This is a genomic window from Bacillus sp. ISL-51, assembly GCF_018613535.1.
In the GTDB taxonomy this organism is placed as follows: Bacteria; Bacillota; Bacilli; order Bacillales; family Bacillaceae; genus Bacillus.
Genome location: NZ_JAGGQB010000013.1, coordinates 1 through 57,671 on the forward strand (window position 1 = coordinate 1; position 57,671 = coordinate 57,671).

Genomic DNA, 57,671 nt, shown 5'->3' on the forward strand with positions numbered 1-57,671 from the left:
CCCGCCAGCCTTGACGATCCCGCAAATCCCTATGATTGTTTCTATGTTCCGTTCCGCCATGATCGCTACATAGTCATCACGACCGATGCCCATCTGACGCAACTGAACAGCAAGTTCATTTGCCTTTGCATTTAGTTCCTGGTAAGTAATTTCCTTCCCTTCGGCGCATACAGCAACTTTATCAGGTGTTTGTGACACCTGATCTTCAAAGCGTGTCACAATATTCTTCTCTAAGAAATTAGATAGAGCTGTATTGTTAAATTTATTAAGGATTTTTTCCTTTTCCATTGAATTAGTTAAATTTATATTGTGAATCTTTTGCTCCGGTGATAACACCAATTCCTCGAATAATGTTATAAAACTATGCACCAATTGTTCAGCTGAGGATGAACTATAAATATATTTATTGTAAGTTAGATATAGATTAATCTTTGAGCCTGTTTCCTCGACCAGTAGGTTGTAGTCGTATTTTCCCAAGCCTAAATTTAATTTAATTTCATTAAATTCTGTATCACTAGTGGGTTTCTTTGCACGAGTATAATTAAAAAGGAAACGACATATATCGTATTTATCTAGATTGTGGTTCAAATTAAGCTCCAAAATCAGTCGCTCTAACGGAATTTTGCTATGTGCTTCTGCCTCCGTGTAAGTATTTTTTACTTTTTCCACTACTTCAATAAACATAGAATTGCTAGTTAATGAATCTTTTAATAGTGCAACATTAGCTATCGGTCCTACTGTCTCTTCTAAATCATTCATTCTTTTGGAAATGTAGGTTCCAAAGGTTACTTCGCTTTCTTTTAAATAAGTACTAAGAAATATTTGCAAAACTGCCATAAAAAAATCTCTTGGATCATAACCATATTGTAAACAAGTTTTATCCAAAAGGTTTACCAATTCTTTCCTCAGGGATATAGTATATTCTCCAGCTGCATATTTGCCATTTTGCCTTCTAATGAAATCAGTAGGAAGGTTTAAAGGTTGCAAATCACTTTGTAATTTTCTCTTCCAATACAATATTTCCCCTTCTAGTACTTCATCAGGTAATTCATTTTGCCACTCAGAGAAATCTGCGTATTGTAAAGGTAGTTCTGTATATTGAAAATTACTAGTGTTTTCATGCCCCTTATAAAAGTTAATAATGTCGTTACGAAGAGTCCCCTTAGATACCTCGTCACAATGGGAATTATGGATAGTAAATAAAAAGTAAGAACAAGATTCACTTAGCTTCAAATAAAACCCTTGACATAGTAAACGCTCCGACAACTTATCTGCAAAAGCCTTATTATTTATTTCTTTCAGAAAATCAATTGCCTCTTCAGAAGTTTTATGATTATTTGACCAATCTTCATGTCTTATAGTAAAATCCACTTCATCCTCAACAGACTGCATAACTTCTCCGTCTTTTTTCAAAAGCTTAGTTCGTAATACCTCATGTTTCTGAATTAAACTATTTATTGTTTTATTTAAGATCGAAACACTTAATTCCCCTTCTATTCGAAAAATTAAAGGAATATTATAGTAGGAAGGGCCCCCTGTATAGAGGTCCCCTCTTTCCTTTTCATCATCAAGCCATACTTTCTTTTGAAAAGAGGATCCTCTAAATAGCATAAAATCAGCTCCTTCTTCGTTTAACAATTTTCATTTCTTGTTTTGGAACCTCTGTAACTTGCAATTCACCAACAGTCATTTTTTGATTTTCACCAAATTCTTTTAATATATTATTTAATCTATTTACCATTCGATGCATTGTCTCACTTTTAAACAAACTATTGCTATACTCCAATTCCAAAACAATATGCTCACTTTTTTCAATAAAATTAAATACCAAATCGTATTTACTTTCTAATGAGTCATATGGAATTTCCTCAATCCGTGCTTTATCCACTACAACACCATCACTATTTGGATCATTCACATATTGAACCAAGACGTCAAATATTGGTGATCTACTACTGTCACGTACAACAGCCTCATTTTCAAGCATTAGAATAAATGGGTAATCTTGATGTTCAAGTGCCCCTAATGTTACTTGCTGAACCTTTTTGAAGAGCTGTGTAAATGTGTCGTTATCATCAATATTTATGCGTAAAGGTACTACATTAACAAAATAGCCTATTTGGTTTTGGAGTTGTGGATGCTCCCTTCCAGCTATGTTGGTACCCACGATAATATCCTGTTGTCCAGAGTACATATACAATAGAGAATAAACACTTGTAAGCAAGGACATAAACATAGTACCTTGGTTGAGTTCAGAAATATATTTTAGTTTATCCATTTGTTTCTGACCTAGTTTGCTAATTAACTTATTACCAAGTTGCCCTTTTATCAATGGACGCTCAAAATCAGTTTTGATATTCAGAGACGGTAGAGGCGCTGTCAATACATTATCCCAATATTGTTTCAATGTTGAATCACTCTCTACCTTTTTACGTTGCCACTCCGAGTAATCTGTGTATTTAATAGTTAGAGGTTGCCAGTCTGGTTTTAAACCTAGACTTAATGCTCGATAACATTCTTTCAAATCGTTTATGATCACATCCATTGACCACCAATCCGAAATCATATGATTAATAACGAAAACAAGTAAATGTGAGTTATTATCTTTCTTGGCAACCGTGATACGAACTAATGGGCCTTGTTCAAGAGAAATCTGTTGAGCAACCTCTGATTTAACAATTTTCATTACTGCTTCATCTGTATCTTTTTCACTGCTTAGATCGAGGTAACGATAAAGATTTGCTACATTCATGTTTTCTTTAATCGTTTGTTTCGGAACTCCATCTTTAACCACTATTTGTGTCTTCATAATGGAATGTCTGTTAATTAAGGCTTCTAATGATTGATAAAATAAGGCAATATCAAAGTTATATAACATGCATGCCCAAGTAATATTTAAAGCACTAGAACCTTCATATACCTGTGTTGACAACCATAAATCCAATTGTTTATAAGATAGATCATACAACTCCTGCGATGGCAATGCTGGAATAATTTGATTAATTGCTGAAGCTTCCTCTGATAACTGCGTACTTAAATACTCTGCTAGTTTACTAAGAGTAGGGAATGTCAAAATATCCGTAAGAGTAATAAGAACTTCTGACAAATCATATATCTTAGACACTAATAAAGTTGCTTTAAATGAGTCCCCTCCTAGTTCAAAAAAGTTATCTGTTAAACTCACTGCACTTGTTCCTATGACTTCTTCAACTGCTTGTAGAACAATTTTTTCAGAGTTGTTTTTGTAATGTTTGCATTCAGTTTTTTCAACTTCAACACAATAACTCCCAATCTCACTAGTAGTAGCGTCTTTCTCTAAGATTGATTCCTTAATGAACTTGCTACTAGGCTGAAACCAACATCTATTTCGTTTAAAAGGATACGTAGGAAGAGATATCACATGATTAGAATTATCTCTGTAAAGCTTTTGCCATTCAATATTTCTCCCCATGACATATAAAGAACAAATTTCATATAAGTTCAATTTATTAATAGGCTCACGGGCATCAAGGTTAGCAATTAGCTCACTGTTTTGAAGATTTTCTGGAATAGTTATTTGCTCATCTGAATTTCCATAAAAGATGCCATTTAACTGTTTATCCTTCCAATTTTCTGAGAGTATGTACGTCAACTTAGTAATAAAATCATCTGAGCTACTTATTACAAATGCTAATCTCTCGTTATAATGCCCTCTTCCTACATTAGTTGTATAACTTAACTTTTCTATATCTATGTCATTATTTCTCTTCATAAATTGATGATATTTTGAGACTAATCTATATAAGGTGTCCTCATCTCTTGCTGAAATAGTCACAATATATTCTTGTTTGATTGGTGTACTTATCTTCTCAATAGGATTGTGTTCTTCTAATACAACATGACAGTTGGTACCACTTAAACCGAAGGAACTGATGCCGCATCTTCTAGGTATACCTTCTTCTATCTCCCAATCCCTTAGTGTATCGTTTAAATATAATGCCGATTCTTCCAAATCCATTAAGCGGTTTGGTCTACTGAAATTTATTAAAGGTACAATTTTTTTATGCTTTAACGAGAGAGCTGCTTTAATAATACTTGCAATACCGGAAGCTTGATACGTATGTCCCAAGTTAGTTTTTACGGAACTTAGAGCACAAAATTGACTTTTTTCTGTATATAAACCAAAAGCTTTCTTTAACGCTTCATATTCAATTAAATCTCCTAATTTAGTTCCTGTACCATGTGCTTCTATATATGTAATAGTTGAAGGATCAATCTTAGCATCTTTCCATGCCTTCACAAGCACTTCAGTTTGTGTATCAGCCCGTGGAGCCATGACACCCATTCCTGTGCCGTCTTGATTTATTGCACTACCTTTTATAACCCCATGAATATGATCTCCATCTTCTAGCGCTTGCTTTAATGGCTTTATTAATACAGCACAAACTGCTTCTCCTTCTACAATCCCATCCGCAGTATCGTCAAATGCGCAAATTTTAAAGTCCTGAGAGGTAACCCCTACTTCGCTTTCAGGTACGTAAGTAGGTACTAATTTAATTTTTGCACTACTAACTATAGCCGTTTCACACTCACCATTACGTATACTCTTTATGGCCGTATTTAAAGCAACTAGGGAAGACGAACAAGCGGTATCTACAACTAGACTTGGTCCTTTTAAGTCATACATATAAGACATGCGTCCTGCCATCATTGAAACTAAATTACCAGCTAAAGCCAATTTGGTTAATGACGGATTAGAATCACTGATAAATCTTCTATAACTGTACGTATAGTCTTCAGCATATCCTACAAAAACTCCCGTATTACTACCCGACAACCTATGTCCGCCATAACCGGCTTCTTCAATTGCTTCATGGACAATTTCAAGAAGATTTCGCTGTACCGGATCCATCAGAGTTGCCTCTTCTAAAGATAGGTTGAAAAACTCATAATCAAACTTATCAATTTCTGAGAGATAACCTGCTTTTTCGTACTGTACATTCTCTATGTCCATTCCAATTTGACTTACATATTGAGCAAGGTCAGCTTTACGCTGTTCAGGGATTTCACTAACACAATCCCTTTGAGAGCTAATATTTTCCCAGTATTGTTCCAAATCATCAGATAAAGGAAATTTTCCCGCCATACCAATAATAGCAATATCATCATCAAGATCATTTTGTTCATGCACCTTCGTGATATCTTGTTGACTTGCTTGTTCTTGTGATATTATTCCATCAATATGTTGAGCTAATTTGAACAGGGTTGGATATGAAAATATATCAGCAGGTGATAGCTCAATACGAAAACTTTCATTAATCTTTGAAAACATGTCGATAACTAATATTGAGTCACCACCGAATTCATAAAAGTTTTCATGAATATCTAGTTCTTCAACTTCTAATGTACTCCTAATAATCACCCCAAGCCTTTTCTCTGTAGGTGTATAAGAGTGACCTGTGCGCCCTTTCAACTTAATTTCTGCCTGTTTTTCTGTAAAAATTTCTGGTTGTTCTACCCTTTTAAATTCTTTTGGACTTTCAGGAATATCAACCCAGTATGACTGGCTTTGAAAAACTGTAGAAGGTAGTCTTACTCTTTTTCTTTTTCCCGAAACATATAACTCATCCCACGGAACTTTTAAGCTGTTTATGTAAGCTTCGGCAACGATTTGCAACTCCCTCTCTGTATTCTCAGCGTTTAAATCTAGATTATTTAACACCTTTACATCACTATAAGAATTTGCATTTTCCTCATTACCAACCACATTATGATAAATATTTGGATTGTTTATTTCCCCTAAATCTATTTCCATAACTTCAGTTAACAACTTCTCAAGCTGGTCATAGTTTGAGAATATTATAGCTAGTCTTTGCTTATAATGATTTCTTCCTACGCTTGCGGTAAAGCATACATCCTTCGGATTATACTTTTTAATTTGATTAAATTTATGAATATAACGCTTAACTGATCCCTTTAAAACCTCTTCAGTTTCTCCGGACAAAGTTAAAATATAATTTTCTGTGGACTGAGAATTTAATGGCTCCACATCTAATTCTGGCTCCTCCAAAATAATATGACAATTAGTTCCACTAAACCCAAAGGAACTGATTCCACAGATTCTCTTGTTTGTCCTAGGTTCCCACTTTCTGATACATGTATTTACATACACTGGAGACTCTGAAAATTCAATAGATTTATTGGGCATTTTGTAATTAATAGTTGGAGGTAGAACTTTCTCATTTAAGGCATATAAACACTTAATCAATGAAGCTAACCCAGAAGCATCGTATAAATGTCCAATGTTGTTTTTCACTGAACTAATCGCGCATAATTGCTTTTTGGTGGTATATTTTGAAAATGCCTTATTAATTCCGTCTATTTCAATAGGATCCCCCAAAATAGTTCCTGTACCATGTGCTTCAATATATGATATATCTTCAGCTGAAACACCGGCATCTTTCCATGCACGCTCTATCACATCAGCCTGTGAATCAGCATTAGGTGCAGTAATACCAATTGAATTACCATCCTGGTTAATGGCTGTGCCTTTAATCACTGCATATACATGGTCTCCATCAGCTTTAGCTTTATGAAGAGGCTTCAAGAAAATAGAGATTGCTCCCTCTCCTAAACCTGTGCCAGCTGCATCATTATCAAAAGCCTTCGTACTTCCATCTTTCGTTTCAAATCCTACCTTTCTTCCATCTTCTACAGGGAGGACGTGGAGTCTTACGCTACCAACAAGAGCTGCATCACACTCACCATTTCTAATAGCTTGACAAGCAAGGTGTACCGATACTAATGATGACGAACAAGAAGTGTCCGTAACTACGCTTGGTCCTTTTAAATCTAGCAAGTAAGATACTCTACTTGGAATAATAGATTGAAGGTTTCCTGTGAGACCAGTCTCATAGAGATTCGGATCTACATTTGTTAAAATATCAAAGTATTTTGATCCTCCCAGATCGCTAATCCCAGAATATACACCAATCCTTTGGCCACTTAGCTCCTGCATACTATACCCAGCATCTTCAATGGCCGCAGAAGTTTGCTGTAAGAAAAGTCTTTGCTTAGGATCCATCATTTTCGCTTCTTTTGGTGAAAGATTAAACTTTTTAGGATCGAACGCCTCTATGTTATCTAAGTAAGCTGCCTGAGTGTAGTTGATCTTATCGGTTTCTATCCCCATGAATTTTAAGTATTTGTCAGCTTTTTTTTTTCGTTTCTCTGGGAGCTCTCTTACGCACTCCACACCATTTAATATATTCTGCCAATATTCATCCGCATGGTCAGCCAAAGGCATTTCAGCAGATATACCAATGATAGCAATATCTTTAGAATCTAGTTCGTGCAATTCTATATCTATTTCATCATTATTTTTTATCTCTGAAAGATTAAAGAATTTTATACTCAATATGGAAACCTCCATTTAACGTTCTACATTTTATAAAACATAGCCTTTCTTCTTACTCAACTGTTCAATAATCATTTTGAAACGTATTTCTTGCTCTGTGTGTGATAGTTTTTTTGTTTTAAATATCTGATATAATAGTTGCAGAGCTTCAGTAATTTCTTGATCATTTGGTTTTCGTTTTTCTCTTTCCAGTAAGGCTTGCAATTTGCGAATTCTTTTATAGGACTCTACAACACCCGTTTTATAAGCAATTTGATCAAAGTTCTTATTAGGTGTCGATACAGCACTAGCTAGACATAGAGTTACCACTGTATTACCTTCTACGTCATATGGTTCCAACCGTACCCGACTTTTATGATTTATTTCTATAGCTTGTTTAATGCATTCTTGCATAATAGTGATTAATTTTTGCTCATTCTCAATTTGTAATGCTTCTTTACCTGTAAAATTTTCAATCAGGTTTGATATTTTAGGGATATCTTCTAAATGATCATAAGAGTAAGCTTTAATATTGCTCATACAACTTTTCACTAAATTTCTTAATACATAATTTGGACCAATTTCGATAATATACTTAACCTCGTTCTTATTCAGAAAATCTACAGTTTTTTTCCACATGACCGGGTTAACAAGGTGCTGAGATAGCCCTGTAATTTCATCACAATTTTTATATGGTTGTGATGTGAGATCTGATATTACTGGATATTTCATATCATGATAGTTATATTTTTTAAGCTCTTGCGTAAATTTCTCTACAGCGCTTTGCATTAAAGGGCTATGAAAAGGTGCACTAACTTTCAATTTTGTAAACTTAACCGATTTGTTATTATTTAGATCCTCTTTAATTTGAGCTAATACTTCTTGACTTCCTGAAATTACAATTTGATCATTAGAATTATAATTAGAGATACATGCAACATTTCCATTGACGGAATATTCAGCACATAAATTTTGTATTTCTGTAAGAGACAAACCTTTGATAGCGGCCATTCCTCCTGCAGATTTTTCGCCTACCTGTTGCATAATTTCTCCTCGTGCTCTTACCAATCGTATACCATCACTAAACTCAATAGCCCCTGAACATGCTAAAGCAGTAATTTCTCCTAAGCTATGTCCTGCCATGAAAGAAGGTTCTAAACCTTCTTTAGTCAGGACTTTAAATGCTGCATAAGATACAGTAAAAATAGCAGGCTGTGCATTGTGAGTTTGTTTAAGTTCATCAATACTTGATTCAAAACATAATTTCCTCATATCAATGCCAATTAAATCGCTAGCTTCCTCATAAATTTGGCGTACTATTGCATGTCTTTCATAATGCTGTTTGCCCATTCGTGGATATTGTGACCCTTGACCAGGAAAGATAAATGCTATTTTTCCCAATTACTTTCTACCCCCTTCAGTAGACTAATATAATCACGAACCAACTCTTTTGCTTTTTCTTCTTTTAAAGTCGCTTCATCATATTCACAAATAATTTCAATTTGAGTTCCATAATCATCTATCATAAAGGTATAATCATAATTTTCTACAATATTAACTTTAGAAAATTTTGTAGGCTTCTTAATAAATGCTGGAATAATTGAAAATTCACTTCTCGTCATAACAACTGACCCCACGTCACTGATTGCATATTTATGAAATAAATTTTTCTTTTGTAACTTCTTAAACAACTGTTCAAAGTTTTCTAATTGTTCAAAGTCTACTTTTGCTGAGTAGGCTTCTTCACTTCCATCTATTAATTGAACACAAATTGAACTTTCACCAGACACTTGATTAAATAGATACATATAAAAAGCAGCCATAAAATCAAACATGTTAGTATTTAACTGCTTTGCAATTTTTCTTAATGTGTCCGTAAGTACCTCATCAACTGTGAATGAAAAAGAACGATGTTTTTTACGCTTTACTCCTTGTATGAAGTGTTCTTCAGATAACTTTAGTGCCTGCACTTCAATGTAACTCTTCGTTCTTGAAAGTTTTTTGCTCATAAATTTTGCTAATCCAGAAATAGATGTATTTGTAAAAAGATCTGTTACTTGAATTAGTTTCGGATAAATTGCGTCGATCTTTGCTCTTACATTTTGAACAAGTAGAGAATTACCTCCAACATCAAAGAAGTTGTCATGGATTCCGATGTCAGACCTCTCTAAAACATCCTGCCATATCTCAGCTAGCACTCTTTCCATTTCCGTTTTTGGGCTAACTAATTCTTTAGATTCAAATTCGTACACAGCAAATTTCGAAAGTGAATTTTTATCTACTTTACCATTAGCAGTTAGAGGTATTTCAGAAACTTGTGTGAAGTATGCTGGCACCATATAATCAGGTAGCTCTTTCATTAATTGTTGTTTTAATTCGTCTGTATTTATTTTTAAATCTGAAACAATGAATGCCGACAAATACTTTTTCCCATTTTTATCAACTTGGTCTATTACAGCAACATTCTTGACCTTTGGTTGTTTCATTAAGCAATTTTCGATTTCCCCAAGTTCAATACGATATCCTCTAATTTTCACCTGACTATCTTTTCTGCCTAAAAACTCAATATATCCATCTTCTAATATTCTGCCGTAATCCCCAGTTCTATAAAGCTTTCCTAGATTTGGATGTATAATAAATGCATTCTCTGTTTTTTCTGGATCATTCATATATCCTTTTGCAACTCCAATACCACCGATATATAACTCTCCAGGAACATCCAGATGGCAAAAATCTCCTTTATAATCCAATACGTAAAATCTTTGATTGGCTAAAGGCATTCCATAGGGAATACTTTTCCAATCTTTTTCTTGCTGACTAATTGGGTAATATATCGACCAAATAGCTGCTTCAGTTGCTCCTCCTAAACTATAAACATTCGCATTTTCAAAATAACTTTTTATTTCTTTTGGAAGCGATAAAGGAATCCAATCCCCACTAAGCATTACTACTCGTAAGCTTCCACCATTAGCTTTGTTACCTTCCTTTAATTTTACGCATTCTGTTTCTGGTTCTGATAATTGAACGTTCCAAATTTCGTTAGTTTGAGTAGTTGCATGGTCTATTAACCCAACCTCAATGGAATGAATTAAAACCTGGTTATCATCGATTTGGAATAAATCTTTAATAGAGTTAAAATTAATTTCTCCAATAGAACAAGTTCCTAAATTGAGCATATTAGCAACACATCCTAAGGTATTTGCAATAATTCCAGCATCAATACAGGCGTAAAAGTAACCTGCACTTTCGTATTTAGGCATTGTCGCTTCAGCATTATATATTAGATACATAGTTACAGCTGAAGAATTAAATATGGATTTATTAGCATAGTACTGATTTTCATCGGTAATTGTGCATGCCTCATTAACTAAAGTAATACTGTTATCAATTGGACTATAGTAATAAATACCTTTTTCTAAGTTTTCCACTCGATCTTCTTTAACGTAGAGATAAATATCAATTGGATATAAGCCACCCGCACTTGGATAGTAATAATGAATTTGTGAATCCTGTCTTTTTTGTTTTAATACAGACAATAATTGTGAGATTTTTGAAAGTGGCAATTTTTCTTGTTCAATAAATTTTCTATGTGAAGACCTATTCTCTATAAATTCTGGAAATTTATACTTCTGATCTAACAGGAACTTCTCACCCGTTAGCTTCAACTTTCTATTTAACTGTTTTTCTTTAAAACTCTCATAGGCCTCTGGATTATACTTAATATCCTCATCATAAGGATTATCAAATAATTTATTTTGCGATTTAAATACATCATGCGGACCAAGGATAGAAGATACAAAAATACCGTTGTCCATTGCTTCTTGTACAAATGCTTCTATTTTCTGTTCCGGTATATTTCCAAAATAAGAATGAATTTCATCTATTGTTCTACCCTTTTGCATATAGAAATAAAATTTTGGTAATAAAGAACGCACTTCAGGAACAATATGAGTATATTGTTCTTCATCCCATTCAAAAGCTGGTGACCAATAATACTTCTTTATATTATTTATGTTAGTTTCACTATAATCATTTTTCTCTAATTGTTTACTCTCTGGTACCCCTGTTGATGTTAACGGATATTGGAGATTTTTAATCATCATATCCATAATTGCCGGAACTGAATTCCAAATAGTGATTTGGTATTTTTCAATCAATTCATACACATTATCCATATCCCTTTGATCTTTTACCATTACCAATGTAGCACCGGCTGCAAAGGTTCCAAAGATGTCATATACGGATAAGTCAAAACACATTGAAGACAAGCCTAATACTTTATCCTTTTCATTTACTTGAAACTTACGGTTAATGTCTAGAACAGTATTAGTTGCAGCGCCGTGGGTAGTGATTACACCTTTTGGTCTTCCTGTACTTCCCGAAGTATAGATTACATATGCAACACTTTCTGTTGTAACTTTACTTGTTAAATTTTCAGTTGAAAGGGTGTGTAGTTTCTCTTGTGTTTCAAAATCTGGAGTCAATATAAATTTGCATCCACTATGTTGCAACACATAGCTTCTTCGTTCTTCTGGATGCTGAGGGTCGATAGGAACATACCCCCCTCCTGCCTTCAAAACCCCAAGGATATTTATTATGGATTCTTTACACCTTTCAGACAAAATTCCGACTAACTCGTTCTCTTTCAAGCCAAGTTGTTGAAGTTTACGTGCTACTTGGTTAGATCTTTCATTTAGCTCCTGATAAGATATTCTATAGTTACCGTCAATAACAGCATCATTATTTGGTGTCTTTTTTGCCTGTGATTCAAATAATTTATGTAAAGGCTTGATATTAATTTCCTCATCCGTGTCATTGTATTCTGCTATTATTCTTCTTTCACGTTCAGAAATACCTGTAGGTTTAATGTCTGTCTCATTACAAATAGAGAACAACACGTCAATATATTGATTAAAAATTTCCGATACCAACTTTTCTTCTAATAATTCTGGTATATAATCCCAGACAATAAGTAGTTGACCATCCATTTCAGATGCCTGATAGTCTAAGTAAACTTGAGGGGTTCTTGTTACTGCATGATTTATATCTCCTAGTTTTCCCCATCTACCCCACATCTCAGTTTTTAATGCACTTGTAAAGACAACTGGAATAACAGCTCGATTGCCATAAGCATTCAGTTTTGATAAGTCTCTAATGAATTCCGTACCATTATATAAACTGTGTTCTACTCCATTCTTAATGTTTTTCTGAACACTTTTTACTTGAGACCAAAATGAATGATCTTGACTAAAATCTGAATCAAGTTGGATAGTAGACGTAAAGTCTCCGATCAAATCATTAACATCTTTATTAAAGGCCTTCTTAAAGGAAACACGGTTCGAAACTGTTAAATTAATTGAGAGTTTGGACTGATTGCTCCACGAAGATAAAACAAGTAAATAGATTGTACACAGAATAGAAGATGGTGTTACGTCATGCTGCTTAGCTATATCCTTAAGGTTCTCCCACTCTAATTTTGATATTAGTTTCTGTATACGCTGAAATTTTGGTCTATCGATTTGTGAAATCCTTGTTTTCAACGGTAAATTTGGGGCTAGTGGGAAATTAGATAACTTCTCCTCCCAATATTTTTTATCCCTTCTATAGACATCGGAATTTCGTAGTTCATTATAAGCTAGTTGGTAGTCACGGAAAGAAAATACACTTTCTACGACTTCAAGCATTTCATTCGAATAATATTTCATAATTTCCGAAGCTAGTATATCCAGGCTGGCAGCATCTAAAATTAGCATATCCAAACTAATCAGCAAATAATGAGTATCTACGTTATATTTTAAAGCCTTAAATTCAAATAATGGCCATACTTCTGGCATAAATGTTTGAGTAGATATTCTCTCTCTCTCCATAATTAATTTCTCTTGAAACTCATGCTTGTCTAAATTAGAAAAGTCTTCATTTTTAATTATGTATTGTGGAACATTTTCTAGAATTCGTTGATGATTTTCTCCAAAAACTGCTCTTAGCATCGCATGTTTCTTTATGACTTTCTGTAAAGCTCTATTTAACTTCGAAATATCTAATTTTGTTTTAAGTTCAATATAAACTTGTGTTGAAATACCGCCTAGCTCATATTCCTTACGGCGTCCTGCTAAATATGCTGCTTGAATCTCCGTAAGTGGGAAATCTTCATACCTATTCTCTACATCAGCTCTTGCCTCAAGAATAACCGCCCCTTCTGAAGGAGATTCTTTTTGTTTAATCATTGTTGCTATATCTTCTATAGTCTTACATGCAAATAATTTATTGGGTTCAATATAGATTTTAAACGTAGACTGAATCAATGAAGATATATTTGTCATTTCAATTAAATCTAAACCACAGGTTTCTAAATTCGAATTCACTTTTAAATTAGCAACATTTGTTTTAAGTATTTGTAGTAGCTGTTCTATTTCTGGTTGATCCTTCTTCTGTTCTTCTCCATCAAGTTTATTTAACGCTTTCATAAAATGACCTCCTTCTTTTTACATTAAATAGATGTAAGATACAACCAATAAATGATTAGCAAAATGAGTTTACTCAATTTGGTTTTTTACACATATATAACAAATCATGGTCGGTTTACAGACTTCAGGTTTTTAATGTATCAATATAAGTCCTTTCAAATTACAATTAATAACAATTATACAGACGCTACTTTTCTACATAAGGAGAGAATATTTGATTAATAACTCGTATCACTGCCGGTATATTTTCTTGTATAAAAAAATGTCCTCCATCTAGCTTAAAAATATTACAGTTTGCACCTGCAAACTTCTTCCATCCCATTAGATCGCTTGAATTAATTTTCGGATCGTTTTTTCCAGTCATAATTGTCATATTACAGTGAACTTTATTAGACTTTTCTTTATAAAAATAATTTTCAATCATTTTGAAATCGGCTCTTAAGATGGGTTCGAATATACTGAAAATCTCTCGATTTTCAAAAATTTCATTTGATGCTCCCCCAATCTTCTGAATAGCTTTTCTAAACTCTTCATTGGGTAGCTTATGATAAATTATTTCTTTTCTCCGGCTATGTGGTGCTTTATTACCTGAAAAAATCATATGAAGCGGCAAACTAGCCCCTTCTTGCAAAAGTTTATAATAAAGCTCTAAAGCCAGCCAACTCCCCATACTATGTCCTAGTATTGCATATGGCCCGTCAATTGTAGGTACTAAAACGTTATATATATCATCTATTGCTTCTTCAAAGTTTTTATAATACGACTCCTCGCTTCGGATACCTCTCCCTTTGAGTTCGATTGGACACACTTTTATTAGAGGAATCACTTTTGATTTCCACCCTTGAAAAGCAATAGAAGAACCTCCTGCATGTGGTAAACAGAAAAGCTTTATACTTGTCATTAACTGATTCATCCTTCTTTTGTCTAAGAATTTATTCCTTGTTTGTAAACTAGTTATTGTTTATTAATTAAAATGCTTTTAAAGAGTTTTAGAAGTTAAGTTCGTTAGAAGTTCCACTGTATATATAAAAACCATTAAAGTATTTTTTTACAGAACTGTAGACACTTAATTATCTAAGAATTAACTTATATCAACTATAGAATCTACTCAATCAGTCAAAAAGTCACATTAATTGCATCTTTTGAAGACGTAATATAAAAGTTATTAGTCCTTTTTTCCAATTACGATTGATTACCTCATTCCAATAGATGACTTTTCATCTATTGGATTGTAATCCTTTTTCATATTAATGTCAATATACTGTCGAAAAGTGCGGCGTTAAGAATGTTAAATATTCCAAAATAACTACTATTTTATTAAACTCACGAAAGATCTTCTAATAATAGTTAATTTAAAACAGCCTTAAATACCTTTAAATATGATTTTATTTCAAAATTAACACAAGCTTTTATTATCTGGTGATTCTTCTCTCCATATTAAGCTTATATTATTTTTATTATTTATTTTCTATAATTCATAGTGTTTGAATATTATTTGATCTATACCTTACATAAAATCATTTAGTTTAAAATAAAATTGAGAAACACATCTTGACAAAAAAAATTAAACAACTATACTTTAAAAGACAACATATTGTCTATGAGGAGGAATAAAATGGATTTTTCGAACGAAATTAAGGATTTGTTTTTTATGCAACAAGCATATGCTACACTTTTTTCAGTGTTGAACAAAATTCAAATTCGTGGAGACGAATACTTTGGCAACTTAACTTCAAGGCAGTTTATGACTATAGTAGCTATACTTCATTTACCGGAAGATGAAACGTCTATAAATAATATTGCACGAAAGTTAGGAACCTCTAAACAGAATGTAAATACATTAATTAACAGCATAGAAAAAAAAGGATACCTGCTTACACAACCAAGTAAACGTGATAGACGAGCTGTTAATGTGAAAGTCACTGAATCAGGACAACGGGCTATGGCGGTTTGTGGAGAAAAAGCAATTTATTTTATGGCAGACATCTTTAAAGATTTTTCTACAGATGAGCTAGAAACTCTATGGAATTTATTGAAAAAACTGTATAGCTATGATGGAGAAGAACAAGATGGATTTGAGGAAACAGCTCCTGATTTAGAATTGAATCACAATGGAAAGGATTTGCAAACAAATATGTTAAAAGAGTTTTCTAAATTAAGAAGAAAAAAGGAGACACAAAGTGAAAAATATTGTAGAAGTTAATAATCTAATAAAGCATTATAATACTCAAATAGCTGTAGATAACATTAGTTTTGAGGTAAAAAAGGGAGAAATCCTTGGTTTATTAGGACCAAATGGAGCTGGAAAAAGTACAACTATTAATATCTTAGCCACTGTCCTATCTCCCAGTAGTGGAGAAATCATGATATCAAACCACAATTTAAAGAAAGATGTAAAACAAATTAAGCAAGTTATTGGAATTGTTCCTCAAGATCTTGCTATCTATGAGGAAATCTCTGCTGAAAAAAATGTACGATTCTTTGCAGGGCTATATAATCTCAAGGGGGATGAACTAGAAAGAAGAGTTAGAGAAGCATTAGAATTAGTACAGTTATATGATCGAAAAAATGATAAACCAAAGACTTTTTCAGGAGGAATGAAAAGAAGATTAAATATCGCCTGTGGAATCGCTCACCGCCCAAGTCTTATTATAATGGATGAACCTACAGTAGGGATTGATCCTCAATCTCGAAATCATATTTTAGAGTCTATTAAAACATTGAAATCCAAGGGAGCAACTGTCATCTATTCTACACACTATATGGAAGAGATTGAAGCAATATCTGATCGAATTATTATTATGAATGATGGGAAAATTATCGCTCAAGGTACAAAAGAAGAACTAAAACAAAATACAAATGACGAAATTACATACTCATTCCAATTAACTGCAAATGAAAACTTAAATAGTGCTTTGATTGTTGAAATTGAAGGGGTAACAAGAGTTGATATAAATAAGGAAACATTTGAAGTAACTGTTGAGCAATCCAAAGATAACCTTAGTAATATTATTATGGCTCTCACGAAACAAGGTTGTAAAATTCAAAATATGAATAGTAAAAAAGCATCTTTAGAAACAGTTTTCCTAGAACTAACGGGAAGATCTTTGAGAGATTAGGAGCGATTATATGAATCTTTTGAGAGTTACCAAGTTTGATATTACAAATATCGTAAGAAATCCAACCTTAATCTTCTCGAATACAGTTTTCCCCTTTATCTTGATTGCAATTATGGGATTTGTAACAAGAAGCAACTTTGGTGGAAATACTGTTAGCTCCTATGATTACTATGGAGTTAACATAATAATCTTTTCAGCAATGTTAATAGCGATGACAGCAACAAACACATTTATGGAAGAAAAGGTAAAAAAAGGGAATGTTAGAATTGTATATGCTCCTGTTTCGAAAACTTCAATTTATCTATCTAAATTGCTGTCAACATATATTTTCGGTACGATTTGTTACAGTGTTATTATAATCCTAGCACAAACTATTTTTCATTTAAACCTTGGTGGAAACAACCTTCCGTATATTATACTATTAATCAATGCTCTAGTGTTGTTTGGTTGCTGCTTCGGTACAATGTTCTGCTGTATATTTAAAAATGAAGAGCAAGCCAACGGTATTATGCAAATTCCAGTAGCTTTTTTTGTCTTTTTTGGTGGAGTGTTTTTTGGAGTGCACCGTCTTGGAGAAACAGTGAATTTAATATCTAAATTCTCACCAGTTTATTGGGTTTCTGAATGTGCTTTTAGGTTGATTTACGATAATGATTTTAGTATCTTTCTTCCGGTAATTTTATCTTTATTATTAGCTTCACTTGTCTGTACTGTCATTTCTCATATTGTATTTAAACCGGGAGGTTATGTATGATAAATTTATTTAGAAATCGATTAGAAAGAATGTTAACAAAAAAATCAGTAATTATCGTAGCGATAGTGATAATACCAATTATGATTGGCGCGGCTATCTATTTTTCTGGTCAAACGCTCCTAAAAGACACTATTGCCGTGGTAGCTGATGAAGCAAAAGATATACCTAGTGATCCAAGAATTAACATTGTACAGTTAGATAAAAAGCCTCCTCTCTCCTCTCTTGTATTAGGTCACTATAATTTCTTGGTAGAGAAAAAAGGAGAAAGCTATAAAGTTACTACTTTGAAAACTGAGTCGGATAAAGAGAGCATTGAACAGTTGTTTAATAAGGGGTATCTTCCTAAAAGCTATCGAGGAGAAGATCAAATCCGTGCTGAGCGAGGGATTGGAACCAATATATTAGGATTTATCTCTATGTTAATTTTAATTCAAGGAGTTGCTCTAACGACACTTTTTCCAGAGGATCGTGTTCTTAAAGCATTCAGCCGAATATTAACATCGCCTATCAGCGTAGGGAAATACTTGTTTGTACAGTCTATTTTCACCTTCTTATGTTTGTATATTCCTTCCTATTTGGCAATAGTAACTACTAGTTACGTATTTGGTGTTGATATTGGCTATAGCTTTGAAATATTAGCCATACTGTTAGGTATTTTAACGATATTTGCAACAGGCTTCTCAATATTTATGGCCTCATTAATGGAACGAAATATCAGCCTAGTAACGAGTGGTGTCAGTATTGTTACATGTGTTCTTGCTGGATGCTTCATTTCTTTCACAAGTACAAATGTTTTCTTAAACACTATCTGTACAATGCTACCACAGAAAGCATTTATGACTTTAATTCACGGAATAGAAAACGGGAAGAAAATACTGGATTTTAAAGGTCAGATTACTTATTTATTTATATGGACTATTATTTTTTGGTTTACTGGTGGTTTTGTTACGAAAAGCAGAGTAAAAAAAGGCATTTATTAAGCTATGAACACACTAAATGTTTATTGTTGAAATTTTTAGAATACACTTAAAACGTTGAGAAAAATAAAGTCTACACATTTAAAGATGTGTAGACTTTATTTTTCCCTTAAAATATCCATTCCTCCATTTTATAATAGAGAAAAGACCTCAAAAAGACGGTTCTTTCTCATGTTTCACACAAGAAATTCTTCTCAAAACGCGGCCGAATTTGTTCTTCTCGACCAACTTGTCGAAGAGGATCATCTGCTTCGAAAAATCAATAAATACATAGACTTCTTTTTTATATTGAAAAAATCAAACCTTATTACAGTGAAAACAAAAGCCGCCCCTCACTCACTCCGCTGGTTTTATTCAAAATGATGTTTATCAGATACCTCTATGGTATCCGTTCAGAAAGACAGCTTGAAAAAGAAATTTACTACAATATGGCTTACAGATGGTTTCTGGGATTGAACATAAGATCCAGTTCCGCATCACTCTACCATCAGCTGGAACAGGCGCACTCGCTTTAAAGATACGACCATCTTCCAAGACATTTTTGATGAGATCGTTCTTCAGTCCATCAATCATGATATGGTGGGCGGGCGTGTCCTATTCACCGATTCAACTCATCTGAAAGCCAATGCCAACAAACATAAATACACAAGAAAAACGCTTGAACAGGATACACAAAACTACATTAAGGATTTAAATGAAGCCATTCAAGAAGATCGGGAGGAACACGGAAAAAAGGCACTAAAAGTCAAAGAGGAGGTGAAAGCAAAAAAGAAATCCAACACAGCACAACCGATCCAGAAAGTGGATATTCTTATCACGAGACAAATCTGAAGGCTTTTTCTATTTAGATAACCGAACAACAGATGTGAAATACAATATTATAACTGATGCCTATGTAACACCTGGAAATGTCCATGATTCTGTGCCTTATGTTGACCGATTGAATCACCAAATCGCACGATTTGGTTTCCTAGTAGAAGCTGCCGCTCTTGATTCCGGCTATTTAACGACCCCCATCTGTAAAGGATTATCTGACCGTCATATTTTTGGCGTCATTGCACACAGACGATATCATCCTACTAGAGGATTGTTTCCAAAGTGGAAATTTCAGTACGACAGTAAAAAAGACAGGTACATTTATCCGAACGGACAAACACTCTCTTATTCAACGACCGACCATAAAGGCTACAGGTCATATAAATCAAATCCCGAAACATGTTCCTCATGCCCTTTGCTTGAGAATTGCACAAAATCAAAGAATCACCAGAAAGTTATCACTCGGCATGTATGGGAAGACCACAAAGAAAAGGACCTTCTGCCTTGTCTTGGTTTTCACTCAAAAAAATATTTTGTTTTAGTATTCCTGAATGAATCGTATAAAATGCAGGAATAAAAGCATTTTCCCTCTTAGAATGATGATTATATCCCCATGAACGCTGTTTTTCTGCTCCGCAACTTTTTGATCTTTTGTGCTAAATGTATCGATTAGATCGTTATCAATCAGTTCTTTAAGCCATAGCCCCTCAACTGGATCATCGGATGAACCGTTTTTCTCAATTTTGATTAGTTCAAGAAAAACAAATTCTTTTTTAAAAACATCTAACCTTAGTCTTACTGCTTTTATATAACAGTCTTTGAATTGCACTGCATGGTGTAAGACAAACGACTGTCTATTCCATAAATGAAAAAAATCTTTCACTGATACGTTCAGGTTCATCATAATAAAAATGATACTCACCGTTTGCTTCTTTAATTGCTTTCCTATAAGCTTCACGAATACGTTTAAGCTTTTGCCATCTCATGCTCGAATATACTCTTATCTGTGGAAATTGATTAACAATAGCATCTGATTCAGCCTTATGGTTAATTTATCCTATTATGTATAACGTCTACATAAATGGATTTTGGGTGTAATTAAAAGAACAATTCGGGAGAAGAAATTTTCAAAAGTGTCCTTCCCCCACCTACACTAAAACTGCTCGTATTTTACTTTATTGGCTGCATACTTCTTATACTCTTTATTGATGTACCTCATCACAAAGTCTAGCCTTATCTTATTGAAAAATAATGAACTTGACTCATCTGCCAAAGTACCCCTTAAAGGTATTGGCTTCATTGAAACTCGAATGACTACGATAATCACCTGTTGCAACCCTATAATTTCAGAAATACGAGCCATAAAGAAGCTTGCTATCCTATTTTTCTCATTGACCATCCACGTTTTTTGCCTGCTTTATAGGTCAGAGTTGCAGAGTTTTATTAATTATATTTGATAGGTCTTGATGTATAACGAATCGGCTTTCTTCACATCTTAAATATGATTTGACATGAAGGAGGAAAACGACCAGTGGAACAGCAAAATCAGCAGCAGCCGCCAGTAAACCAAGGAATGCCCGGTTCACCGCAAGTCAATCACGGGGGACATGAGCTATTTGACATGCATGAAGTGCTCGCCGGAACAGTCGGCGTATTGGACCAATTTATGATGCTCAGACAGTTTATACAAGATCAGGAGCTTGCCGATATACTTGATCGCCAGTATCAATTCATCCTGGCTCAATACAACCTCACTGCAGAATGCTTTAAAACAGGGCAAAAGCCTTCTCAGGAAACAGCGACATATATGATGAAAGAAAATAACCAAGCCGTCTACGGGATAAAACCGACACAGCCGAAAAAACCGAATCAATCGCTTTCTGATGTAAAGGATCTTGGTATTTCCGGTCATATGCTCGGTTTGATCAAATCGCAGGCCTCTTTGTTAACAATGAGTTCGCTTGAGATGACAAACCCGGTTACAAGAAGAGTGCTCTCCGCCCAAATTCAGCAATATGTTGAAATGGCTTACGAAATCTTCTTATATCAAAATAAACACGGCTATTACCAGGTTCCTCAGCTGAATGCTCAGGATATGCAGACAATGATCAATTCTTTTGCACCGGCTCAAGGCCAGCCGCAAATGCCCCCGATCAAAGGAAACACGGGACAGCAAAACCTTCATTAAAAAGGAAAACGGCATTGGGTAATGACCTATCCAATGCCGTTTTCTTTTTCCTGTATGCTTTTGTAAAATCATGTTCAAACTGGTTCAGGCTTTCTTTCGTCGCTTCCCGGAATCCTTTTTCAAAATTCTGTTCCTCGGCGGTCTTCTTCATAATCTTTAGAATAATTCCTTCCCCGAACGTATCCGTCAAGTCTTTTATCATATAGAAGCTCTGCAAATACACATCCGTTTCATAAGCAGAGCGCGACTTCTGCCAATCCCGGTCTGTCGTTAATTCATCAAACGGCACGACAGAAAATGTAATCGGGTCAATGATTAAATCATAATGTGCGACCCACTCACTCAATCCCTCGTGAAACCAAAGCGGAAACTCCTCCGTATCTGTTCCCGTTTGACGCGCTTTCTGATGAAATGCAAAGTGGGTGTACTCATGGATGATCAATTGCTTATACATAAAAACGGCCATTTCATCTTTTTGGAGAAGCTGCTTTTTTTCTTCAGGCAAAAGCCCGATCATCTGCTCCTGTTCCGAGTAAAACCCGACTACGTTTTTCAGCCCCGAATATTGTTCGATTTTGGATTCATTCGGAAAAAAAACAAGATCAAGCTGCGCCGTGCCCTTATAACCCACTATGATTTGATTGATACGTTTTGCGTAGTCCAAGGTGTTTTCGGTCAGCAGCAGTAAAGGCTTTTCCTCAGCCGTATAGTAAATGGCTGTATGACCGAAAATCTCTTTTTTCATATGTTTTGTCACTTGTTCCTTCGTCGGAACAGAGTGGCTGTCTTGTACTGACAGGATATACATCATGCTTAGTGAAACGGCTGAGCTTACAGCCAGTATGACAAGAACTCCGCACAGGATCAGAGCAAATGCCGCCCGTTTCGGCATGCCGTCACGCAAACAAGCTCCCTCCCCGATCCGGTCAATTTTCAGTCTCATTCTTTACTTTATGCGCGCAAAATGGCAGTCGTGACGGCAGAGCAAATAAAAAAAGCCGCACGTGGATGCGGCTTTTCATTCATTATTTATTGGGATTCGGGAATACACGCTGAACCATTTGGCCGAACTCATCAAATAAACCGGAAACAGGATGGCCGTTTCTGATTCGTTTTCCGTAACCTTGCATACGTTCCACGAAGTCAGGGTTCGCTGATACATATACAGTGCTGACATGCTTATCAGCCGATTTCACTTTATTGGTGATCTTTTGTTTTAAATGGTTGTTGATCGCGCCTTTTTGGCCGTTTGTCAGCACAACAGCGACATAAGCGCTTTTGCCTGAAATAATCACAGTTGCATTTTTAACTTCTTTTAAGTCTGTGACCTTATCAGCTGCTTTATCCGCAACTCTCAGGTTACGGTTATCATTGCGGTTGACATTGTGATCGACGTTATTGTTGTTGCGGTTCGTCGTATTCATATTTGTCGCACCGTCATTCGGCGTGTTGCGGTAATTTACATTCTCAGCACGATTGTGATTACGTTTGCCTTCTCCCTGATTCCCCATGCTGCACCCTGCGGTGATAAGCAATGGCAAGAGAAGAGCTGATATGACTGCTTGTTTTTTTATCATGTGAATTCCTCCTTTCTCACTTTACGTATAGGTTTTTCTATTCAGCTCTATTTATGCATGCCGTTTGCCTAAGCCTTTTGGATAAATGCCAGGAGAAAGGGAAAGATAGCCTTATCAATCGAATGTAAGGAGGGATTATATTGTTCAGACAAAAAAGAGGAATCAGCCCGACAGCGCTGCTGATCGGATCATCATTGGTTATCGCCGCCCTATCTCCGGAAATCCGCCGAAAAATCAGCGGAATGATGTCAGGCCAGATGAATCAGGACAATAAAACGGGGCATAAAAAGGACGGCTCGATGCAGCCTGCCGAACTCATTAAACAGGCATTCGGCGGTGATACAAGCGGACAGCAGCAACACCAACAGCACACAGACCGCTCACAGCACAAGCAGGGCGGCTCGATGCAGCCTGCCGAATTCATCAAACAAGCATTCGGCGGTGATTCAGGCGAACAGCAGCAGGCTTCTCAATCACAGCACAAAACGGCTGATTCGTCTCACACGGCTGACATGAACAAGCAGTCATACAGCGGAAGACATTCTGGCGAACACACGAACCGCAGAAAAGAACCGTCAGCAAAATCTCATTATACTGAGCCGATTCACTTTGAAGAAAGCGCAGTAAATGTTTTAAATGACAGCACGGTGATGAATATGCTGGAAGATTTAGAACCCGGAACCCATTAAAAAACGAGTAATCCGCCTAGGATTACTCGCTTTTTTTAAGCTTCTTCCGCTTCAATAACAATTGAAGAATCATTATATACCGCAGTATCAGCCTCTTTTGTCAATTTACTCGTTAACAAGCCCGCGGTCATACTGCCGCTGACATTTAAGGCTGTGCGCCCCATATCAATTAACGGCTCAATTGAAATTAACAGGCCTGCAAGCGCGACCGGCATATTTAAAGCGGATAAGACGAGAAGCGCCGCGAAAGTTGCTCCGCCTCCTACACCCGCAACACCGAATGAACTGATCGCCACTATCGCGATGACCGAAACGATAAACGCGGGATCGAACGGATTTTGACCGACTGTCGGCGCAATCATCATCGCCAGCATCGCCGGATAAATTCCGGCGCAGCCGTTTTGACCGATTGATAAACCGAATGAACCCGCAAAGTTTGCGATTCCTTCCGGCACACCCATGCTTTTTTGTGTTTTGATATTAAGCGGCAATGCGCCCGCGCTTGAACGGGACGTAAACGCAAATACCATCACCGGGAACGCTTTTTTGACATACGTGAGCGGATTTAATCCGCTGAATGTAATCAACAGCAGATGAATGATAAACATGACAATTAATGCGGCATAGGAAGCAAGGACAAACATCCCCAGTTTCACGATGCTGTCAATGTCGCTTGTCGCAATCGTTTTCGTCATAATCGCCAATACCCCGTAAGGCGTGAGTCGTAAAATCAAAGTGACAACCCGCATAATAATGGCATAAACCGCATCAACAAGCCCGCTGAATGTTTGAGCATGCTCCGGCTGCTTCCGCTTTACGCCGAGAAAGGCAATTCCGAGAAAAGCGGCAAAAATGACGACTCCGATCGTGGAAGTCGGTCTTGCTCCCGTGAAATCAAGAAACGGATTTCCCGGCAAGAGCTCGACGATTTGCTGAGGAAGAGATTTCGCTGTCATATCCTCAGATTTTTGCTGAAGCTCCTGACCTCTTGATAATTCAGTACTCCCCTGGTCAATATGAACGGCCTGAAGATCAAAAGAAAGGGCGGATACGATCCCTACCGCCGCGGCAACAGCTGTAGTAGCAATTAAAATACCTATAATCAATCCGCTGATCTTTCCGATATTATGAGTGAGCTTCAGCTTCGTAAACGCGCCCAGAATAGAAATAAAGACAAGCGGCATAACGATCATCTGAAGCAATTTGACATAACCGCCGCCGGCAATATTAAACCAATCAGCCGTTTGTATGACAATATGTGAAGCCGGCCCGTAGATCAATTGAAGCGCAAATCCGAATACAATGCCTAATCCTAGCGCCGTAAACACACGCTTAGAAAAAGAAACATGTTTTTTCTGCATCACAAACAGACCCGCTATAAGCAAAAGCATAATGATAACATGTAATACAACAAATAAATTCTCCAAAACAGGTAAACACTCCCTTGCTCATTATCCTTTAACACTATATTACACGAATTCCGATAGGTCAAGTAAGAATTAACAATATATGTATTCTTTCGATTTTTCTCTTTTCTTTCCACTCTTTCTTTAGTAACTTATATAAGGGTGATTGTTATGCTAAAGGAACTTTTTCTTAATTTGACCATTTTAGTCACATTTAACCATCTCTTCACCCTCCTTTTTAAAGAAACGCTTTCGCATAAAGAAGACCGTCCGGCTTTTCAATTATTCAAAGGGGCGGCCTGCGGACTTTTAGGGGTCTTTCTGATTGTTTTCGGCTTTTCTTACTCTCATTCGATTATTGATCTGAGAAATATCCCCATTATTATCGCCGCTCTTTACGGAGGCTGGGTGTCTGGGCAGCTGCCTTTGCGATTATCGTCGCAGGACGTATGCTGATCAGTTTTAATATAAGCGCGATTTATTCCACCGCCGCAGTCGGCGTTATCGCACTCATCTCGATGCTTGTCCTCCGAGGAAAAAAACCAGATCGCAAGAAGGCGTTCGTTATGCTGCTTCTATCAAACGTTATTTTTACCATTACGATGCTATTTCTGCCTAAACAGCCTGTCCAGCTCCTCGTTTGTTATTGGCTGATTTCCACTTTGGGCGGTGTGCTGTGTCTCTACTTAATTAAACACGAGGCGGATGCCCATCTTTTGTTTAAGCAATATAAGTTTCAAGCGAATTATGATTTTCTGACGGGAATTTTCAATAAAAGAAAATTCGAGGAGGTATCTCACCTCCTTTATGATCAAGCAGCCCATTCGGCCTCTTCTCAGCTCGCGCTCATTTATTTAGATATCGATCATTTTAAACAGATTAATGACCAATACGGCCATTATGAAGGTGATCAGGTGCTGAAAGAACTTGGAGCACGCCTCAGGCTGGTGATCCGCAGATCTGATCCGTCAGCCCGAATCGGCGGTGAGGAATTTGCCGTGCTTATGCCGAATTGCACACATTCAAAAGGACTGCACTTGGCAGAAGAAATCAGGCAGACAATTGATGAAGAGCCGATCCTGTTAACGAGCGGAGACACAATTCCCGTGACCGTTTCCCTCGGCTTTGCACACTATCCGCAAATACGGAAAATCCGGACGCCCTGCCTCTGATTGCAGACTGCCTTCTGTACGAAGCCAAGACATCAGGCCGCAACAAAGTGTGCAGCACTAAAAAGAAAGAATGAATGCCAAAGGAGGATTCATTCTTTCTTTTCGATTAGGTCGCTGCCCGTCAGAAAAACGGGAATCAGGCTGCCTTGATATTTTTTTTCAATAAACGCGGCGGTATCATCTGATTGGTACAGCGCCAGAATTTTTTTAAACTGCTCGTTATCCTTGTCTTCGGCTCTTACCGCGATTAAATTGATATACGCTTCTTTCGTTTGCCCCGATTGGATCAGCGCATCCTTTTCAGCATTGAATCCCGCTTTTTCGGCGTCATGTTTACTCAGAACGGCAGCATCAGCATGCGATACCTCTTTATACGCGTTCGTTTCCATTTCCGTTTTTAACGTTACATGCTTCAGGTTGTCCTTAATCATATCGGCAGACCCCGTCCCGGTAAATCCCTTTTTCAATGTAATAAAGTCAGCCTCCTGCATCAGAACGAGCGCCCTTCCGAAGGCCGCCGCTTCATCAGGAACGGCAATGACCGCTCCGTCTGGTATATCCCGCAGGCGCTTATGCTGTTTTGAATAAACCCCTAGCGATGCCGCATATGTCGTTCCTAAAGGTGCCAGCTCCTTTTTTACATTCGGGGGCAGGGACTGAAAATAGGAAACCGTTTGAAACGCGTTCGCTTCAAGCTCTCCGTTGGCAAGAGCCAAATCAGCCTCAGCATAATCTGAAAACGGTATGAAAGAAAGCTTCAGTCCTTCCTCTTCGGCTTTTTTTGCGACAAAATCCCAGGCAGATTGGTCAGACTCGTTAATTCCGATGTTTATCGTGCGATTCTCGGCGGGATAATGGCATGAAGTAAGTGAAATGATCAGAATGAAGAAGAACAGACCGTATAAAAGCCGCTGTTTCAAGATGACCATACTCCCTATCTATTTTTAAATAAAGAAGCTATACCATAATTCGGAATCATTGTAATTTTAACCTTACCGATTTAAAACAGGGTTGTCAATTTTATTTAGGGGGGTTCCGTATCAGCTTTTCCTGTACATAATAGTACGTTTTCTTCATTAAAATCGTTTTTTCAAAAAAAAGTTACATTTAGCAGTTGTTTTTTTTCGAGATTACTGGTAGAGTAAAGGTAATTATTTTTGTTCGAACTATCTTTAAGAAGAAAGTTTTGTAAGAGTTTTCGTCTTGGAAGTTTGTTTTAGAGCAAGAATAGTGAATTTAAGCGTTATGATCGCTTTAGGAGGAAATTGCATGTTAGAAGGTAAAGTAAAATGGTTCAACTCTGAAAAAGGATTCGGATTCATCGAAGTAGAAGGTCAAGACGATGTATTCGTTCACTTCTCTGCTATTCAAGGCGAAGGCTTCAAAACTTTAGAAGAAGGCCAAACTGTTTCTTTCGAAATCGTTGAAGGAAACCGCGGACCACAAGCTGCTAACGTAACAAAAGCATAAATTGTTTTAAAACCTGCCGGTGTAAGCCGACAGGTTTTTTTTGATTTAAAAAGCTGTTTTGCATGTGCAAAACAGCTTTTTTATATCAGGTAGCGATATCACGTTTTAAGAATACACCAAATGCAAGGAGCTGAAAAATCACGAAGTAGATGATGAGCATCACGATAGAAAACGTCATCGTCATTCCCTCAACTAAGGGAGTGCCATTCATATACTGTGATAAATCCGTGTTGGCAAATAAAATATATTTAGCCCATTCAAATTTCGCAGCGAGAAATACAGTCGCCGTGCTGCCCATAACCAATAGAAAAATAGAGAATCCTACTGCTAATGAGCTGTTTCTGAATACTGCGGACAGCATAAACGCCATCGTCGCAAGCATAAAGGCCGAGATGGATTCATATACGTATGTTTTAGCTAAATAACCGATGATATTTTGCTCAAAAACATGACCGTCCTTGTATACCAAATGTACATTTCCGGCAGGATCCCCGCCTGTTCCGAAAAAGATTAATCCCAAAAGAGCCGAGCCGGCAAATAAAATCACCAGCAGCGACAGGCCGAACAGCAGCACCGTAATATATTTGGAAAGCAGAATTTGAAAACGGCTGAGCGGCCGGATAGCCAGCAGCTTAATGGTTCCCCAGTTGAACTCATTCGCCACGATTCCCGCTGCGATGATAATCGTGAACAGTCCGGTCAGGGTCGTCATCATGGCAGAGTCTGATACATAAGACCAAGCCGTGTATCCTGTATCATCCGGGATATTGTGTTCAATACGGTAGTCGTTCTTTGCTATTTCCTCTTTCAAATTGTCAGTGAGCGTTTTATTTCCGGATTCCTTGATCTGCTGCTTCATTTCCTTGTTTTCAGCCTGAAGCTCCTGCTTCCAATTCGGATTGGCTTCATCGTTACTGAAGTGATTAGATAAAAACGCAAATCCGATCATTGAAACGCCTAAAATAATAATCATAACCCACGTGCCGACGCGGCTGAAAATTTTTATCCATTCATTATAGACCAGGTTAAGCATATTGCGCCTCCTCTTTCGTACCGCCGGTAATTTCTAAGAAACGATCTTCTAAAGATTTTGTGACGATTTTTACTTCGTATAAGCGAATGTTCTGGCGGACCAGCAGCGCAATCACATCAGGCACTTCTTGTTTAGACAGTTTCATCACCAAGCCGTTTTTCTTTTTCACGCAGTCAAACTCACTCAAAGCAGAAAGGGCATCTTCCCCTTGTTCAGTGTGGAAAAAGTATGTATCTTTCTCCTCTTTCCCTTCATCCCTTACATTTTGAATATCGACAAGCTCGCCTTTTTGCAAAATGCCGATTCGATCGCACATTAATTCCATTTCTGATAACAGGTGGCTTGAGACGATAACCGCCATTCCTTTTTCCCGCGTCAGCTTTTTCAGATGGTCTCTGATTTCTCTGATGCCGGCAGGGTCAAGGCCATTAGTCGGTTCATCCAAAATCAGCACCTTAGGGTCATGCAGCAGGCTCTGCGCGAGGCCCAGGCGCTGTCTCATTCCAAGAGAATATGTTTTCACCTTATCGTGAATCCTGTCCCGCAGTCCGACGAGTTCAATGACCTCCTCTATTTTTTCTTTCGTAACGCCTTTTACCATCCTTGCGTACTGCTGCAAATTTTTATAGCCGCTCAGAAATTTGTAAAGCTCGGGATTTTCAACAATGGCCCCGATATGCTTTACAGCTTGAGAATAGTTTTTTGTAATGGATTGGCCGCAAATGACGATATCACCCTGTGACAGCTTCATTAATCCGACCATCATTCTGATCGTAGTGGTTTTCCCCGCTCCGTTAGGCCCTAAAAAACCAAACACTTCGCCTGCCTGAACGGTGAAGCTGAGATCTTTTATAATCGTGCGCCCTTTGATTGTTTTCTTTACCTGCTTTAGTTCCAATACGGTTTCCAATCAAATTCCCCCTTTTTCTTCATACGCTTGTATTATTGATTTAAACCATTGCAGCACTGACATTCCTTCCTGCTCCCGGATCTCCTCCACATTGCGCTGTTCGGCAATTTCGCCGCCCGCAAACACGATGACCTCGTCTAACAGCGTTTCGATCTCGTCAATCTCATGCGTAGCGATCACTACGATCTGACTGTCAAAGTCAATGCAGGATACGAGGCTGTTGACAATTGATTCTCTTACCGCCGGGTCAAGGCCGGAAAAAGGCTCATCTAACAGAATGACGGATGCTTTTCTTGATAATGCCAGGACAATTTTCAGCCTGCCCCGGCTGCCTTTTGACAGCTCTTTTATTTTCTGCTCTGATGAGAGGTTCATTTCCGTTAATAACACCCGCGCTTTTTCCAGCTGAAAATCCGAAAATTGAGAATGATAAAAGAAGAGCATATCGCCGACTGTGGCGCGGCCGGTAAACATGTCATGTTCCGTTAAATAGGCTGTACGCAAAAGCATGTTCCGGCTTACGGTCCGGTCACCGATTTTTACGGAGCCGGACGTCGGAAACGCAAGACCGGCAAGCATCTTCAGCGTTGTTGATTTGCCGCTGCCATTCGGTCCTAAAATGCCGTAGATTTTCCCCGGAGACAATGAGAATGATACGTTTTTGACCGCAAGCTTCCGGCCGTATTTTTTTGTTACATGTTGAAAAGCGAGATTCATCATTTGTCTTCCTCCGCATATTGCTTGATCCCGTTCAGCATTTCTTCTTTAGACAAACCAAGTTCCGCCATCTCTTGGACAAAGCGTTTTAACACGTCTTTAGTCAGCCTGTCTTTCAGCTCCGCCGTCAAATCAGGCCTTTCTGTTATAAAGGTTCCCTGCCCTCTTCTTGTTTCCACGATCCCCAGCCTTTCCATCTCACTATACGTTCTTTGTATGGTATTCGGATTTACTTTCATCTGCACAGCCATCTCTCTGACTGAAGGGAGTTTGTCACCCGGTGAAAGCTCGCTTCGAATCAGCCGATAATATACACGGTCGGCAATTTGTAAATAAATCGGCTTCGATGATTGGAAGTCATGTTCCATAATTACACCTCAACCTTGCGATGAAGAAGGATAGAGGCGAGAAGCAGATACAGTACGGTCAAAATAATTACAACAAGAATTTCAAGCAGCGATAAATGAACGGCCTTCAGCTCTACGGTCCAGCCTATCTGCTTTGCGAAATGAAATTCAAAGTCACTATACACTTTTACCGGCCATAACCTGCTCCCGGTTTCTGTTAAAGGAGTGATGATTTTATCATCAACAAAGGTCCACACTGCTGCGATAACAATACAAATCACCCAGCGGAGGACGGGGAAATATTTTAAAGAGTGAAAAACGGTCCAAAATACAGCCACAACCACACACAAATACGCTGAACTGATCAGCATGTAAACATTTATCACACTGATCGTGCCGGCCAAGGGAATTTGGTGTTCCAGCAGCCCTTTTTCAGAAAGCATTCGGTACATCCAGATTCCGTAACCGGTCAAAACCACCTGCGATATCAACTGATACAGCAGAGAAGCCGTCAGTTTGGAAGCCAGTAAATAAAACCCGCCATTCGGATTGTAAAGCCAAAGCTGGTTTTTTCCTTCTTTATGAAGGTGGTAGTACATAAGAAGCGGAGACAGCAGAAATTGAAAAACTCCCATCGCCGCGAAGAAACCGAAGATGATCAGCGGCGCTTTTTCACGGGCAGCGATAACGTGAGCTATCAGGCCGCAGCAAACCAAGCCGCACAGCCACACGGCCAGCCCTGGCCACGAAAGCCTCGCATCTTTTTTCAGCAAGCCTAAAAACGAATTCATTCTTTCCCTCTCCATTCAAGTGTATGAGTAACATAGTACACTAGTTCATCTTAAAATACAATCCCCCGGCAAAAATGCAAAAAAAGGCAAATCCGTTTTACGCAGATTTGCCTTTTTTCCGTTATTTCTTTTTGTTTTTTAAGGAGAGCAGCGCATCACGATAGCTGCTATCCTGCATTTTGTCGCTTGTTGGATCGTTTTTCGGCTGATCCCCGTCAGAAGTTTTAAACTTCTGAAGCGCCTGACGGTAAACGTCATCGGCCATTGTATTCTTTTTCTCCTTAGGAGAATCCGCTTTTACAGCGACGGGAACATGTTCAGCCGAGCGTTCCGCGGCCGGATCATGCTTTTCCGTCTGCTGTTCGGCTGAAGTGCCGATCGCTTCTCTTGTTTCATTTTTTACATTTTGTCCAGCAGAAGTGTTACGGACGTTGAATGTGATAAGAAGTGCAATCACAATGACAGCAGCAATAACCGCTATAATAATGGCCATATAACCCTCTCCTTACTGTCCGGCTGTTAAATTACCTGTGACTTGGCTGACACGTCTGCCAAGCGCACGGCCTAATTGAAGGCCTTCTTCCGTCATCAGCACATCACTGTCAACCGGGCATGTGACACCTGCGCCATAGTAAGAGCCGTACAGCGCGTTTTCAGGGACATTGCCCGGCAGACCGACAACAATCATGCCTTGGTGAAACATCGGAGTGATCAGATTGTGCATTGTCATTTCTAATCCGCCGTGCGTTGTCGCCGTCGTACAGAAGACAGCGCCGACTTTATCGATCAGTTCGCCCTCAGCCCACAGATAGCCGAGCTTGTCGATCCACGCTTTTAATCCGGAACTGATTGTGCCGAAATGTCCCGGGCAGCCCCAGATAATAGCGTCCATATCCTTCAGCTTACGGATGTCGGCATGATCGACATGGTCGATCAGAACCTCAGCGGCGTCATTTTCTCTTGCACCTTCCGCAATGGCTTCGGCAAGATGTTTTGTGTGTTCACCTTCACTATCGTACACTACGTAAATTTTCATTCAGGAAACCTCCCAATCACAAGTTTAAGATTCCTTCACTTCTTTAGGGGCCGGAAGCAATGACAGCTCCTCTTTTTTCTTCGCTCTTTGTTTGTCCTTTCTTACGTCACGCAAGAAAAGGCTTAAGACAACGCCGATAACCGCAAAAATCGTCGCCCACATAAACGCGTCATTAATTCCCATTACGTTGGAATTAAGTGAAGCCGTTTTGTAGAGATATGAATATACGGTTGATTTAGCGGTATCAAGAGACATGTTCATGTTAACCATTAAATTCGAAACCGCGCTTTGGAAAGACTGCATAAAGCTCGGATCAGCAGTGCTTGTTTTATCGGCAATTTGCGTATAATGGAATGTCGTACGATTCGTGTAAATGGTTGTGATTAAACTTGTTCCGATTGAACCGCTGATTTGGCGGAGCGTGTTGCTCATCGCCGTACCGTGGCTGTTCAAGCGGGCCGGAAGCTGGTTCATCCCGGCTGTCATAACAGGCATCATTAACAATGACATACCGAACGCGCGGATGGCGTAAACAAGCATAATGTGCGTGTAAGGCGTATCAATTGTTAATTTTGTATATTGGAATGTCGTCGCAACCGTAATGACCAGCCCGACAATCGCAAGCGGTCTCGGACCGATTTTGTCAAACAGAATTCCAGAAATCGGCGACATGATCAACATGACAATCGCGCCCGGTAAGAGAAGCAGACCGGATTGAAGCGCCGTAAAGCCGACCAGGTTCTGCAAGTAAATCGGAAGCAGGAACATTCCAGTGTAAAGCGCAACGGTAATAATGACATTTATGACACTGGACAGTGAGAAAATGTCGTATTTAAATACTCTGAAGTCGAGCATCGGTTTCTCTGAGCGCAATTGCTGAATGACAAATGCCGCAATCGCGATGATACCGACAATAACGGTAGAAAGAACGATAGGATCTCCCCAGCCGTCGCTTCCTGCTTCACTGACTCCGTAAAGCAATGAGGCAAATCCGATAATCGATAGGATTGCACCCAAGCTGTCGAGTTTGATTTTTTGCGGCTCAACCAAGTTCTTAAAGAGGAAAAACGCTATGATAATAACGATTGCCCCGATCGGAACAAGGCCGTAGAACATGATGCGCCATGTGTAATGCTCAATGATCCAGCCGGAAAGAGTCGGCCCGACCGCAGGAGCGAACATCATCGCAAGGCCGAAAATCCCCATTCCTTTCCCCCTGCTTTCAGGCGGGAAGATAAGCAGAATAGTTGTCATAACAAGCGGCTGAAGTATACCGCCGCCGACCGCCTGAATTAACCGGCCGATCAGCATGGTTGAGAAGTTAGGCGCGATTCCGCAGACTAACGTTCCCGCTGTAAAACAGAACATGGCGACGAGAAAGAGGCTTCTCTGCCCGAATCGGGTAATTAAGAAGGCCGATAACGGAATCAACACGCCGTTGACCAGCATATACCCGGTCGTCAGCCACTGAATCGTCGTTGCACTCACACCGAACTCGGTCATTAAGTGCGGCATCGCCACGTTAAGAAGCGTTTGGTTCAGGATCGCCAGGAATAACCCGGCCATAAGCACTATAAGCAATGTTTTAGGACTTTTTACTTGATTATCTGATTTAGCCACCTAAGACAACCTCCCTTCATGGTTTGATGACTGATCTGTATTATTCAGAAATTTTTACAGATGCGTTCATACCAGGAAGCACCTTGTCAGATGGGTTGCTGAGTGAAATTTTAACAGGAACTTTTTGTGTTATTTTTGTGTAGTTGCCGCTTGAGTTTGAAGACGGCAGCATGTCAAATGTAGAGTTTGTCGCATAGCCGATTTCTTCTACTGTTCCGTCAAATGTTGTATTTGGATCGCCGTCAACGACAACGTCTACTTTGTTTCCTACTTCAATGTCTCTAATGTCTGTTTCTTTAATGTTAGCTGTGATGTAAAGGTGTTTCATGTCAATTTCTTGTGCAATTGTTGTACCCGCTTGCACCATTTGACCGTTTTTCACTTCGTTTTTCACGATTGTTCCATCCATGATGGCTTTAACATCAGCTGATTGCTGGCCTTTGATTTTCGCAACAACATCGTTTTTGCTTACTTCTTTCCCCTCATCAAGGTTCCAGTCTGTTACTTTACCAGCTGCAGGTGCTGTAATTGCCGCCATGTCGCCGGCCACTTTTGCTTCATCGGTTTTTACATAGTGCGTGCTTTGATAATAGTAGTAAGCACCTCCGGCTATAATTGCAAGAACAACAATCAAACCGATAATGTTGGTCAGAATTAAACGTCCTCTGTTCATTTTGTTTTCTCCTTTCGTTTCTTCCTCTATCATTTTGTGGAATGATGATAAAAATATGTGGGAATTTTTTTATTTTCCGTTTTTCACTGCACAGCCGTTCGCAAGCTTCGTTAAGCTTTCTGCAAGCTTACGCAGGTACTGCAGTTCAGCGGTATTAAGCTGCCTGTAAAGCCCCGCTGCTTTTTCAGCGTACTGAACAGCAGCTTTCTGTAGAAGTTCTTCCCCCTCTTCGGTTAACTGAATCATAACAACACGCCGGTCATCGTGATAGTCGCTTCGAACCATTAAGCGGCGCTTATACAGAATATCTGTCATTCTGGTTACAGACGCCGGTTTCAGATCCAGCGACAAAGCCAGCCTTGAAAGCGCCGTGCTTCCGCTCTTATGTATTTTGAACATCAGCAGATATTGAAGGACTGTAATATCAAAAGGCTCAAGAACAGTCTCCAGAATCATCTTTTGCTTTTTATAAATTGATCTGGATGTATCAAACAGCTGTTCAAAACTGAGCAAAGCACGTTCTGATTCAATCACCGTATTTTCGCCTCATTCCCTTAATAATAGTTCACAAGATAAAATATTAATAAATGAAAGAAGATTTGTAAAGAGAAAAGTTTCATTTTTTACGATCTTTTTTTGCGACTTATTTTTAATTAAAAAAAGCCGTGCAGAGAACCGTTGCTGAACGATTCCTTACATGGCTTTCAGGGTGGGGCTGTTAACCGCTTACTCCTACTTCCTCTTTTTTAAAAAAGTTTTTCAGCGCCTGAAAAACGTCTGATTTCTGTTTTAAAATGTAATATTTGAATTTATCGTCCTTCACATTTTTATACGCGGACATGAGCGTAGAATGCCTGTTATATTGATTGACCTCGCCGTAGCAGAATAAATTCGACTTTTTCATAATATCGTTGACAAGCTTCACACAGCGCGCGTTGTCTGACGTTAAATTATCTCCGTCCGAGAAATGAAACGGATAGATATTATAGCGGGACGGGTCGTATTTTTCATCAATTAATTCAAGAGACTTTCGGTAAACGGATGAGCAGATGGTTCCGCCGCTTTCCCCTTTGGAGAAGAAATCTTCTTCCGACACGACTTTCGCTTCCGTATGATGGGCGATAAATTCAATATCAACGGTCTCATACTTTGTCCGTAAAAATCGTGTCATCCAAAAAAAGAAACTTCTTGCCATATATTTTTCCCAGACGCCCATCGAACCGCTTGTATCCATCATTGCTAAAACGACGGCTTTCGACTCCGGCTTTGTCACATCATTCCATGTTTTATATTTCAGATCCTCCGGATAAATCGGATAAAACGACGGTTTTCCCGACATGGCGTTTCGTTTATATGCGGACATCATCGTCCGTTTCTTATCAATATTCCCTGTTAACCCGGTTTTCCGGATATCATTAAACTCAATATCGGTATGGACGATATTGTCCCTTTCCTTTTGCTGCAGATTCGGCAGTTCTAATTCCTTAAACAGCGCCTCCTCTAAGTCCATTAATGAAATTTCCGCTTCATAATAATCCTCGCCCGCCTGGTCGCCGGCACCCTGGCCTTTTCCGGTATCTTGCTTTTTATCCCCGCCGTCTCTGGCGACGACATCGCCGACCTGGCTGTCACCTTCACCTTGGCCCACATGTTTGTTTTTATCATAATTATAGCGGATCTTATATTCATCAAGCGAACGGATCGGGATTTTCACGACATCTTTTCCGTTGGACATAATAATGCTTTCTTCGGTCACAAGATCTGGAAGATTATTTTTGATGGCTTCCTGTACTTTCTTTTGGTGGCGCTGCTGGTCGTCAAAGCCTTTGCGATGGAGGGACCAGTCTTCCTCTGAAATCAAAAAATTGCCGCTGTCATTGTGGGACATGAATTCCCCTCCTTAACCGTTATGGTCGTTTTACATGTGTATTCCGGCTTGGGCTGGTTTATGAAACAAGTCCGCCGAAAAGATTTATTTTTATCTTATGCCGATTTGCTCCGTCAATTGACAAACAATTGCGAAAAACAAACAAAGAACCCGTCCTTTTGGGACGGGTTTCTGATGAAGCTCATGCATCAGCGGTTCAGCAGGCTGCCGACATACTTCAGCAACTCATTTGCGCTTGTTGAATTATAGCCGTGTTCATCTATTAAACGGGCCACAACTTCATTGACCTTTTTGAGCTGCTGCTCATCCGGCGTCTTGGTTGAGGTCGTAATTTTCACAACATCTTTTAAATCGGCAAACAGCTTTTTCTGAATCGCTTCACGCAGCCTTTCGTGTGAATTATAGTCGAAACGTTTTCCTTTTCTCGCGTAAGCGGAAATGCGGATTAAAATTTCTTCGCGGAACGCTTTTTTCGCGTTTTCTGAAATGCCGATCTGCTCTTCGATGGATCTCATCAGCTTTTCATCAGGATTCATTTCTTCTCCCGTCAGCGGATCCCGAAGCTTATTTTTGTTACAGTATGCTTCGACATTATCTAAATAATTGTCCATCAGCGTTTTTGCAGATTCTTCATATGAGTAGACGAATGCCTTTTGCACTTCTTTTTTGGCGATGTCATCGTACTCTTTGCGGGCCGCAGAAATAAAATTCAAATAACGCTCTTTATCTTCGTTTGAGATAGAAGGATGCTGGTCGAGCCCTTCTTTCAAAGAACGGAGCACGTCGAGCGAATTGATGGACTCCATATTTTTTCTGATAATAGTTGAAGAAATGCGGTTAATGACGTAACGCGGGTCAATTCCGCTCATTCCTTCATCATGATATTCCTTCTTCATATCTTCAAGGTCTACGGAGTTGTATCCTTCAACGCTTTCTCCGTCATACAGCCTCATTTTTTTGACCAAATCGATATCAGACCGTTTCGGTTCCTTCAGACGGCTTAAAATCGAAAACATCGCAGCCACCTTTAATGTATGAGGGGCAATGTGAACGTCAGACACATCGCTTTCCGAAATCATTTTTTCATAAATCCGCTCTTCCTCAGACACCTTTAAGTTATATGGGACGGGCATGACGATGATTCTGGAGTGAAGGGCTTCGTTTTTCTTGTTTGAAATAAACGATCGGTACTCCGTTTCGTTTGTATGAGCGACAATCAGTTCGTCGGCTGAGATCAGCGCGAAACGACCAGCTTTAAAATTTCCTTCCTGCGTGAGCGACAGCAGGTGCCACAGGAATTTCTCATCACATTTCAGCATCTCTTGAAACTCCATCATCCCGCGATTCGCTTTATTTAATTCGCCGTCAAACCGATAGGCGCGCGGGTCTGATTCCGATCCGTATTCAGCAATTGTTGAGAAATCAATGCTTCCCGTTAAATCGGCGATATCTTGAGATTTCGGGTCGGATGGGCTGAAGGTTCCGATTCCGGTCCGCTTATCCTCTGAGAAGAAAATACGTTCAACCTTTACATCCTCAATTCTGCCGCCGTACTCTTCTTCAAGCCGCATGACATTGAGCGGAGAAAGGCTGCCCTCGATTCTGATCCCGTATTCTCTATAGAAGTCGTCGCGCAGATGGTGGGGGATGAGATGGAGAGGGTCTTCGTGCATCGGGCAGCCTTTAATGGCATAAACAGCGCCGTTGTCAGTCAGGGAATAGGCTTCAAGCCCTTTTTTCAGCATGGTGACAAGCGTTGATTTCCCGCCGCTGACAGGTCCCATTAACAGCAAAATCCGTTTTCTTACGTCAAGCCGCTTGGCAGCCGGATGAAAATATTCTTCTACGAGCCGTTCCAGCGATTCCTCGAGCCCGAACAGCTCCCGTGAGAAAAAGCTGTATGTTTTTTTACCGTCAGCCTCCTCAATTCCGCTGTCTTTTATCATATTAAATACGCGAGAATGAGCAGACTGCGCGACCAATGGATTTTCTTTTATGATCTCCAAATAATCAGCGAACGTCCCTTCCCATTTGAGACGCTGCTCTTCCTCTCTGTACTTTTCAATTTTCTTTAATATATCCATAAGAACCTCCTCTATCATCGTTAATGCGCTATAAATAAGGTACTTTGATACAATCTATGCGGCGATGTGATGACACATGCTTTTCGTTTCTTAAAAATAAAGAGGTTTCAGCGGTCATTGACAAGGTTCGGCCGCACCGTTCATAATAAAGGAAATACAGTTTCATCCAGACTCGGACATCAAATGGAAAAACAAAGAGGAGGAGAAATGATGAAAACGATCATCATGCTGGGGGTCATTCTCACTTTTTTAGTATCCATTTTTACGGCGGGCTATGATAGCAAACCCGGGAAAGAGAATAACGTCTGAAAGGGTGCTCTGACACAGAGCACCCTTTTCTTAGCAACATAACAATGTTTTATATTTGAATGTGTTCATGAACGCTTGATTGCGCATGGCGTTTGCAGCTCGTTTGGTACTCGATTTTACCGATTTTGCAGCCCGGGCCGATTTCCACGTGCTTTCCTCTGACGATTTCGGCATGTGTGTTTTCGAGATAAATCGTGTCACCTTCAATCAGTTCCGCTGAAAGCGTGCCTTCGTTCCGTTTGAAAAAACCCGTTTTCCGTTTGACGGCAATGGACGTGCCGCCGATTTCTTTCACACGGCTTGCGTCATGGCGCAAATTGATTTTAATTTCTCCGGCATTTAACAGCCCCGCTACATCTATGCAGCTGGCGGCATGGAACCGCTCTGTCTCACAATCGCCTTTGACCGTAAGACTGCCCTTTACGTCACAATGATCACCCGCTGCATAGCCGGAAATCTCAGCGAGCCCTTTCAGCTTCATCTCCCTGAATCGCAGAGAGCCGCCGATTTTCATCGTACCGAACACGCTGATTGCACCGGCAGACAGATTTCCCTCCACCTCACTTTCTCCGAATATACGAAACCGATTGACGGCTGCATCTCCAAGGAAACGGCCCGTGCCGAAAATCCGGCAACGTTCGCTTTGGAGCCCTTCACCGACAACGCCTTCGCCTTTAATATTTACATAATGATAGGAACCTCCTGCGGCGTGCCCGGCTCCGTACAATTTTAAATTGCTCTGTTTTTTTGTCGTTTCCACCGTAATCCTCCTATATCTTCACGCTTTTCTTTACTGAAGCGGACGGGTCACACGTAAATTCGCCGCTGTATTCCACCGTCTCAATTTGACAATCAGCACCGATTCGCACCGTATTTCCGCGAACTGTTTTTGCTTTCGTATCCCTCAGTTCAATGATGTCTCCCTCAATTAAATCGGCAGTCAATACCGGGGCGGGCATCAGTTTCATCCGCGTGAGCACTCCTTTTCGGCTCGTCACCTGCAAATGGCGGCAGCCGATTTCTCTCACATGGCTCTCTCCGGCTGTCAGTTTGATCTTGACCTGATCGGCATTCAGCAGACCGCCGATTTTGCATTTTCCTTCTGACCGGAATATCTCTGTCTCACAATCGCTTTCAATAGCCGCTTTGCCGGATATGAAAATATCATCGGCTTTTACAATACCGCCGAAGGACGAAAACCCGGCGATGTTCAGCCGTTCAGTGCTGACATCTCCTTGAATAACGCCCGTTCCGTTTATACGGATGGATTCAGCTTCAACGCCGCCGTGAATTTTCCCCGATCCGCTGATGGTAATGGTTTTAGCCCTTACATCGCCGACTGCTTTTCCGCTGCCGTTAAACGAAAGAGTCTCACACTCCAAATCGCCGGACACCGTGCCGCTGCCATTTATCTCAACCGTTTGAAAGGAGCCGCCTTTTGAGCTTCCTGAACCGTTAATGACTAATTTATCCGTTACTTCCATTGATGGTCCTCCTGCATAAACTTCGTTTTTAATTCTTCTGATGCCGCCGCAAGCGCCACCCGTTCGACCACTTTGACAGACCGTTCAAAGAGAATGTGTTCTGTGTCTGCGATAAAACATGTGGCGACGCCGAGCTTTCGCAAAATGACCAGCTCTGTATGCCCCTTCATCTCCGAAGCATCGTATCTTTTCAGCACATCCGCCGCCATTTTTCCTTCATCAAGGCTGATATCGCCCGACTGCAAAAGCCCTTCAATCACATATAAAGACAGCAGGTCACGGGATGTGAATGCCGCGCCGGCTTCACTTTTCCCAGATTCATAGACATGGAGCGCAGCCTTTGAAATCAGTCCTTTTTGAAGCAGCTCTTCCGCCGTCATGCTGACATCCGCCATTTTAGGAGACAGCATATCCCTCATTTCATCCAGGGACAGATTTTCCTTCATCTTTTGTATTTTGGAGATTCGCTTTAAAATATCATCTCTCGGAAAAAACGTTTCTTGCCCGGTAAATGTTGATTTTCGGATAAACCATTCTTCAGGAATTAAATTTTTCCGTTTCCAGCGATACAGCTGTCCGTACGAGATTGATGTTTCTTCAAGCAGTTCTTTTTTAGATATTAATTGTTCTTCCATAAATCCAGCTCCTTCGATGAACACATTGTAACATAACACTGTTACGTTGTTAAGCGGGAATTCATAAAAAATCTTTTATTGCCTGTTTGATTTCCATCATTTACTATACAGACGTAATGAAGCTTCAGATCATAAGGAGGCGTATCCGCATGACGGTTTTTGCCCTTTGTACGCTGCTGCTATCGGCCTTCATTCATGCTTCGTGGAACTTTTTATCGAAAAGGCTGACGGCGGCATGCCGTTCATATGGCTGTTTACGGCAATTGCAGCTGTTGTTTATCTGCCTTTGGCCGTTTGGATCGTGCTCGCGGAAAAGCCTTATTTCGGGTTATGGCAAATTGTTATGATGATCGGAAGCACCCTCGCCCATTTCACCTTTTTTATTCTTTTGCAAAAGGGTTACAAAAAGGGTGATTTGTCCCTCGTATACCCCGTCGCAAGAGGAACAGGGCCATTCCTCACCTGTATTCTGGCGATTGTTCTTTTTCATGAGAAACCGTCTGTCTGGACGATTGCAGGCACTTGTTTCATCGTGCTCAGTGTGTTGTTTTTTACCTGCGGATTAAAGAAACTGACATCATCTGAATCTCTCATTCCCATTCTTTACGGTCTGGCAACGGGTGTCATGATCGCCGGCTATACGCTGTTAGATAAGGGCGCCGTCAGCACATGGTTCGTGCCTCCGCTGCTGCTGGATTTCTGCAATACGATCGGCCGGCTCATCATCTTGACCCCTTTTGCGATAAAAAATTGGAGCGACATACAGTACGAGTGGAAGGCACATAAAAAAGAGGCGGCGGGTGTGGGCGTCTTTAATTCATTGGCTTACATTCTGGCGCTGTCCGTTATGGCTTCCGCACCTGTCGCCGATTAGGGAAATCAGCATTCTCATCGGCACGATCATGGGTTTGGATAAAAAAATCCGCCCATTTTCATGAGCGGATTTTTCTTATATCAAATCTCTGTAATTTTGCTGGCGCAGCGCCTCATATACGAGAACCGCGGCTGTGTTAGACAGGTTTAATGATCTCACATGCTCCGTCATCGGAAGACGCAGGCAGCGGTCCATATTGTTTTCAATCAATTCTTTCGGCAATCCGCTTGTTTCTCTACCGAATACGAAGAAAAAGTCCTCCTCCGTATTTGTGTAATCAAACGACGTGTGCGGTTTTTGACCGAATTTTGTGATGAAGAAAAACTGTCCTTTTTTGTAAGCCTCAAATAATTCCTCCAATGAATCATGATAAACGACGTTGACGAACTCCCAATAATCGAGTCCGGCGCGCTTCAGCATTTTATCATCGGTTGAAAATCCGAGCGGGCGGATCAAATGAAGCGTTGTATCTGTTGCCGCACAAGTCCGTGCGATATTTCCCGTATTGGCCGGGATTTCGGGTTGATATAAAACGACATGTAATGCCACGATGTTCACCTCTGTTTTTTATTCCGCCCACCATTATATCATTAATTACTCTTTTGTCGTATCATCCGTAATATGAAAAAACGCATATCTGATGGAAGGGGTATAAGCCGTTGAATCCTCATATGACCAATATCTCATCCTGCTGTCATATGATTGGGCGTTGACAAGCGGCATGTTGCTTTTATCTTTCGCGACGACAATCGTCGTGTGATTAAAGCGGCCGTCCCCTTCAAAATCATAACAAATGACATCTCCCGGCATCAGCTCTTCAGCGCTTGATACCTGCACGGCACGGAGTCCGGCTTTAGACTGAGCCAAATACCTCTTCATGGAATGTGCGACCGTCCAGCTGTAGCTCCATGAGCTTTCCTTCATCCACCAGCCTGATCCTCTGTTCGGATGGCCCCGCATCGGTGCTTTTCCCGCGTGAAGGCATTGCGAAATAAAGTTCGTGCAATTGTCGCTGAAATTTTTATAGCTTGGATTGCGTTTATTCCAGAATTTTTCCGCGTATTGCACAGCAGCCAAGCGGTCGTATTGAAACGCTCGGCCGAAATCCTCACGTTCACTTCTCACATATTCAATCACACTGTTGCCGTCAGAGAATCCGGCCGGTTTTTGCTTTACCTCCTGATCCTTGATCAGCATTTGATCATAGAGAAAAGCGGTTCGTTCCTCAATCTGTTCTTCTAAATAAAGGTCTCCGTCCAGCTCCTTGCACAAGTATTCAAAGTGTATCGTATACATCACGCATAACGTTCCGTCATCTTCCAGTTTGCTGTATACAATCACCGCTTTCGCCTTCGCTTTGACGATTTCAACCTTCCGTTTTTCAAACAGCTCTTTTTTCCGCGTCATAACGTCAAGATCGCCGGCCTGCCCTTCCTGCCTCAAGTCGGTTCCGTTTACCAAATAATGAAGCCGGGCCTCCGCCAATCCTTCTATAATGTGCTTCAAGCGCTTCACCCACCATACATTTTTATAGAGAAAAAACACTTGAAATGACTCAAGTGTTTTTTACCATCTTCTCTATACATATGTCAGGACAGGCTCGGTTTAGTCTTATCAGAAACGGATAACAGCTCTAATCCCTTTTCGATTTCCTGTTTCGCTTCTTCGTCCTGTTCCTTGTGAAGCGCTTTTTCTAATTCCTCCGCATATGCCTGGCCACCGATCTTTCCGACAGCCCAGGCGGCCGTTCCCCTGATGACGGGACGCGGGTCCTGGTGCATCAGCGCCGTCAGCTCCGAGAGAGCCGAGGTATCTTTGAAATGAGCCAAGGCTAAAATCGCATTGCGCTGAATCGGTTTTTTGCCGCGCCACGAGCCGGACACATGTCCGAATTTTTCTTTAAACTCGCGATTGCTGATCGTCAGAAGCGGCTTTAACAGCGGTTTTGCGATTTCCGGGTCAGGCTCCATTTGCGGATGGAGATGAAAGTCTTTCCCCTTATTGATCGGGCATACCGTCTGGCACGTATCGCAGCCGTACAGGCGGTTGCCGATTTTCGTGCGGAATTCGTCCGGCAAAAATCCTTTTGTCTGGGTGAGAAACGAAATACAGCGCTGGGCGTTAAGCTGGCCGGGATTGACAAGGGCGCCGGTCGGACAAGCGTCCAAACACTTTGTGCATGAACCGCACATATCTTCTATCGGCACATCCGGCTCAAATGGCAGGTTTGTAATCATTTCCGCCAAATAGACGTACGACCCGTATTCAGGTGTGGTAATCATGCAGTTTTTTGCGCTGAAGCCTATTCCCGCCCGCTCTGCGACGGCTCTGTCAGATAATTCACCTGTATCAACCATTGACTTCGTGCGGATATCCTCGTGTTTGCTTTGGAGAAATTTCTCTAGCAAATCAAGCTTTTCCCGCAGCACATCATGATAGTCCTTTCCCCAGGAAGCTCTGCAAAAAATGCCGCGCCGGGCGTCCCTCGTGCTCCTCGGCGCATCTTTCATTTTAGAAGGATACGCAAGGGCGATGGCGACGATGGATTTCGCTTTCGGCAAAAGCAAGGTCGGCGTGACCCGTTTTTCAATATCGGGTTCTTCAAAACCGGACAGATAGCCGAGAGATTCCTGCAGAATCAGCCGATCCCTCAGACTGTCGAACGTATCGGCCGTCGTAAAGCCGATTTTGTCGACTCCGATGCTTTTGGCGTATTCGATTAATTCCTCTTTCAGTTTATGAATATTCATTTTTTGCACAGCCTCCTTTCTTTGTGATCACGCTCCCGCCCGGGTATAATAGACTTTTATCATCCCGAAATGGAGTGAACACAGTTGAACATCAGTTTAGATCCGCTTATTACTGAACGGGTGCCGGGGATCAAAGCGGCAGCCGTCATATATGACCAGATTGAAGTCGGGCCTTCTCCGCAAATGCTGAAAGGCAGACTCCGTTTATTTCAGGAATCTCTTTATTTTGATTATGCTGACGGCGGCATTGAACAACAGCCCTTCGTGAAGGAATGGGCACGTATTTTGAAACAGCTCAGCCCCGCCTTTGAAAGACAAAAAACGCCGATGGAGCATATGCTTGAAGGCATCTCTCGCGAGCAATTTATCGAAAGCGTGAATTCTGCCCATGATACCATACTTTTTTTCTCGCTGAAATATTCTCTGCCTATCATGGCGTATGATGCGCCCGAGCTTAACGAGCAAGTCTCCGTAACACTCGGCGAAAAAGAAAGCGTGCTGACCTTCTCCGGGACAAACGGCGTGTTCGGCGACTTCACCGGACACATCAATGCCCGCCCCGTTACATCCGGCACTAAACAAATGATGCAGTTCATCTTTTTTCCGCCTTCCTGTCAAGAAGACGCGGCCTTCGAGCTGTTATCATCCTTAACAAAAATGTTTGAACAAATTCACGGAGGCACGCACACCGTTCATTGGCTTCTATAAAGAGACACGGCTTACGTGTCTTTTTCACATAAAAAAACGCAATACTTCGTTTATCTGAGAAACGAAACACTGCGTTAATAACGTATGTATGGAGCGGGTGATGAGAATCGAACTCACGACATCAGCTTGGAAGGCTGAGGTTTTACCACTAAACTACACCCGCGTCAAGTATTATCTGCGGCAGCACCGCTTTGACTTTTCTAATATTACATGTTTATTTATTTTTCGTCAAGGGAATGTTAAAAAATTTGTCGAAAAAAATTCTTTTTTTGCCTACATGTTAAATCGAGTTTACATTTTGTTAATAAACCATACAATTTTAGAAAGTACAAAACCTGAGGTGCCGTATGATGCTGAAAAATAAAGGAAAAGAGCTGAGAGCCAGATTCGGCTATTCTCAGGAAAACTCCGGTTCTTGATAAACCCGGAGTTTTTTAGCGTTACCAGCTAGCTTTTTTCACACCGGGAATCTGTCCTTTATGGGCCAGCTCCCTGAATGCGATTCTGGACAGCTTGAATTTTCTCATATAGCCTCTCGGGCGGCCCGACACCATACAGCGATTATGAAGCCGGCTTGGAGCTGAATCTCTCGGCAGCTTGCTCAGCGCTTCCCAATCGCCTTTTTCCTTCAACTCTCTTCTGATGTCCGCATATTGTTCAACAAGCTGCTGCCGCTTGAGCTCCTTCACCACTTTTGATTTTTTGGCCAATATCAGCACTCCTCTCAAATCGTAATAATTACGATTTAATAATACCACCCATATGTTGATAAAGCAAGCTTCAAGCATATAAAAGACGGGCCTTGGCCCGCCTGCTTGTTCAGCTTCACATAATAGAGCAATGCGTCAGAATGGCTGATCAGCATCTTTTTATCCCGTGACATATTGACGGGCTCCCCTGAATTCTTCACACTCGCGCCGATCAATACCGGTTTCCCATACGTGACTGGCTCGGCAGAGGAGATAAACACGGACGCTCTGTCATCTCCCTGATTGCGGGTAAAAACGGCGTCTGCCGAAACTTTCCCGCTGTCATCAGCGATACTGAAACGAACCTTGTCTTTTTCCTTTTTCCCTTTGTCTTCTCGGTCTGTGTGATGAATTGCAATGCTTTTGGTTTATTTGCATCGCCGCCGTAATCTGATTCAAGCTGGCCCTGTCTTATCCGCCAGTTTTCCGTTTTGATAATGCTCAATATACATCTGTGCAGCCGCAAAGTCTTTTGTGACGCCGGTCACTTCTGCGGCTCCGCTTTCTGAAGAGGCAATTTCCATTCTGTATTTCTCTGTCTTTGATACATCAGCTTCTTTTATCTGTATGCCGTTTGAATGTCCGCATGCCGTTAATCCTGCCAGCAGACAGCACGCTGCCGTCCATTTGAATACCTTCAGAAAAAACAGCCCCTTTTTGATGATTGTATCACTATCAGAAAAAAGAGGCATTTGTTTATTTATACTGTCGCTTTATTTCCTTCGGCAAAATGGTTATTGCCGACCGCTTCACCGAGTCTGCGCTCAAGCTTCCGCGTCCGTTCGTTATCAAACGGGAGAAGCGGAAAAACAAGCTCAGCAAGATAATAAGCTTCTTCCAAATGCGGATATCCGGAGAAAATAAACGAATCAATGCCGAGCTTTTGATACTCTAATATCCGATCGGCAACGGTTTGGGGATCGCCTACAAGAGCCGTGCCCGCTCCTCCTCTGACAAGTCCGATGCCGGCCCAAAGATTCGGGCTGATTTCCAGCTTCGTCCGGTCTCCGTTATGAAGATCGGCCATCCGTTTTTGGCCTGAAGAATCTGCACGGCGGAGCGCGGCCTGCGCTTTAGCAATTGTCTCGTCATCTAAATGGCTGATTAAGCGTTCAGCCGCCTCCCGCGCCTCCTGCTCTGTTTCCCGTACAATCACGTGAAGCCTGATGCCAAAACGCATCGTCCTGCCTTCTTTCGCAGCCTGTTTTTTGACGGCTTCAATCTTTTCTTTCACCTGCTCAGGCGGCTCGCCCCACGTTAAATAAACATCTGTATGCTTCGTTGCAGCCTCGATGCCCGCCTGTGAAGAACCGCCGAAATATAAAGGCGGATGCGGTGATTGTTTTGGCGGGAATAAAAGATTGCTGTTTTCGACTTTGATATGTTTTCCTTCATATGTGACCGTTTCGCCCCGCATCAGACCGCGCCATACGGTTAAAAATTCTTCAGCCGCCTTATAGCGTTCATCATGGCTGATAAACAGCCCGTCTCCCGCCAATTCATAAGGGTCGCCGCCCGCCACTACATTGACAAGCAAACGTCCGTCAGATATCCGATCCAGGGTCGATGCCATTCTCGCAGCAACAGATGGCTGCATCAGCCCCGGCCTGACCGCCACTAAAAATTTCAAATCTTTTGTTTCTCCGGCTAAAGCCGCGGCAGTCAGCCACGGGTCCTCACATGATCTGCCCGTCGGCAGAAGAACCCCCGTGTACCCCAGTCTGTCAGCAGCCTGCGCCACTTGCTTAAAATATAGATGATCCGCCGTTCTCCCGCCTGCTTGTGTTCCTAAATAACGTCCGTCTCCATGTGTCGGAATAAACCAAAGAATCTCCATATCAATCTCTCCTTTTTATATATTAACCTTCATAACTGTTTCGCCATTTCAACAGTTTTCGTTCCAATATTCTGACAAGTGAATCTGTCAGCTTGCCGACGACCGCGAAAATAATAATGCCGACAAACACTTTATTCGTCTGGGAAAACTGTCTGGCATCCATAATCATATAACCGATGCCTTCACTCGATCCCATCAGCTCCGCCACCACAAGCCCGAGCCACGCGATGCCGAGTGACAGCCTGATGCCGAGCAATATATTCGGCAAAGACGCAGGAAGAATCAATTTCCTCATCTGCTGATACCAGTTAAACTCCAGCACCCGTGCGACATCAAACAGCTTCGCGTCCACTCCGCGGATGCCGAGAAAAGTATTAATGTACACCGGAAAAAATGCGCCCAGTGCGCGGAGTCACAGCCAGATGAGGAACGGTTCTAAGCATTTGCAGGGACGGATCAACATACGCTTCCGTCCGCTTAGAAAAACCGACCAAAAACCCGAAAATCAGTCCGAGACCCGCACCAAGCAGAAAGCCTGCCGCTGCCCGATATAAGCTGATTTGCAAATGGCCCCAAAGCTCACCTGATGCGAGCAGCTCCTTAAAAGTCTGCACAATGGCAAAAGGCACTGGGAGCACCGTCGCCGATACGATGCCAATGCTGCCGATGATCTGCCATATGGCGATGGCGGCAGCAGGCAGAACAAACCCCTTCAGCCATTGGTACGAGAAGCGCCGGAGCTTTGCCGCTGCTTTCTTTTCCGTTTGGTTCAATGAGCCGACAGTCGGTGATGCTTCTGCTTTCATTACTTCTCACCCCCCGTTTTTAACGCCTTTTTAATAAACGAATTGTCTACAACTTCTTTTACATCGATTTTCTTGTTGATCGCCTTAGTTTTATATTGAAAATCAGCGGTTTCTTGCTGGGCTTTTACGATATCGTCAGTGATGGCCTCATTGAGCGGCTCTGTGTTGTTCAGCACATTTCTCACGACTGAGGTATCGAGATTTTTGATTTTTGCATACAGCGCAACCGCCTCATCTTTATGTTCCTTTTGCCATGTGACTGCTTTGTTGAACACTTGCAGAAAGCGGACAACCTCCTCCGGGTGCTCTTTGGAGAATCCGGTTCTGACTAAAGTGAAACCGGGTGAATATAAGTCCGTGCTTTCGCCGTTTGCTAAAATCTTTGCGCCGTGCTGCATTGTTTCAATAGACAAGTACGGCTCCCAAATGGACCAAGCATCAACTGATTTATTCTCAAAAGCGGAAACCGCTTCATCCGGCTGAAGCTGAATAACGGTGACGTCATCAGCAGAAAGCCCGGCTTTGTTCAAAGCTTTATAGAGAAAGTCAAATCCGCTGCTGCCTTTTGCCACGGCGATTTTTTTCCCCTTCAAGTCTTTCAGGTTCTGAATCCCGCTGCCTTTGTTTACAAGAATGCCGTTTGCTTTTAAGCCGTCCTGAGACAGCCCGATCTCTTTAAAATCAATCCCCGCAGCCTGGCCGGAGATGACCGGTGAATTGCCGACCTGAGAAAAATCAAGCTTATCCGCGGCAAGTCCTTCAAATTGCGGCGGGCCGCTTTGGAACTCCACCCATTTCACCTTAATCCCCTCTTTTTTGAAGGCTTCTTCAAACCAGCCTTTTTCCTTGGCGATGAGAAGCGGGCTCAAGCTTTGCTGAATGCCGATCCGGATTTCTTTGACCGGCTGTCCGCTGCCGCCTGCTCCGTTTGCACCGCATCCGGCTAACATTAATACAGCTGTAAATATGAGAATGATTGTTTTTTTCATCTTTGCTTCGTCCCTTCTATATCCCGGACCCATCCGCAAATTGGAGGTCTTCCGTTTTCTCAAACTCAGACAGCACCTTTTGCCTGATCGCTTGGAAATCAGCCGCCGTCCGGTTGCGAGGACGCTGAAACTGAATCGGCATCACTCTGTGCAGCCGGCCGGGCTTCGCCTTGAGAATCGCCAGCTGATCGCCTAAATAAACGGATTCGTCTATATCGTGTGTAACCAAAACCATCGTCGTTTTTTTCTCCCGCCATATATCAAGCAGCACATCCTGCAAATGTTTTCTCGTGAAAGCGTCCAGCGCGCCGAACGGTTCATCTAATAGCAGCGCCTCCGGCTCACGCAACAGGGCTCTGGCGATGGCCACCCTTTGCGACATGCCGCCGGATAATTCGCGCGGATATGCGTTTTCTGCTCCCTGCAGCCTGACAATCTCAATGAGTTCCTCCACTTTTTTACGAATCGCCGGATCTTTTACATTCAGATCGGCGGCGATATTTTGTTTTACTGTCAGCCAGGGAAACAGCCGGTGCTCTTGAAAAATGAATCCTTGCTGTATGCCCGGTCCCGTAACATTACGGCCGTTAATGGTGACGCTTCCGCTATAATCGGTATCAAGTCCGGCGATTATCTTTAAAAGCGTGCTTTTCCCGCATCCGCTCGGCCCGATGACCGTCAAAAATTCCCCCGGTGCGATAGACAGCCGAATATCGTTCAGCACCGCTGTTTTTCGGCCTTCATTTTCAAATACTTTTTCATTTATGCTGATGGTTACAGCCACCTGTATTCCCTCCTCTTTCTGCCGCGCCGATCAAAACAGCTTTTCAGAAAACAAAAAGGCCCCCATCTCTGATTCTTGTAGAGATGGGAGCCTTCGGCGGTCCGATCGGCAGCCCGTTGTTTTTAATTTGAATATCATGTTAATTCAAACAATTCCGACTTGTCAACTGTTTTTTATATGAATTAAAATATGATTCACATAAAAAAGCACCCTCCGACCGGCTTTTGTCTGAGGAATGCCCTGATTCATCACGTGTTCGTCTCTTTTTTTGGGTGCCCGATTTTCAATAATGTTCTCGCATTGTTCCCGAAAATATTTTCTATGTCTTCTTCCCGCATATTGATTTCCCTGCAGATTTTGACCTGCTCCTGAAGATATCTGTATACATATCCTCTCGGAAATCCGTTTGAATCTGTCCCGAAAATGATTCGTTCAGCCCCTATCAATTCAGATGTCTTTCGAAACAGGGTTTCCAGATCGAGCGGGTACGGCATCCATCTCATCCACTGGTTGGAACCGGATGTGTCAATATATACATTCGGGCAGCTCCAGCAAAGCTGCAGCAGTTCCTGATAATATCCGGCGCCGAAATGCGGAATAATGAACGGAATATCAGCATATTCCCTTGCGACTCGGTAGATGGACAGCGGGTTGATGTTACGGTGGCTGACAATGCCGCCCGCTCTTCCAAGAAGCCCGAAATGGATCAATACAGGCAGCTTGCGGTCGGCAAGATACGTCCACAGCGGTCCGAGCGACGGATCATGAAACTCAATATCAGTCAGCGGCCCAAACAGTTTATATCCTTTCAGCCCCAGCTCTTCAACCGCTCTTTTCATCTCTTCAAACGCATCCTCCCGCTCCAAAGGGTGATAAGCAAACCCGGTAAATTTAGCAGGATTAGCCTGAATAAAAGCCGCCATTTGATCATTGCTTTCCGCCGTTAAAAAATTCAGCACATCAATGCCGTATTTGTCTAATTCCTTTTCCCATCTTGTCATCAAAGGAAGATCCCCATCCTCCTCGACTGTGTCAAACTGATCAGGAAAATCCCAGGTAAGGTTCATTCTTTCAGACCGTTCTTGATTGTAATCAGAGAATTTCTTATCGTTTTTGCCGAAATAAAGGGTGTACGGCAAATGGCCGTGAATATCTACTGGTTTAAAATGTTTCCGAAAAAGCATGGGATCGCCGCCTTTCTTAACTGCCGACAATGAAAAAAGGCCCTTATCCGAAAGAATAAGAGCCTCTTGTGTCCAAGTCAGCGGTTACTATTTTTTTCATCTTAACCCTATTAATCCCACCAGTCAAGTAAGCTTTAAACTGTATACTCACTATTCTATGATAAAAATAATTATTTTATAATAATTATAAAATAATATTGACTTTTTACTGATAGATGATATTATATTTTTATAAATTCAAAGAGGTGATCACATGAGTTCAAATAAATTGACAACAAGCTGGGGCGCTCCGGTCGGAGATAACCAAAACTCAATGACAGCAGGCGGTCGCGGCCCTGCTTTAATTCAAGACGTACATCTGCTTGAGAAATTGGCCCACTTTAACAGAGAACGCGTGCCGGAACGTGTTGTTCACGCAAAAGGCGCCGGAGCACACGGTTATTTTGAAGTGACAAATGATGTTTCAAAATATACGAAAGCTGATTTTCTGTCTGAAGTCGGAAAACGCACACCGCTGTTTATCCGTTTCTCAACAGTCGCCGGTGAACTCGGCTCTAGTGACACAGTGCGTGATCCGCGCGGTTTTGCCGTTAAATTTTATACAGAAGAAGGAAACTACGACATCGTCGGAAATAATACGCCCGTGTTCTTCATCCGCGACGCCATCAAGTTCCCTGACTTTATCCATACACAAAAAAGAGATCCAAAAACACACTTAAAAAACCCGACGGCTGTTTGGGATTTCTGGTCGCTGTCACCTGAATCATTGCACCAAGTAACGATTCTGATGTCAGACCGGGGCATTCCGGCAACCCTTCGCCACATGCACGGTTTCGGAAGCCACACCTTTAAATGGACAAACGCTGAAGGCGAAGGCGTCTGGATCAAATACCACTTTAAAACAGAACAAGGCGTGAAAAACCTTGATGTCAATACAGCTGCAAAGCTTGCAGGTGAGAATCCTGATTACCATACAGAGGATTTGTTCAATGCCATTGAAAACGGCGATTTCCCTGCATGGAAATTATATGTGCAAATTATGCCGTTAGAAGATGCAAACACATACCGCTTCGATCCGTTTGATGTCACAAAAGTATGGTCTCAAAAAGACTATCCGCTTATCGAGGTCGGCCGCATGGTCCTTGACCGCAACCCGGAAAACTACTTTGCAGAAGTGGAACAGGCGACATTCTCTCCGGGAACTTTAGTGCCCGGCATCGATGTTTCACCTGATAAAATGCTTCAAGGCCGTTTATTTGCTTATCATGATGCACATCGCTACCGTGTGGGCGCAAACCATCAGGCACTGCCGATTAACCGTGCACGCAATGAAGTGAAAAACTACCAGCGCGACGGTCAAATGCGTTTTGACAATAACGGCGGCGGCTCCGTTTATTACGAGCCCAACAGCTTCGGCGGTCCGAAAGAGTCTCCTGAAGATAAACAGGCGGCCTATCCTGTATCAGGGTTCGCAGACAGTGTAAGCTATGATCATAACGATCATTACACACAAGCCGGCGACCTGTACCGCCTCTTGAGCGAGGAAGAACGCGCGCGCCTTGTGGCCAATATCGTCGGGGCGATGAAACCTGTAGAAAAAGAAGAAATCAAATTGCGCCAAATCAGCCATTTTTATAAAGCCGATCCGGAATACGGCAGACGTGTTGCCGAAGGTCTCGGCCTGCCGTTACAACCAGAAAAGGAATAAAAAAGAAAACCTGCCGATCCCTTCGGCAGGTTTCTTTCTGCTCTATTATCAATAAAAACAAGCGTTTCTCAATTACACAAAGTGGCATGCGGCATAATGCTGATGCCCCTTATCGATTAATATCGGACTCTTTTCAGCGCAAATTTTCTTGGCCGCCGGGCATCTCGTACGAAACTTACAGCCTGAGGGCGGATCGGAAGGGCTTGGAATATCACCCTTTAACATTATCCTTTCCCTTTTCGCTCCGGGATCAGGAATAGGTACAGCGGATAGCAGCGCTTGTGTATAGGGATGAAGCGGCCGTGAAAACAGCTGCTCCTTTGATGTGTATTCCACGATCGTCCCTAAATACATAATGGCGATTTTTGTACATAAATGCTCCACTACACTTAAATCATGAGAAATAAACAAATAGGACAGCTGGTGTTTTTTTTGGAGACTGCTGAACAAATTAATCATTTGAGCTTGGATGGAGACATCCAGCGCCGCGACAGGTTCATCCATAATGATAAATTGTGGCTCAAGCGCCATGGCCCTCGCAATAACGATCCGCTGCCGCTGTCCGCCGGAAAATTCGTGCGGATACCGGTCGATATAATGAGAAGAAAGACCGCAAGCCTCAAGGACCTCCGCCGCTTTGTCACGCGCGTCTCGTTTTGATGCCAATTGATGCTCAATCATCGCTTCGCCAATCGCTTCACCGATACGGCGCCGGGGGTTTAAAGAACTAAACGGATCTTGAAAAATCAGCTGTGCTTCCGATCTGAACTTCTTCAGCTCCCTCCGATTCATTCTGAACACGTCGCGTCCTTGAAAATACACGTCTCCTCCGGTCTTTTCCTGAAGCCTTAAAATCGTTTTCCCGATTGAGGATTTGCCGCTTCCCGATTCTCCTGCCAAACCGAAGACTTCTCCCCTCCCTATCGTAAAACTGACACCGTCCACCGCTTTCACAGGCCGTGTGTGTGTCTTGCTTATTCCTGCCTGCTCTTCATAATATTTTTTCAGTCCGTTGACTTCCAATAATGGATCACCCATCTGCTTTCTCCTCTCTGTACAGCCAGCACGCCGTCTTATGTCCCATCTCAAACTCAGTAAAATGAGGGCTTTTTCTCCGGCAAATGCCTGTGCTGTATTCGCAGCGATCAGCGAAATAACAAGACGATACAGGCAAATCTGCCAATTCCGGTACTTGCCCGGGAATGGTATACAAAGTGTCCTTCCTCTGCCCGATGACCGGCTTTGCTGCCAGCAGCCCTTTCGTATACGGATGCTTCGGATCGGAGAACAGCTCCGCAACCGGTCCTTCTTCCACGATCTTTCCCGCATACATGACGATCACATAATCAGCCATTTCAGCGACAACACCAAGATCATGTGTGATTAATAAAATGGACGTTTGACATTGTTTTTTCACATCCCGCAATAAATCCAGTATCTGCGCCTGAATGGTTACATCAAGCGCTGTTGTCGGCTCATCGGCAATAATCAGTTTCGGATCGCAGCTGAGAGCAATGGCCGTCATGATGCGCTGCAGCATGCCTCCGCTCAGCTCATGAGGATACCGGTGCATCATCTGTTCTGCATGAGGGATTTCCACTAACGAAATAAGTTCAACTGCCTTCTGCCAAGCCTCTTTCTTACTCAGCAGTAAATGTTCCCGAAGAGGCTCTGTCAGCTGTTCACCGATTGTAAATACCGGATTTAATGATGTCATCGGTTCCTGAAAGATCATACCGATTTCGCAGCCGCGCACTTTTTGCATTTCTTTTTGTTTTAATTCCAATAAGTTCCGCCCGGAAAAATGTACTGCCCCCCGCTCGATTTTCCCCGTTTCAGGAACCAATTGCATGATGGACAAAGATGCGATGCTTTTTCCGCAGCCGGATTCACCCACAATACAAACCGTTTCTTCCTCGTGAACAGTGAAACTGACATCATCAACAGCCTTTACTGCCCCTTCATTTGTATAAAAAGCCGTCTCCAGATGTTTTACTTCTAAAAGCGGTTTTCTCATTTCATTTTCACCTGCCGTTTTACTTTAGGATCGAACGCATCCCTCAAACCGTCTCCGAGCATATGGATCGCCACGACGGTCAGAAAAATGGCCGTTCCAGGCGGTATCCATAACCAAGACCGCAATGTAAAGTCCATAAAATTGTTCGCGGCCTCCATCATATTCCCCCAAGAAGGGGTAGGAGGAGCAACGCCGAGCCCAAGAAAACTAAGCGCTGATTCACTCAGCATCGCGCCGGCAACATGCAATGTCGCCGCCACCATCAATAACGGGAGCGTATTGGGAAGCAAGTGATACAGAATCTTCCGTTTATCACTTAGTCCAAGAACCTCCGCCGCCATCATAAACGGCTGCTCTTTCAGCGATAAAATTTGTCCGCGCACAAGCCGCGCCAAACTGGGCCAGCCGATCAAACTTAACATCATCATAATCAAATACAGCCTGTATTCAGAGGGCACTTTCCACTCCGACAAAACCGCGGCTAATATCAAAAGCAGGGGCAGGCCGGGAATGGACATCAGCATATCTGCGAGACGCATGATGATAACATCAGCCACGCCGCGATAAAAACCGGCAAGCGCTCCAAGCAAAGACCCGGCAACAAGAGACAAAACCATGGAAGCAAGCCCGACAGTCAGAGAAATCTGCCCCGCCAGCATCAGCCTTGTCAGCACATCTCTCCCGTATTGGTCAGTGCCCAGCCAATGGTGAACTCCGGGATGCTGATTGGCATTTGAAATATCGGTCCGATCTGTTATGTATGGAGAAAAGGATGGACCAATAAAACACAGTAAAAACATAAAACATAAGAAAAGCAGACTGACGACCGTTAATTTATTATGCAGCAATCGGCGGTACGTCTGTTTCCAAAGGGACGGCGGCATGTCTTTTTGTTTTCTCATCTTCAACGCCCCCTATTTCAGCCTGACTCGCGGATCAACCGCGGCATAAGCGATATCGGCCAAAAAATTCCCCGCGATCGTCAAACAAGACAAAAACAGGGTGAATGCCATCAATACGGGATAATCCCGATAATGCACCGACTCCAGCTGAATACGCCCGACACCCGGCCAGCTGAAAATCTGTTCTATAATAATTGCCCCGGAAAACAGGCCCGGAAGTTCAAAAGCAAGAAGGGTGATGGCGGGAATGAGCGCATTTTTCAACGCATGCTTCCATATCACGGTGCGCTCTTTCAAGCCCTTTGCTCTCGCCGTTCTGATATAGTCCTGCCTGATGACGTCGAGCATGCCTGAGCGAAAATATCTTGTCAGCGAGCCGATGCCAAGCATAGATAAAATGACAACCGGCAAAATCATATGCTTAACGGCTTCAAGCACATACGAAAAGCCCGAACTCGTGCTTCCGGTATCAATCATTCCCCCGACAGGCAGTAACTTCAAATCAACGCCGAACCATTTGATGAACAGCAGGCTGATAAAAAAAGACGGAAATGCCATCGAAGCAAAAACAAAAAACGTAACGAGTCCGTCAAACCAAGAATATTTTCTGACAGCTGATACGACCCCCGTTACCATCGCCGCAGACCAAGTCAGCAGCAAAGAAAAAAACGCCACAAAAAATGAATTCCATACATATTTCTGAAGCAATGAAAGGACGTTCTCCTGATATTTTAAAGAGAATCCCAAATCTCCGGTGAGAACATTGCCGAGCCATGTCACATAACGCTGCCATATAGGCTGATCCAGCCCGTAAAGCGCCTTTAATTCC

The 57,671-nt window shown here is 41.4% G+C and carries 49 protein-coding genes, 1 tRNA gene and 3 pseudogenes (1 of these 53 running past the window's edge); 12 read left to right on the forward strand and 41 right to left on the reverse strand.

Features of this window, described 5'->3' with window-relative positions:
- The 5 genes from J7E26_RS16260 to J7E26_RS16280 form a co-directional block, all read right to left on the reverse strand.
- A partial coding sequence (locus J7E26_RS16260; RefSeq protein ID WP_214814411.1) for a condensation domain-containing protein occupies positions 1-1,638 on the reverse strand: 1,638 nt, incomplete at its 3' end.
- Positions 1,616-7,396, reverse strand: a complete 5,781-nt coding sequence (locus J7E26_RS16265; protein WP_214802063.1) for a beta-ketoacyl synthase N-terminal-like domain-containing protein — start codon at positions 7,394-7,396, stop codon at positions 1,616-1,618. The genes J7E26_RS16260 and J7E26_RS16265, both read right to left, overlap by 23 nt.
- Before the next feature lie 30 nt (positions 7,397-7,426).
- Positions 7,427-8,776, reverse strand: coding sequence for an ACP S-malonyltransferase (gene fabD / locus J7E26_RS16270; protein WP_214802060.1), 1,350 nt, complete (start codon positions 8,774-8,776; stop codon positions 7,427-7,429).
- Entirely contained in the window at positions 8,764-13,839 is a 5,076-nt protein-coding gene (locus J7E26_RS16275; RefSeq protein ID WP_214802057.1) for an AMP-binding protein, read from the reverse strand. The genes fabD and J7E26_RS16275 overlap by 13 nt, the downstream gene beginning before the upstream one ends.
- Before the next feature lie 187 nt (positions 13,840-14,026).
- On the reverse strand, positions 14,027-14,740 hold the full coding sequence (locus tag J7E26_RS16280; RefSeq protein ID WP_214802054.1) for a thioesterase II family protein: 714 nt from the start codon (positions 14,738-14,740) through the stop codon (positions 14,027-14,029).
- 714 nt (positions 14,741-15,454) lie between these two features.
- Here J7E26_RS16280 and J7E26_RS16285 point away from each other — a divergent pair.
- The 5 genes and pseudogenes from J7E26_RS16285 to J7E26_RS16305 form a co-directional block, all read left to right on the forward strand.
- Positions 15,455-16,042 carry a MarR family winged helix-turn-helix transcriptional regulator gene (locus tag J7E26_RS16285; protein WP_214802051.1) on the forward strand — a complete coding sequence of 196 codons (588 nt, stop codon included), beginning with the start codon at positions 15,455-15,457 and terminating at the stop codon, positions 16,040-16,042.
- On the forward strand, positions 16,020-16,958 hold the full coding sequence (locus J7E26_RS16290; protein ID WP_214802048.1) for an ABC transporter ATP-binding protein: 939 nt from the start codon (positions 16,020-16,022) through the stop codon (positions 16,956-16,958). Before J7E26_RS16285 ends, J7E26_RS16290 begins: the two co-directional genes overlap by 23 nt.
- Positions 16,959-16,968: 10 nt before the next feature.
- Entirely contained in the window at positions 16,969-17,712 is a 744-nt protein-coding gene (locus J7E26_RS16295; protein WP_214802045.1) for an ABC transporter permease, read from the forward strand.
- Positions 17,709-18,692 (forward strand): ABC transporter permease, encoded by a 984-nt coding sequence (locus tag J7E26_RS16300; protein WP_214802041.1) that lies wholly within the window; start codon positions 17,709-17,711, stop codon positions 18,690-18,692. Before J7E26_RS16295 ends, J7E26_RS16300 begins: the two co-directional genes overlap by 4 nt.
- 168 nt (positions 18,693-18,860) lie before the next feature.
- A pseudogene (locus J7E26_RS16305) lies at positions 18,861-20,040 on the forward strand (IS1182 family transposase); the annotation flags it as partial.
- Positions 20,041-20,043: 3 nt separating this feature from the next.
- On the opposite strand, the gene J7E26_RS16310 reads toward J7E26_RS16305, so the two are convergent.
- Positions 20,044-20,427, reverse strand: coding sequence for a hypothetical protein (locus J7E26_RS16310; RefSeq protein WP_214802038.1), 384 nt, complete (start codon positions 20,425-20,427; stop codon positions 20,044-20,046).
- Between the two features lie 651 nt (positions 20,428-21,078).
- Here J7E26_RS16310 and J7E26_RS16315 point away from each other — a divergent pair.
- Positions 21,079-21,693 (forward strand): spore coat protein, encoded by a 615-nt coding sequence (locus J7E26_RS16315; protein WP_214802078.1) that lies wholly within the window; start codon positions 21,079-21,081, stop codon positions 21,691-21,693.
- Here the strand turns inward: J7E26_RS16315 and J7E26_RS16320 are convergent.
- Together J7E26_RS16320 and J7E26_RS16325 are read right to left on the reverse strand one after the other, a co-directional pair.
- Positions 21,659-22,597, reverse strand: a complete 939-nt coding sequence (locus J7E26_RS16320) for a hypothetical protein (protein ID WP_214802036.1) — start codon at positions 22,595-22,597, stop codon at positions 21,659-21,661. The genes J7E26_RS16315 and J7E26_RS16320 overlap by 35 nt on opposite strands.
- A gap of 121 nt (positions 22,598-22,718) precedes the next feature.
- The gene (locus tag J7E26_RS16325; protein WP_214802033.1) at positions 22,719-23,270 is read right to left on the reverse strand and encodes a YhcN/YlaJ family sporulation lipoprotein; all 552 of its coding nucleotides are present in this window, start codon (positions 23,268-23,270) and stop codon (positions 22,719-22,721) included.
- 140 nt (positions 23,271-23,410) lie between these two features.
- Here J7E26_RS16325 and J7E26_RS16330 point away from each other — a divergent pair, with 140 nt between their 5' ends.
- Positions 23,411-23,959, forward strand: a complete 549-nt coding sequence (locus tag J7E26_RS16330; RefSeq protein ID WP_214814413.1) for a hypothetical protein — start codon at positions 23,411-23,413, stop codon at positions 23,957-23,959.
- A gap of 35 nt (positions 23,960-23,994) precedes the next feature.
- Here J7E26_RS16330 and J7E26_RS16335 read toward each other — a convergent pair whose 3' ends face one another.
- Positions 23,995-25,386 carry an L-cystine transporter gene (locus J7E26_RS16335; protein ID WP_214802029.1) on the reverse strand — a complete coding sequence of 464 codons (1,392 nt, stop codon included), beginning with the start codon at positions 25,384-25,386 and terminating at the stop codon, positions 23,995-23,997.
- Positions 25,387-25,536: 150 nt separating this feature from the next.
- On the opposite strand from J7E26_RS16335, the pseudogene J7E26_RS16340 reads away from it, so the two are divergent.
- A pseudogene (locus J7E26_RS16340) lies at positions 25,537-26,611 on the forward strand (diguanylate cyclase).
- A 15-nt stretch (positions 26,612-26,626) separates the two neighbouring features.
- On the opposite strand, the gene J7E26_RS16345 reads toward J7E26_RS16340, so the two are convergent.
- The gene (locus tag J7E26_RS16345; RefSeq protein WP_396019845.1) at positions 26,627-27,466 is read right to left on the reverse strand and encodes a MetQ/NlpA family ABC transporter substrate-binding protein; all 840 of its coding nucleotides are present in this window, start codon (positions 27,464-27,466) and stop codon (positions 26,627-26,629) included.
- Between the two features lie 340 nt (positions 27,467-27,806).
- Here J7E26_RS16345 and cspB point away from each other — a divergent pair, with 340 nt between their 5' ends.
- Positions 27,807-28,007, forward strand: coding sequence for a cold shock-like protein CspB (cspB, locus tag J7E26_RS16350; RefSeq protein ID WP_004430034.1), 201 nt, complete (start codon positions 27,807-27,809; stop codon positions 28,005-28,007).
- Between the two features lie 85 nt (positions 28,008-28,092).
- On the opposite strand, the gene J7E26_RS16355 is transcribed toward cspB, so the two are convergent.
- From J7E26_RS16355 to J7E26_RS16425, 15 genes are all read right to left on the reverse strand, one after another.
- On the reverse strand, positions 28,093-29,040 hold the full coding sequence (locus tag J7E26_RS16355; RefSeq protein WP_214802022.1) for an ABC transporter permease: 948 nt from the start codon (positions 29,038-29,040) through the stop codon (positions 28,093-28,095).
- Positions 29,033-29,950 carry an ABC transporter ATP-binding protein gene (locus J7E26_RS16360; protein WP_214802019.1) on the reverse strand — a complete coding sequence of 306 codons (918 nt, stop codon included), beginning with the start codon at positions 29,948-29,950 and terminating at the stop codon, positions 29,033-29,035. Before J7E26_RS16360 ends, J7E26_RS16355 begins: the two co-directional genes overlap by 8 nt.
- Positions 29,951-30,667 carry an ABC transporter ATP-binding protein gene (locus J7E26_RS16365; protein WP_214802075.1) on the reverse strand — a complete coding sequence of 239 codons (717 nt, stop codon included), beginning with the start codon at positions 30,665-30,667 and terminating at the stop codon, positions 29,951-29,953.
- Entirely contained in the window at positions 30,667-31,035 is a 369-nt protein-coding gene (locus J7E26_RS16370; protein ID WP_214802016.1) for a GntR family transcriptional regulator, read from the reverse strand. The genes J7E26_RS16365 and J7E26_RS16370 overlap by 1 nt, the downstream gene beginning before the upstream one ends.
- Before the next feature lie 2 nt (positions 31,036-31,037).
- The gene (locus J7E26_RS16375; protein ID WP_214802012.1) at positions 31,038-31,805 is read right to left on the reverse strand and encodes a hypothetical protein; all 768 of its coding nucleotides are present in this window, start codon (positions 31,803-31,805) and stop codon (positions 31,038-31,040) included.
- Between the two features lie 121 nt (positions 31,806-31,926).
- Entirely contained in the window at positions 31,927-32,298 is a 372-nt protein-coding gene (locus J7E26_RS16380) for a hypothetical protein (protein ID WP_214802009.1), read from the reverse strand.
- A 12-nt stretch (positions 32,299-32,310) separates the two neighbouring features.
- A complete protein-coding gene (locus J7E26_RS16385) occupies positions 32,311-32,841 on the reverse strand; it encodes an NAD(P)H-dependent oxidoreductase (RefSeq protein ID WP_214802006.1) in 531 nt (176 codons plus the stop codon).
- Positions 32,842-32,865: 24 nt separating this feature from the next.
- Positions 32,866-34,407, reverse strand: coding sequence for a DHA2 family efflux MFS transporter permease subunit (locus J7E26_RS16390; RefSeq protein WP_214802071.1), 1,542 nt, complete (start codon positions 34,405-34,407; stop codon positions 32,866-32,868).
- 94 nt (positions 34,408-34,501) lie between these two features.
- Positions 34,502-35,167, reverse strand: a complete 666-nt coding sequence (locus tag J7E26_RS16395; RefSeq protein ID WP_214802003.1) for an HlyD family secretion protein — start codon at positions 35,165-35,167, stop codon at positions 34,502-34,504.
- A gap of 36 nt (positions 35,168-35,203) precedes the next feature.
- A complete protein-coding gene (locus tag J7E26_RS16400) occupies positions 35,204-35,668 on the reverse strand; it encodes a MarR family transcriptional regulator (protein ID WP_214802000.1) in 465 nt (154 codons plus the stop codon).
- 184 nt (positions 35,669-35,852) lie between these two features.
- The gene (gene yhbH / locus J7E26_RS16405; RefSeq protein WP_214801995.1) at positions 35,853-37,022 is read right to left on the reverse strand and encodes a sporulation protein YhbH; all 1,170 of its coding nucleotides are present in this window, start codon (positions 37,020-37,022) and stop codon (positions 35,853-35,855) included.
- A 188-nt stretch (positions 37,023-37,210) separates the two neighbouring features.
- Positions 37,211-39,106, reverse strand: a complete 1,896-nt coding sequence (gene prkA, locus J7E26_RS16410; RefSeq protein WP_214801992.1) for a PrkA family serine protein kinase — start codon at positions 39,104-39,106, stop codon at positions 37,211-37,213.
- Positions 39,107-39,464: 358 nt separating this feature from the next.
- The gene (locus J7E26_RS16415; protein ID WP_214801989.1) at positions 39,465-40,175 is read right to left on the reverse strand and encodes a hypothetical protein; all 711 of its coding nucleotides are present in this window, start codon (positions 40,173-40,175) and stop codon (positions 39,465-39,467) included.
- 10 nt (positions 40,176-40,185) lie between these two features.
- Entirely contained in the window at positions 40,186-40,899 is a 714-nt protein-coding gene (locus tag J7E26_RS16420; protein WP_214801986.1) for a polymer-forming cytoskeletal protein, read from the reverse strand.
- Positions 40,890-41,534, reverse strand: coding sequence for a YhbD family protein (locus J7E26_RS16425; protein WP_214801984.1), 645 nt, complete (start codon positions 41,532-41,534; stop codon positions 40,890-40,892). Before J7E26_RS16425 ends, J7E26_RS16420 begins: the two co-directional genes overlap by 10 nt.
- A 166-nt stretch (positions 41,535-41,700) precedes the next feature.
- On the opposite strand from J7E26_RS16425, the gene J7E26_RS16430 reads away from it, so the two are divergent.
- Positions 41,701-42,408, forward strand: coding sequence for an SMR family transporter (locus J7E26_RS16430; protein ID WP_214984579.1), 708 nt, complete (start codon positions 41,701-41,703; stop codon positions 42,406-42,408).
- 75 nt (positions 42,409-42,483) lie between these two features.
- Here the strand turns inward: J7E26_RS16430 and trmL are convergent, their stop codons facing one another.
- The 3 genes from trmL to queG all read right to left on the reverse strand — a co-directional run bounded on the left by trmL (position 42,484) and on the right by queG (position 45,158).
- The gene (trmL, locus tag J7E26_RS16435) at positions 42,484-42,966 is read right to left on the reverse strand and encodes a tRNA (uridine(34)/cytosine(34)/5-carboxymethylaminomethyluridine(34)-2'-O)-methyltransferase TrmL (RefSeq protein ID WP_214801982.1); all 483 of its coding nucleotides are present in this window, start codon (positions 42,964-42,966) and stop codon (positions 42,484-42,486) included.
- A 36-nt stretch (positions 42,967-43,002) separates the two neighbouring features.
- On the reverse strand, positions 43,003-43,914 hold the full coding sequence (locus J7E26_RS16440; protein ID WP_214801980.1) for an amidase domain-containing protein: 912 nt from the start codon (positions 43,912-43,914) through the stop codon (positions 43,003-43,005).
- 83 nt (positions 43,915-43,997) lie between these two features.
- On the reverse strand, positions 43,998-45,158 hold the full coding sequence (gene queG / locus J7E26_RS16445) for a tRNA epoxyqueuosine(34) reductase QueG (RefSeq protein ID WP_214801978.1): 1,161 nt from the start codon (positions 45,156-45,158) through the stop codon (positions 43,998-44,000).
- A gap of 84 nt (positions 45,159-45,242) precedes the next feature.
- On the opposite strand from queG, the gene J7E26_RS16450 reads away from it, so the two are divergent.
- Positions 45,243-45,866 carry a hypothetical protein gene (locus J7E26_RS16450; protein ID WP_214801976.1) on the forward strand — a complete coding sequence of 208 codons (624 nt, stop codon included), beginning with the start codon at positions 45,243-45,245 and terminating at the stop codon, positions 45,864-45,866.
- 89 nt (positions 45,867-45,955) lie between these two features.
- On the opposite strand, the gene J7E26_RS16455 is transcribed toward J7E26_RS16450, so the two are convergent.
- From J7E26_RS16455 to J7E26_RS16495, 9 genes and pseudogenes are all read right to left on the reverse strand, one after another.
- Positions 45,956-46,029: transfer RNA gene (locus J7E26_RS16455), tRNA-Gly, on the reverse strand.
- A gap of 277 nt (positions 46,030-46,306) precedes the next feature.
- Positions 46,307-46,576 carry a 30S ribosomal protein S14 gene (rpsN, locus tag J7E26_RS16460; RefSeq protein WP_214801974.1) on the reverse strand — a complete coding sequence of 90 codons (270 nt, stop codon included), beginning with the start codon at positions 46,574-46,576 and terminating at the stop codon, positions 46,307-46,309.
- 35 nt (positions 46,577-46,611) lie between these two features.
- Complete coding sequence (locus J7E26_RS18385; protein WP_214984575.1) at positions 46,612-46,749, reverse strand: hypothetical protein; 138 nt, start codon at positions 46,747-46,749, stop codon at positions 46,612-46,614.
- Between the two features lie 261 nt (positions 46,750-47,010).
- Positions 47,011-47,307 carry a sulfur oxidation protein gene (locus J7E26_RS16470; protein WP_214801971.1) on the reverse strand — a complete coding sequence of 99 codons (297 nt, stop codon included), beginning with the start codon at positions 47,305-47,307 and terminating at the stop codon, positions 47,011-47,013.
- Positions 47,308-47,315: 8 nt separating this feature from the next.
- Positions 47,316-48,452, reverse strand: coding sequence for an FMNH2-dependent alkanesulfonate monooxygenase (ssuD, locus tag J7E26_RS16475; protein ID WP_214801968.1), 1,137 nt, complete (start codon positions 48,450-48,452; stop codon positions 47,316-47,318).
- A 22-nt stretch (positions 48,453-48,474) separates the two neighbouring features.
- Positions 48,475-49,258: pseudogene (locus J7E26_RS16480) on the reverse strand (ABC transporter permease).
- A complete protein-coding gene (locus J7E26_RS16485) occupies positions 49,258-50,247 on the reverse strand; it encodes an aliphatic sulfonate ABC transporter substrate-binding protein (RefSeq protein WP_214801962.1) in 990 nt (329 codons plus the stop codon). Before J7E26_RS16485 ends, J7E26_RS16480 begins: the two are co-directional and overlap by 1 nt.
- Positions 50,248-50,263: 16 nt before the next feature.
- Positions 50,264-51,031 carry an ABC transporter ATP-binding protein gene (locus J7E26_RS16490; RefSeq protein ID WP_214801959.1) on the reverse strand — a complete coding sequence of 256 codons (768 nt, stop codon included), beginning with the start codon at positions 51,029-51,031 and terminating at the stop codon, positions 50,264-50,266.
- A 248-nt stretch (positions 51,032-51,279) separates the two neighbouring features.
- On the reverse strand, positions 51,280-52,215 hold the full coding sequence (locus J7E26_RS16495) for an amidohydrolase family protein (RefSeq protein WP_214801956.1): 936 nt from the start codon (positions 52,213-52,215) through the stop codon (positions 51,280-51,282).
- A gap of 253 nt (positions 52,216-52,468) precedes the next feature.
- Between J7E26_RS16495 and katA the strand changes: the two genes are divergently transcribed.
- Positions 52,469-53,923 (forward strand): catalase, encoded by a 1,455-nt coding sequence (gene katA, locus J7E26_RS16500; protein ID WP_214801954.1) that lies wholly within the window; start codon positions 52,469-52,471, stop codon positions 53,921-53,923.
- A 72-nt stretch (positions 53,924-53,995) separates the two neighbouring features.
- Here katA and J7E26_RS16505 read toward each other — a convergent pair whose 3' ends face one another.
- The 4 genes in view from J7E26_RS16505 to J7E26_RS16520 are tightly spaced (at most 12 nt apart) and all read right to left on the reverse strand, a layout consistent with a single transcriptional unit that may run on beyond the window.
- Entirely contained in the window at positions 53,996-54,961 is a 966-nt protein-coding gene (locus J7E26_RS16505; protein WP_214801952.1) for an ABC transporter ATP-binding protein, read from the reverse strand.
- Positions 54,954-55,940, reverse strand: a complete 987-nt coding sequence (locus J7E26_RS16510; RefSeq protein WP_214801949.1) for an ABC transporter ATP-binding protein — start codon at positions 55,938-55,940, stop codon at positions 54,954-54,956. The genes J7E26_RS16505 and J7E26_RS16510 overlap by 8 nt, the downstream gene beginning before the upstream one ends.
- Positions 55,937-56,842: an oligopeptide ABC transporter permease gene (gene opp4C / locus J7E26_RS16515; RefSeq protein ID WP_214801947.1), complete on the reverse strand. Its 906-nt coding sequence runs from the start codon at positions 56,840-56,842 to the stop codon at positions 55,937-55,939. Before opp4C ends, J7E26_RS16510 begins: the two co-directional genes overlap by 4 nt.
- A 12-nt stretch (positions 56,843-56,854) precedes the next feature.
- Positions 56,855-57,671, reverse strand: the 3' portion of a protein-coding gene (locus J7E26_RS16520) for an ABC transporter permease (protein ID WP_214801945.1). It continues 140 nt past the right edge of the window; only the last 817 of its 957 coding nucleotides appear in the window; its start codon lies beyond the right edge, outside the window; it ends in the stop codon at positions 56,855-56,857.

Excerpts from the sequence above, each read along its gene's own strand:
- J7E26_RS16275 (WP_214802057.1), bottom strand. The coding sequence starts at position 13,839 with ATGAAAGCGTTAAATAAACTTGATGGAGAAGAACAGAAGAAGGATCAA.
- J7E26_RS16280 (WP_214802054.1), bottom strand. The coding sequence starts at position 14,740 with ATGACAAGTATAAAGCTTTTCTGTTTACCACATGCAGGAGGTTCTTCT.
- J7E26_RS16285 (WP_214802051.1), top strand. The coding sequence starts at position 15,455 with ATGGATTTTTCGAACGAAATTAAGGATTTGTTTTTTATGCAACAAGCA.
- J7E26_RS16295 (WP_214802045.1), top strand. The coding sequence starts at position 16,969 with ATGAATCTTTTGAGAGTTACCAAGTTTGATATTACAAATATCGTAAGA.
- J7E26_RS16300 (WP_214802041.1), top strand. The coding sequence starts at position 17,709 with ATGATAAATTTATTTAGAAATCGATTAGAAAGAATGTTAACAAAAAAA.
- J7E26_RS16315 (WP_214802078.1), top strand. The coding sequence starts at position 21,079 with ATGCCCGGTTCACCGCAAGTCAATCACGGGGGACATGAGCTATTTGAC.
- J7E26_RS16325 (WP_214802033.1), bottom strand. The coding sequence starts at position 23,270 with ATGATAAAAAAACAAGCAGTCATATCAGCTCTTCTCTTGCCATTGCTT.
- J7E26_RS16345 (WP_396019845.1), bottom strand. The coding sequence starts at position 27,466 with ATGGTCATCTTGAAACAGCGGCTTTTATACGGTCTGTTCTTCTTCATT.
- cspB (WP_004430034.1), top strand. The coding sequence starts at position 27,807 with ATGTTAGAAGGTAAAGTAAAATGGTTCAACTCTGAAAAAGGATTCGGA.
- J7E26_RS16355 (WP_214802022.1), bottom strand. The coding sequence starts at position 29,040 with ATGCTTAACCTGGTCTATAATGAATGGATAAAAATTTTCAGCCGCGTC.
- J7E26_RS16365 (WP_214802075.1), bottom strand. The coding sequence starts at position 30,667 with ATGAATCTCGCTTTTCAACATGTAACAAAAAAATACGGCCGGAAGCTT.
- J7E26_RS16370 (WP_214802016.1), bottom strand. The coding sequence starts at position 31,035 with ATGGAACATGACTTCCAATCATCGAAGCCGATTTATTTACAAATTGCC.
- J7E26_RS16375 (WP_214802012.1), bottom strand. The coding sequence starts at position 31,805 with ATGAATTCGTTTTTAGGCTTGCTGAAAAAAGATGCGAGGCTTTCGTGG.
- J7E26_RS16380 (WP_214802009.1), bottom strand. The coding sequence starts at position 32,298 with ATGGCCATTATTATAGCGGTTATTGCTGCTGTCATTGTGATTGCACTT.
- J7E26_RS16385 (WP_214802006.1), bottom strand. The coding sequence starts at position 32,841 with ATGAAAATTTACGTAGTGTACGATAGTGAAGGTGAACACACAAAACAT.
- J7E26_RS16390 (WP_214802071.1), bottom strand. The coding sequence starts at position 34,407 with ATGGCCGGGTTATTCCTGGCGATCCTGAACCAAACGCTTCTTAACGTG.
- J7E26_RS16395 (WP_214802003.1), bottom strand. The coding sequence starts at position 35,167 with ATGATAGAGGAAGAAACGAAAGGAGAAAACAAAATGAACAGAGGACGT.
- yhbH (WP_214801995.1), bottom strand. The coding sequence starts at position 37,022 with ATGTCCCACAATGACAGCGGCAATTTTTTGATTTCAGAGGAAGACTGG.
- prkA (WP_214801992.1), bottom strand. The coding sequence starts at position 39,106 with ATGGATATATTAAAGAAAATTGAAAAGTACAGAGAGGAAGAGCAGCGT.
- J7E26_RS16420 (WP_214801986.1), bottom strand. The coding sequence starts at position 40,899 with ATGGAAGTAACGGATAAATTAGTCATTAACGGTTCAGGAAGCTCAAAA.
- J7E26_RS16425 (WP_214801984.1), bottom strand. The coding sequence starts at position 41,534 with ATGGAAGAACAATTAATATCTAAAAAAGAACTGCTTGAAGAAACATCA.
- queG (WP_214801978.1), bottom strand. The coding sequence starts at position 45,158 with ATGAATATTCATAAACTGAAAGAGGAATTAATCGAATACGCCAAAAGC.
- J7E26_RS18385 (WP_214984575.1), bottom strand. The coding sequence starts at position 46,749 with ATGTCACGGGATAAAAAGATGCTGATCAGCCATTCTGACGCATTGCTC.
- J7E26_RS16470 (WP_214801971.1), bottom strand. The coding sequence starts at position 47,307 with ATGCCTCTTTTTTCTGATAGTGATACAATCATCAAAAAGGGGCTGTTT.
- ssuD (WP_214801968.1), bottom strand. The coding sequence starts at position 48,452 with ATGGAGATTCTTTGGTTTATTCCGACACATGGAGACGGACGTTATTTA.
- J7E26_RS16485 (WP_214801962.1), bottom strand. The coding sequence starts at position 50,247 with ATGAAAAAAACAATCATTCTCATATTTACAGCTGTATTAATGTTAGCC.
- J7E26_RS16495 (WP_214801956.1), bottom strand. The coding sequence starts at position 52,215 with ATGCTTTTTCGGAAACATTTTAAACCAGTAGATATTCACGGCCATTTG.
- katA (WP_214801954.1), top strand. The coding sequence starts at position 52,469 with ATGAGTTCAAATAAATTGACAACAAGCTGGGGCGCTCCGGTCGGAGAT.
- J7E26_RS16505 (WP_214801952.1), bottom strand. The coding sequence starts at position 54,961 with ATGGGTGATCCATTATTGGAAGTCAACGGACTGAAAAAATATTATGAA.
- J7E26_RS16510 (WP_214801949.1), bottom strand. The coding sequence starts at position 55,940 with ATGAGAAAACCGCTTTTAGAAGTAAAACATCTGGAGACGGCTTTTTAT.
- opp4C (WP_214801947.1), bottom strand. The coding sequence starts at position 56,842 with ATGAGAAAACAAAAAGACATGCCGCCGTCCCTTTGGAAACAGACGTAC.